This is a genomic window from Streptomyces sp. NPDC016845, from assembly GCF_044332585.1.
Taxonomy (GTDB): domain Bacteria; phylum Actinomycetota; class Actinomycetes; order Streptomycetales; family Streptomycetaceae; genus Streptomyces.
The window spans coordinates 1-57,671 of record NZ_JBIRPI010000009.1; the positions used below are offsets into that span (position 1 = coordinate 1).

Annotated in this window: 50 protein-coding genes (1 of these 50 running past the window's edge); 33 read left to right on the forward strand and 17 right to left on the reverse strand. The window is 70.7% G+C overall.

All coding sequences use genetic code 11. The features are described from left to right. Positions 1–142: 142 nt before the first annotated feature. Complete coding sequence (locus tag ACH4RC_RS22410; RefSeq protein WP_111666225.1) at positions 143–331, reverse strand: DUF5703 family protein; 189 nt, start codon at positions 329–331, stop codon at positions 143–145. A gap of 47 nt (positions 332–378) precedes the next feature. On the opposite strand from ACH4RC_RS22410, the gene ACH4RC_RS22415 reads away from it, so the two are divergent. Continuing rightward, a complete protein-coding gene (locus ACH4RC_RS22415; RefSeq protein ID WP_398203611.1) occupies positions 379–1,140 on the forward strand; it encodes a hypothetical protein in 762 nt (253 codons plus the stop codon). Between the two features lie 27 nt (positions 1,141–1,167). Here ACH4RC_RS22415 and ACH4RC_RS22420 read toward each other — a convergent pair whose 3' ends face one another. After that, entirely contained in the window at positions 1,168–3,390 is a 2,223-nt protein-coding gene (locus ACH4RC_RS22420; protein WP_398203613.1) for a helix-hairpin-helix domain-containing protein, read from the reverse strand. Further along, a complete protein-coding gene (locus ACH4RC_RS22425) occupies positions 3,387–4,370 on the reverse strand; it encodes an aldo/keto reductase (protein WP_398203615.1) in 984 nt (327 codons plus the stop codon). The genes ACH4RC_RS22420 and ACH4RC_RS22425 overlap by 4 nt, the downstream gene beginning before the upstream one ends. Before the next feature lie 144 nt (positions 4,371–4,514). Here ACH4RC_RS22425 and ACH4RC_RS22430 point away from each other — a divergent pair, with 144 nt between their 5' ends. Both ACH4RC_RS22430 and ACH4RC_RS22435 read left to right on the forward strand, forming a co-directional pair. Further along, positions 4,515–5,570: an LLM class F420-dependent oxidoreductase gene (locus ACH4RC_RS22430; RefSeq protein WP_398203617.1), complete on the forward strand. Its 1,056-nt coding sequence runs from the start codon at positions 4,515–4,517 to the stop codon at positions 5,568–5,570. A 229-nt stretch (positions 5,571–5,799) separates the two neighbouring features. Then, positions 5,800–6,588 (forward strand): ferritin-like domain-containing protein, encoded by a 789-nt coding sequence (locus tag ACH4RC_RS22435; protein ID WP_398203618.1) that lies wholly within the window; start codon positions 5,800–5,802, stop codon positions 6,586–6,588. A 19-nt stretch (positions 6,589–6,607) separates the two neighbouring features. Here the strand turns inward: ACH4RC_RS22435 and corA are convergent, their stop codons facing one another. Continuing rightward, a complete protein-coding gene (gene corA / locus ACH4RC_RS22440) occupies positions 6,608–7,609 on the reverse strand; it encodes a magnesium/cobalt transporter CorA (RefSeq protein ID WP_398203620.1) in 1,002 nt (333 codons plus the stop codon). Positions 7,610–7,671: 62 nt separating this feature from the next. On the opposite strand from corA, the gene ACH4RC_RS22445 reads away from it, so the two are divergent. The 5 genes from ACH4RC_RS22445 (at position 7,672) to mshC (ending at position 11,703) form a co-directional block, all read left to right on the forward strand. Further along, positions 7,672–8,358: a histidine phosphatase family protein gene (locus ACH4RC_RS22445; RefSeq protein ID WP_398203622.1), complete on the forward strand. Its 687-nt coding sequence runs from the start codon at positions 7,672–7,674 to the stop codon at positions 8,356–8,358. A gap of 101 nt (positions 8,359–8,459) precedes the next feature. Then, positions 8,460–9,050: a DUF3090 domain-containing protein gene (locus ACH4RC_RS22450; protein WP_398203625.1), complete on the forward strand. Its 591-nt coding sequence runs from the start codon at positions 8,460–8,462 to the stop codon at positions 9,048–9,050. Then, positions 9,014–9,883 carry an SCO1664 family protein gene (locus ACH4RC_RS22455; protein WP_398203628.1) on the forward strand — a complete coding sequence of 290 codons (870 nt, stop codon included), beginning with the start codon at positions 9,014–9,016 and terminating at the stop codon, positions 9,881–9,883. Before ACH4RC_RS22450 ends, ACH4RC_RS22455 begins: the two co-directional genes overlap by 37 nt. Before the next feature lie 58 nt (positions 9,884–9,941). Beyond that, positions 9,942–10,382, forward strand: a complete 441-nt coding sequence (locus ACH4RC_RS22460) for an SRPBCC domain-containing protein (RefSeq protein WP_398203631.1) — start codon at positions 9,942–9,944, stop codon at positions 10,380–10,382. A gap of 91 nt (positions 10,383–10,473) precedes the next feature. Beyond that, positions 10,474–11,703: a cysteine--1-D-myo-inosityl 2-amino-2-deoxy-alpha-D-glucopyranoside ligase gene (gene mshC / locus ACH4RC_RS22465; RefSeq protein WP_398203633.1), complete on the forward strand. Its 1,230-nt coding sequence runs from the start codon at positions 10,474–10,476 to the stop codon at positions 11,701–11,703. Positions 11,704–11,868: 165 nt separating this feature from the next. Here mshC and ACH4RC_RS22470 read toward each other — a convergent pair whose 3' ends face one another. The 9 genes from ACH4RC_RS22470 to ACH4RC_RS22510 all read right to left on the reverse strand — a co-directional run bounded on the left by ACH4RC_RS22470 (position 11,869) and on the right by ACH4RC_RS22510 (position 22,859). Further along, positions 11,869–12,489, reverse strand: a complete 621-nt coding sequence (locus ACH4RC_RS22470; protein ID WP_398203636.1) for a hypothetical protein — start codon at positions 12,487–12,489, stop codon at positions 11,869–11,871. 35 nt (positions 12,490–12,524) lie between these two features. Continuing rightward, positions 12,525–14,285: a S8 family peptidase gene (locus tag ACH4RC_RS22475; protein ID WP_398203639.1), complete on the reverse strand. Its 1,761-nt coding sequence runs from the start codon at positions 14,283–14,285 to the stop codon at positions 12,525–12,527. Between the two features lie 276 nt (positions 14,286–14,561). Then, the gene (locus tag ACH4RC_RS22480) at positions 14,562–15,461 is read right to left on the reverse strand and encodes a PAC2 family protein (RefSeq protein WP_398203641.1); all 900 of its coding nucleotides are present in this window, start codon (positions 15,459–15,461) and stop codon (positions 14,562–14,564) included. 290 nt (positions 15,462–15,751) lie between these two features. Beyond that, positions 15,752–16,423: a FadR/GntR family transcriptional regulator gene (locus ACH4RC_RS22485; RefSeq protein WP_398203643.1), complete on the reverse strand. Its 672-nt coding sequence runs from the start codon at positions 16,421–16,423 to the stop codon at positions 15,752–15,754. An 86-nt stretch (positions 16,424–16,509) separates the two neighbouring features. Next, entirely contained in the window at positions 16,510–17,568 is a 1,059-nt protein-coding gene (locus tag ACH4RC_RS22490; protein ID WP_398203646.1) for an LLM class flavin-dependent oxidoreductase, read from the reverse strand. A gap of 112 nt (positions 17,569–17,680) precedes the next feature. Continuing rightward, positions 17,681–19,297: an FAD-dependent oxidoreductase gene (locus ACH4RC_RS22495; protein WP_398203649.1), complete on the reverse strand. Its 1,617-nt coding sequence runs from the start codon at positions 19,295–19,297 to the stop codon at positions 17,681–17,683. 9 nt (positions 19,298–19,306) lie between these two features. Then, positions 19,307–20,854, reverse strand: a complete 1,548-nt coding sequence (glpK, locus tag ACH4RC_RS22500; protein WP_398203651.1) for a glycerol kinase GlpK — start codon at positions 20,852–20,854, stop codon at positions 19,307–19,309. 65 nt (positions 20,855–20,919) lie between these two features. Continuing rightward, entirely contained in the window at positions 20,920–21,711 is a 792-nt protein-coding gene (locus ACH4RC_RS22505) for an MIP/aquaporin family protein (RefSeq protein WP_398203654.1), read from the reverse strand. A 374-nt stretch (positions 21,712–22,085) separates the two neighbouring features. After that, entirely contained in the window at positions 22,086–22,859 is a 774-nt protein-coding gene (locus ACH4RC_RS22510; RefSeq protein ID WP_398203656.1) for an IclR family transcriptional regulator, read from the reverse strand. 308 nt (positions 22,860–23,167) lie between these two features. Here ACH4RC_RS22510 and metH point away from each other — a divergent pair, with 308 nt between their 5' ends. The 3 genes from metH (at position 23,168) to ACH4RC_RS22525 (ending at position 29,472) form a co-directional block, all read left to right on the forward strand. Then, entirely contained in the window at positions 23,168–26,677 is a 3,510-nt protein-coding gene (gene metH / locus ACH4RC_RS22515) for a methionine synthase (protein WP_398203658.1), read from the forward strand. Between the two features lie 134 nt (positions 26,678–26,811). Continuing rightward, positions 26,812–27,507 (forward strand): HAD family hydrolase, encoded by a 696-nt coding sequence (locus tag ACH4RC_RS22520; RefSeq protein ID WP_398203660.1) that lies wholly within the window; start codon positions 26,812–26,814, stop codon positions 27,505–27,507. A gap of 357 nt (positions 27,508–27,864) precedes the next feature. After that, positions 27,865–29,472 (forward strand): ABC transporter substrate-binding protein, encoded by a 1,608-nt coding sequence (locus tag ACH4RC_RS22525; RefSeq protein ID WP_398203662.1) that lies wholly within the window; start codon positions 27,865–27,867, stop codon positions 29,470–29,472. Between the two features lie 105 nt (positions 29,473–29,577). On the opposite strand, the gene ACH4RC_RS22530 is transcribed toward ACH4RC_RS22525, so the two are convergent. Together ACH4RC_RS22530 and ACH4RC_RS22535 are read right to left on the reverse strand one after the other, a co-directional pair. Beyond that, a complete protein-coding gene (locus ACH4RC_RS22530; RefSeq protein ID WP_398203664.1) occupies positions 29,578–30,249 on the reverse strand; it encodes a response regulator in 672 nt (223 codons plus the stop codon). A gap of 37 nt (positions 30,250–30,286) precedes the next feature. Then, a complete protein-coding gene (locus tag ACH4RC_RS22535) occupies positions 30,287–31,153 on the reverse strand; it encodes a RecB family exonuclease (protein WP_398203667.1) in 867 nt (288 codons plus the stop codon). A 443-nt stretch (positions 31,154–31,596) separates the two neighbouring features. Here ACH4RC_RS22535 and ACH4RC_RS22540 point away from each other — a divergent pair, with 443 nt between their 5' ends. The 3 genes from ACH4RC_RS22540 (at position 31,597) to ACH4RC_RS22550 (ending at position 34,968) form a co-directional block, all read left to right on the forward strand. Continuing rightward, the gene (locus tag ACH4RC_RS22540; RefSeq protein ID WP_398204177.1) at positions 31,597–33,171 is read left to right on the forward strand and encodes a site-2 protease family protein; all 1,575 of its coding nucleotides are present in this window, start codon (positions 31,597–31,599) and stop codon (positions 33,169–33,171) included. A gap of 55 nt (positions 33,172–33,226) precedes the next feature. Further along, positions 33,227–34,132 carry a tRNA (adenine-N1)-methyltransferase gene (locus ACH4RC_RS22545; protein WP_398203670.1) on the forward strand — a complete coding sequence of 302 codons (906 nt, stop codon included), beginning with the start codon at positions 33,227–33,229 and terminating at the stop codon, positions 34,130–34,132. Positions 34,133–34,383: 251 nt separating this feature from the next. Continuing rightward, positions 34,384–34,968: a hypothetical protein gene (locus tag ACH4RC_RS22550; protein ID WP_398203673.1), complete on the forward strand. Its 585-nt coding sequence runs from the start codon at positions 34,384–34,386 to the stop codon at positions 34,966–34,968. A gap of 113 nt (positions 34,969–35,081) precedes the next feature. On the opposite strand, the gene ACH4RC_RS22555 is transcribed toward ACH4RC_RS22550, so the two are convergent. Next, a complete protein-coding gene (locus ACH4RC_RS22555) occupies positions 35,082–35,396 on the reverse strand; it encodes a ferredoxin (RefSeq protein ID WP_398203676.1) in 315 nt (104 codons plus the stop codon). 264 nt (positions 35,397–35,660) lie between these two features. Here ACH4RC_RS22555 and arc point away from each other — a divergent pair, with 264 nt between their 5' ends. From arc to prcA, 6 genes are all read left to right on the forward strand, one after another. Further along, positions 35,661–37,427 (forward strand): proteasome ATPase, encoded by a 1,767-nt coding sequence (arc, locus tag ACH4RC_RS22560; protein ID WP_398203678.1) that lies wholly within the window; start codon positions 35,661–35,663, stop codon positions 37,425–37,427. 257 nt (positions 37,428–37,684) lie between these two features. Further along, positions 37,685–39,196 carry a depupylase/deamidase Dop gene (gene dop / locus ACH4RC_RS22565; RefSeq protein WP_398203681.1) on the forward strand — a complete coding sequence of 504 codons (1,512 nt, stop codon included), beginning with the start codon at positions 37,685–37,687 and terminating at the stop codon, positions 39,194–39,196. Positions 39,197–39,366: 170 nt separating this feature from the next. Next, positions 39,367–39,585 carry a ubiquitin-like protein Pup gene (locus tag ACH4RC_RS22570; RefSeq protein ID WP_361074113.1) on the forward strand — a complete coding sequence of 73 codons (219 nt, stop codon included), beginning with the start codon at positions 39,367–39,369 and terminating at the stop codon, positions 39,583–39,585. Positions 39,586–39,590: 5 nt separating this feature from the next. Continuing rightward, the gene (locus ACH4RC_RS22575) at positions 39,591–40,184 is read left to right on the forward strand and encodes an endonuclease VII domain-containing protein (protein WP_398203685.1); all 594 of its coding nucleotides are present in this window, start codon (positions 39,591–39,593) and stop codon (positions 40,182–40,184) included. Beyond that, the gene (prcB, locus tag ACH4RC_RS22580; RefSeq protein WP_398203688.1) at positions 40,136–40,981 is read left to right on the forward strand and encodes a proteasome subunit beta; all 846 of its coding nucleotides are present in this window, start codon (positions 40,136–40,138) and stop codon (positions 40,979–40,981) included. Before ACH4RC_RS22575 ends, prcB begins: the two co-directional genes overlap by 49 nt. 62 nt (positions 40,982–41,043) lie before the next feature. Continuing rightward, positions 41,044–41,826 carry a proteasome subunit alpha gene (gene prcA / locus ACH4RC_RS22585; protein WP_398203691.1) on the forward strand — a complete coding sequence of 261 codons (783 nt, stop codon included), beginning with the start codon at positions 41,044–41,046 and terminating at the stop codon, positions 41,824–41,826. 119 nt (positions 41,827–41,945) lie between these two features. Here prcA and ACH4RC_RS22590 read toward each other — a convergent pair whose 3' ends face one another. Then, positions 41,946–42,986, reverse strand: coding sequence for a LacI family DNA-binding transcriptional regulator (locus ACH4RC_RS22590; RefSeq protein ID WP_398203694.1), 1,041 nt, complete (start codon positions 42,984–42,986; stop codon positions 41,946–41,948). 175 nt (positions 42,987–43,161) lie between these two features. On the opposite strand from ACH4RC_RS22590, the gene ACH4RC_RS22595 reads away from it, so the two are divergent. The 13 genes from ACH4RC_RS22595 to ACH4RC_RS22655 form a co-directional block, all read left to right on the forward strand. Then, entirely contained in the window at positions 43,162–44,430 is a 1,269-nt protein-coding gene (locus tag ACH4RC_RS22595) for an MFS transporter (protein ID WP_398203696.1), read from the forward strand. 9 nt (positions 44,431–44,439) lie between these two features. Continuing rightward, positions 44,440–45,801, forward strand: coding sequence for a Pup--protein ligase (gene pafA, locus ACH4RC_RS22600; protein ID WP_164558827.1), 1,362 nt, complete (start codon positions 44,440–44,442; stop codon positions 45,799–45,801). Positions 45,802–45,960: 159 nt separating this feature from the next. Then, entirely contained in the window at positions 45,961–46,971 is a 1,011-nt protein-coding gene (locus ACH4RC_RS22605; RefSeq protein WP_398203700.1) for an FKBP-type peptidyl-prolyl cis-trans isomerase, read from the forward strand. Between the two features lie 64 nt (positions 46,972–47,035). Further along, positions 47,036–47,410 carry an FKBP-type peptidyl-prolyl cis-trans isomerase gene (locus ACH4RC_RS22610; protein ID WP_398203702.1) on the forward strand — a complete coding sequence of 125 codons (375 nt, stop codon included), beginning with the start codon at positions 47,036–47,038 and terminating at the stop codon, positions 47,408–47,410. Between the two features lie 244 nt (positions 47,411–47,654). After that, a complete protein-coding gene (locus ACH4RC_RS22615; protein ID WP_398203705.1) occupies positions 47,655–48,608 on the forward strand; it encodes a helix-turn-helix transcriptional regulator in 954 nt (317 codons plus the stop codon). A 30-nt stretch (positions 48,609–48,638) separates the two neighbouring features. Next, on the forward strand, positions 48,639–49,610 hold the full coding sequence (locus tag ACH4RC_RS22620; protein WP_398203706.1) for a helix-turn-helix transcriptional regulator: 972 nt from the start codon (positions 48,639–48,641) through the stop codon (positions 49,608–49,610). Between the two features lie 179 nt (positions 49,611–49,789). Further along, positions 49,790–50,035 (forward strand): hypothetical protein, encoded by a 246-nt coding sequence (locus ACH4RC_RS22625; protein ID WP_398203709.1) that lies wholly within the window; start codon positions 49,790–49,792, stop codon positions 50,033–50,035. A gap of 9 nt (positions 50,036–50,044) precedes the next feature. Further along, positions 50,045–50,242 (forward strand): hypothetical protein, encoded by a 198-nt coding sequence (locus ACH4RC_RS22630; protein ID WP_398203711.1) that lies wholly within the window; start codon positions 50,045–50,047, stop codon positions 50,240–50,242. 269 nt (positions 50,243–50,511) lie between these two features. Then, positions 50,512–50,811 carry a Sec-independent protein translocase subunit TatA gene (gene tatA / locus ACH4RC_RS22635; protein ID WP_398203714.1) on the forward strand — a complete coding sequence of 100 codons (300 nt, stop codon included), beginning with the start codon at positions 50,512–50,514 and terminating at the stop codon, positions 50,809–50,811. 61 nt (positions 50,812–50,872) lie between these two features. Next, on the forward strand, positions 50,873–51,841 hold the full coding sequence (tatC, locus tag ACH4RC_RS22640) for a twin-arginine translocase subunit TatC (protein ID WP_398203716.1): 969 nt from the start codon (positions 50,873–50,875) through the stop codon (positions 51,839–51,841). A gap of 42 nt (positions 51,842–51,883) precedes the next feature. Beyond that, on the forward strand, positions 51,884–52,798 hold the full coding sequence (locus ACH4RC_RS22645; RefSeq protein WP_398203718.1) for a diacylglycerol kinase: 915 nt from the start codon (positions 51,884–51,886) through the stop codon (positions 52,796–52,798). A 72-nt stretch (positions 52,799–52,870) separates the two neighbouring features. After that, positions 52,871–55,681: a DEAD/DEAH box helicase gene (locus ACH4RC_RS22650; protein ID WP_398203721.1), complete on the forward strand. Its 2,811-nt coding sequence runs from the start codon at positions 52,871–52,873 to the stop codon at positions 55,679–55,681. Between the two features lie 343 nt (positions 55,682–56,024). Further along, positions 56,025–57,671, forward strand: the 5' portion of a protein-coding gene (locus ACH4RC_RS22655; RefSeq protein ID WP_398203723.1) for an ATP-binding protein. The gene runs 87 nt beyond the window's last position; 1,647 of the gene's 1,734 nt are visible here — the first part of the coding sequence; it begins with the start codon at positions 56,025–56,027; its stop codon lies beyond the right edge, outside the window.

Genomic DNA, 57,671 nt, shown 5'->3' on the forward strand with positions numbered 1-57,671 from the left:
GTGGTGTGTCGGGGGGGGGGGGGCTCCCCGTGGTCCCCATGGCCCCGCCCCCACCCCACCCTACCCCACACCCCCCCCTCACCCCTGTGGGGGGGGGCCCCCCCGGGGGGCCCCGCTCCACTCCTGTTCGCACCGGATCAGGTCACCATGTGGCCCGTACCTGACGGATGATGCGCCGACGCAGGCGTACGCGGCGACTGCCGTCGCGGCGCAGGCTCAATCGGTCCAACTCCCAGTGTCCGTACTCTGCATGGTCTGTCAGCAGACGCGTCGCATCCTTACGGGATACCCCGCGCGGTACGTACACGTCGACAAATTCGTATTCCGGCATCGCATCTATTGTGCGGGCAGGGGCCCGGTACGGATAGCGTCTGCACCATGTCTGATGCTGCGCAGCCCACCGCTGCCGAGGTACGCGCCGCCGCCGAGGCGGTCAAGACCGCGCTCGATCGTCACCTGGCGGCCGTCGAGCGCAGGTCGGGGGAGGACGACCCGGCCGTCTACGAGGCGTTCAACGAGCTCGCCGCCGCGGCCGAGGAGTACGACGAACTCCTCTACGACCGTTACGACGAGGTCACCCCCTTCGAGATCCCCGGCGCGGAGGACTCGCTGCCGCCGTACACCGGGCCCGAGGAACCGAACGCGCTGAGCGTGCTCATCCGACGCGACTACGCCGTGGTGGAGTCGCAGCGTCTTCTCGCCCAGGCCGGCCGGGTCGCCGACCTGGACGGTGATCCGGACATCGACACCGAGTCCGCTACCGGCGCGGGCAGCAGCGTCCACGCCGCGCTCGGCGTCCTCTTCGGCGAATTCGAGCCGGACGAGATCGCCTCGCGCCACAAGGAGTTCGGTCTGGAGGAGGGCGACTCCACCCTCTGGGTCCTGGCCGCGGACGAACCGGCGGAGCCCGGGGAATGGCTGGAAGCCCCCTTCGACCAGGCCGACCCGCAGCGCGTCGTGTGCCGCTTCGATGTCAGCGCGGTCTTCGACGACGACGATGACAACGAGGCCGCGGCCGACGCGATCACGGTCACGGCTCCGCTGGAGGACCCGGACGCGCTCATCGCTGTCGAGGACGTGGTGGACGCCGAAGACGCTGAGGACGTCGAGGACGAGCCCCTGGAGGAAGCGGACCGGTGATCCGCCCCTCCGGGGCCGGGCGGCCTGTCACGCGCCGGGAAGCTGCGCCCTGACCAGGCGTTGCAGGCGGGTCGTGCGCGGCTTGGCCGGAATCTCCGCCACCGCGCGCGGCAGGGCCGCGTCGACGCCGTGCACGACCGAGAGGTGGCGCTCGCCGCGGCCGAACGCCGTGTAGACCCAGGGGCGGGTCAGCGCCTGCGTCGCGTCGCCGGGGAGGACCACGACGGCCGCGGAGCTGCGCAGGCCCACGGCCTGATGAGCGGTGAGCGCCCAGCCGTGCCGCACCGCCCCTCGCTCCACCTGCTCCTTCGGTACGAGGACGGGCTCGCCGTCGCACTCCAGGCGCAGCCCCTCCGCGTCGGCCCCGAGCACCCGGCCGGTCCTGACCCGCCCCGGCGCCGGTACGTAGGCCACGCGGTCCCCGGGGTCGAAGCCGCCGAAGCGGCCGGGGCCGGGGTTCAGCCGCTCCTTGAGGGCCGCGTTCAGCGCGCGCGTCCCCGCCGCGCCGCCGTGCCCGGGGGTGATCACCTGGGTCTCCTCGGCAGGCACGCCGATCGCGCGCGGCACCGAGTCGGCGACGAGCTGCACGGTGCGGTGGATGGCCTCCGCCGCGTCCCGCACGGGCACGATGACGACCTCCTTGCCCGGCGCCTCCACCTGGTTCAGCTCGCCGATGCCGATGCCGGAGACCAGCTCGCCGATCGGCCCGGGGTCCGGGGTGCGGGAGGAGACGCGCGGGCAGATCCCGGCCGCGAGGAGGTCCGCGAACACCCGCCCGGGACCGGCCGACCAGAGCACCCCGGGGTCTCCGCTGAGCAGGAGGCACGCCCCGTCGGGAAGCGACTCGGCGAGCACCGCGGCGGCGTCCACGTCCAACTGCGGGGCGTCCAGGACGACGAGCAGGTCCACGGCGATCGCCCCGTCCGTGTCCCGGCCGGGCCCCTCGGCCTGCGCGAGCAGGCCCGCGACCGTCGCGGTGGCGGACTCGGGCGCGTCCGCGCCGAGCAGGTGCGCGGCCCGGCGCCGTCCGTCCGTGGTGTGCGCGGCGACGCAGACCCGCAGTCCCAGGCGGGCGGCGGTGGCCGCCGTGGCGAGCGGTTCCGCGCGGGCCGCCTCGCCGCCGGTGTGCAGGACGAGGGAGTGCGTGCGCACGGCGCGGAGCAGCTCGGCCGTCGTGCCACCCGCGGCGACGGCGGCCTCCTCCCATTCAGGACCGGCCGCACGACCGTCCTTGGGCGCCGAGTTGATCAGCCGGGCCAGCCCGTCGGCGAGGCTCTCCTCGGCGAGCGCGGTCCGCTCCAGACCGACCAGGATCCGGACAGGCCGTTCGGCCGCCCCTTCGCCCCCTTCGCCCTCATCGTCGTCATCGTTCTCGCCGTCCCGGGCGGGGGCGGGCTCCGGCGTGTCGTCCAGGGCGTCCTGGAAGAGCAGGGCCTCGCCCTCCGCCACGGCGCTCTCCACGGCGGCGTCCGGCCGCGGCACGCCGCGCTTGCCGAGCGCCTCGACGAGCACGGGCAGGTCGAGCGCGGTGTGCCCGGCCACGGTGGCCTGTTCGAGCAGCCAGACGGTGACGGCACGGCCGCGCCGCTCGTCGTCCGGCGCGCACTCGGCGCCGAGCAGCGCCCGCGCGAACCCGTCGGCCTGCTCGGGGCGGACGCCGCTCAGCCGCAGCAGCTGCCAGGGGTCGGCGCGGAGCCGTTCGTCCGCGTCCTCGCCCAGGGTGCGGACGGCGGGCACGGCGAGCGTTTCGGGCGCCCCGCCCTCGGCGAGCACGGCCCGCACCGCGTCCACCGTCCCGGCGTCGGGACCGGCGTCCACGGCGGGCGCGACCGGGACGGGCCTGCGCGCCGGTTCAGCGGTGACGACCCGGCGCGGCCCGCGCTCCGGCTCCGCGAAGACGGTGGCGGGCTTCTCGCCGCTCTCCACGGCGCGCACGGCGGCCAGCAGATCGGCGGCCGTCCCGCTCAGCTTGCCCCCGGCGTCGACCGGCCCCTCCTTGGCGGCCTTGCGCTCCGCGATCCGCTCCCGCAGGGCCCGCTGCGCGGCGATCTCCGCCTCGGCCTCGGACAGCTGTGCCCCGTCCGCCGCGCCCTCGGCGCCTGCCGTCCCGACACCCTCGGCCGTCTCGGCGGCCTCGACGCCTTCGGCGCCCTCGGGGTTGTCAGGGTCGTCGACACCCACAGCGCCCTCAGCCCCGGCGCCGGGGCTCGCCCCTGACTCGTTCTCCGCGGCAGCGGACTCCGTACTCACAACGTGCTCCAGTCCTGATCGGGATAGCGGTGCACGGGCGCCGACACGTCGTCGAGCGCCTGGCAGATCTCGTCAGGAAGACTAAGCGCCTCCACTGACAACGCCTCGGAGAGCTGCTGCGCGTTGCGCGCGCCGATGACCGGCGCGGCCACCCCGGGCCGGTCCCGCACCCAGGCCAGGGCCACATGCAGGGGCGTCACGGCGAGCCCGTCCGCGGCTATGGCCACCGCGTCCACGATGTGCCCGGCCGCCTCGTCCAGGTACGGCGCGACGAACGGCGCCATGTGGTCGGAGCCGCCCCGGGAGTCCGCCGGGGTGCCCGAGCGGTACTTGCCGGTGAGCACGCCCCGGCCGAGCGGCGAGGACGGCAGCAGACCGATGCCGAGGTCGAGTGCGGCGGGCAGCACCTCGCGCTCCACCCCGCGCTGGAGCAGCGAGTACTCCATCTGCGTACTGGCAAGGCGGGTGCGTGTGCCTGCCGCCGCGAGCTGCCAGGTGCCCGCCTTGGCCAGCTGCCAGCCGGAGAAGTTCGAGACACCCGCGTACCGCGCCCGGCCGCTGCTGACAGCGATGTCGAGGGCCTGGAGCGTCTCGTCGAGCGGCGTCTCGGCGTCGTAGGCGTGGATCTGCCACAGGTCGACGTAGTCCGTGCCGAGACGGGCGAGCGAGGCGTCCAGGGCGCAGAGCAGATGGCCGCGCGAGCCGTCGAAGCGCCGGTCCGGGTCGGGCACACAGCCCGCCTTGGTGGAGATGACCAGATCCCGGCGCGGCACGAGGCCCTCGACGAGCCGCCCGAGCAGGTACTCGGACTCGCCGTCGCCGTACACGTCGGCCGTGTCGACGAGTGTGCCGCCCGCCTCCCAGAAGGTCTTCAACAGGTCGGCGGCGTCGTGCTCGTCGGTGTCCCGGCCCCAGGTGAGGGTGCCGAGCCCGATGCGGGACACGCGCAGACCGGTGCGGCCGAGATGCCTCTGCTCCATGGGCGCTGAGATTACTGGCCGAAGGTCGGAAAGCGGCGCCCCTGTGGACAACTCTCGTCGGGCCGGTCGCGCTAGGGTGCCGGACAAGAGACGTTACCGATGGGTAAGACAGCGGATCCGCACGGCGATAAGGGGATGTGGTCAATGAAGCTCGGCATCAATCTCGGGTACTGGGGCGCGGGCATGGACGCGGACAACCTGGCCGTCGCCAAGGAGGCCGACAAACTCGGCTACGCGGTGTGCTGGGCCGCCGAGGCGTACGGCTCGGACGCCGCGACCGTCCTCGCGTACGTCGCCGCGCAGACCGAGCGCATCGACGTCGGCTCGGCGATCTTCCAGATCCCGGCCCGCCAGCCCACGATGACGGCGATGACCGCCTCCACCCTCGACTCGCTCTCCGGCGGCCGCTTCCGGCTCGGCCTCGGCGTCTCCGGGCCGCAGGTCTCCGAGGGCTGGTACGGCGTCAAGTTCGACAAGCCGCTGGCGCGCACGCGCGAGTATGTCGAGATCGTCCGCAAGGCGATGAGCCGCGAGCGGGTCTCCTACGACGGCGCCCACTGGACGCTCCCGCTGCCCGAAGGACCGGGCAAGCCCCTCAAGCTGACCCTGCACCCGCAGCGCGAGCACATCCCGCTCTACATCGCCGCGATCGGCCCGAAGAACCTGGAGCAGACCGGCGAGATCGCCGACGGCGCCCTGCTGATCTTCCCCTCCGCCGAGCACCTGGAGGAGACCACGATCACGCACCTGCGCGCGGGCCGCGAGAAGGCCGGGAAGACGATGGAGGGCTTCGACGTCTGCCCGACGCTGCCGCTCGCGGTCGGCGCCGACAAGGACGTCGCCGCCCTCGCCGACTTCTTCCGCCCGTACACCGCGCTCTACGTCGGCGGCATGGGCAGCCCCAAGCAGAACTTCTACAACCGCCTCGCCCAGCGCATGGGCTACGAGAAGGAGGCGGCGGAGATCCAGCAGAAGTACCTGAGCGGCGACAAGGACGGCGCGGCCGCCGCCGTCCCGCACCAGCTCATCGACTCCACGACCCTGCTCGGCTCCGTGGACCGCATCGCCGACCGCATGCGGGCCTACGCCGCGGCCGGTGTCACCACGCTGACGATCAACCCGGCCGGCTTCACGCTCGACGAGCGGGTGGCGGCCCTGCGCGCGGGCACCGAGGCGCTGGAGCGCGCCGGGCTGGCGTAGCGGGAGGGGTTGCGTTCTGCGGCCGTGGTGGGGGCTCGGGGGGTCTTCCCCGCCACGGCCGTCACGGGGAACAACGCGCCATCGCGCGCGTGGTTACGCCTGCCTCCTCCGCTCCGCCTCCTCCGTTCGGCCGAGTTGGCCGTCACACCTGTTGCCCCACCGCGCGCACCGCATTTGACTCGTCTTTTGCGATACACCGGATGCGGTGCGGAGGCAGGGAGGACCCAGAGTGCTGTCGGCGAAGAGGTTGTTCCAGGAGATCATCGACAACGACGAGTCGTTCCGGCTGTTCTGCTCCATCGCGGCCAGTGGCGAGTCGCAGGGCGGCTGGGAGAACGGGCGCATCGCCGCCCTGGTCCCCGCCCGCGAGCGCGCCCTCGCCCCCAAGGTGGCGCGGCACGGCGCCGACGAGGACAAGCACGGGCGCATCTTCAACGCCTTGATGAAGAAGCGCGGACTGAGCCCGGTCCCCGTCCCGCCCGAGACCGACTACACGATGCTCCTCGAACAGCACGGCATCGGGCTCGCCCACGCGCGGCTCAAGCACGACGAGCCGCTCTCCGTACCCGACATCGTCACCTACCTCGCGCACAGCCGCGTCACCGAGCAGCGCGCCTCGGAGCAGATGCAGATGCTGCGCAAGCACTTCGCCGACGACCCCGGCCTCGGCCGCGCGGTCAAGATGATCTCCCACGACGAGGACAACCACCTCGCCTACTGCCACGAGGAACTGCTCCGCTTCGCCTACGCGGGCCACGGCCGCACCATCCAGCGCACCCTGCGCGCGTGCGCCCTGGCGGAGATCGCCGTCTACCGGGACGTCAGCCTGGCCGTCATGGACCACATGGGCCGCATCCTCGGCTGGCCCAAGCCGAAGGCGGCCCTGCTCGCCACCGGGATCCGCGCCATGTACGCGTACGAACGCGCCGGCGGCTGGCGGCGCATGGTCTCCCTGGAGATGCCGCGGCGCAGGGACGCGCTCGGCGGGCCCGCGACCACGGCGGTGGAGTTCGCCTGACCCACGCGCGCGTGGGTCACTAAAGCCAGCCGCGCTTCTTGAACATCCGGTACAGCACCCACTCCAGGACGACCATCACCGCGATCACCACCGGGTACGACCACACCCAATGCAGCTCGGGCATGTGGTCGAAGTTCATGCCGTAGATGCCCGCGATCATCGTGGGCACCGCCGCCATGGCCGCCCACGCCGAGATCTTCCGCATGTCGTCGTTCTGCCGCACGCTCATCTGCGCCAGATGTGCCGAGAGGATGTCGGAGACCAGGCGGTCCAGGCCGTCCACGGACTCGTTGACCCGGGTGAGGTGGTCGTTCACGTCACGGAAGAACGGCTGCGCGCTCTCGTTCACGAACGGCACCTTCGCGAGCCCCCAAGGGCCCACGCCGGAGAGCCGTTCGAGCGGCAGTGTCAACGGCACGGTGGCGCGCCGGAATTCGAGGACCTGCCGCTTGAAGGTGTAGATCCGCGACGCGGTGTCCCGCGATCCGCCGCCGTCGGGGGAGAAGACGTCCGTCTCCAGCTCCTCCAGGTCGGTCTGCAGCTCGTTCGCGACCTCCAGGTAATGGTCGACGGTGGCGTCCGCGATCGAGTAGAGCACCGCCGTCGGCCCCTGCTTGAGCAGCCCCGGATCGGCCTCCAGACGCTGCCGTACGGCCTTCAGGGGCGCGCCCTCGCCGTGGCGCACGGTCACCACGAACGAGTCGCCCAGGAACAGCATCAGCTCGCCCGTGGACACCTTGTCGCTCTTCGGCTCGTACACGACCGGCTTGAGGACGACGAACAGCGAGTCGTCGTAGACCTCCAGCTTCGGCCGCTGGTGCGCCTTCAGCGCGTCCTCCACGGCCAGCGGATGCAGCCCGAACTCCTGCGTGACCTGCTCGAACTCCTCCTCGGTCGCCTCGTGCAGACCGATCCACACGAACGCGTCCCCCGTCGACCGCGCCTGGTCGAGCGCGTCGGAGAAGTCGGACGGGCCCTCGGTCCGGCGTCCGTCCCGGTAGATGGCACAGTCGACGATCATGAAGCAGATTCTCCCCAGGGGGCGACGGAGCCGCACGCGCGCGTGCGCCTAGGCTGATCCGTATGCCCACGCTGATTCTCGTCCGGCACGGACGCTCCACCGCCAACACCGCGGGTCTGCTCGCCGGGTGGACCCCCGGCGTGGCCCTCGACGAGCGGGGCGCCGCCCAGGCCGCGGCGCTGCCCGGGCGGCTGAAGGACCTGCCGCTCGCACGGATCGTCACCAGCCCCCTGCAGCGCTGCCAGGAGACCCTCGCGCCGCTGCTCGCCGCGCGCCCCGACGTGCCCGTGGAGAGCGACGACCGCATCGGCGAGTGCGACTACGGCGACTGGTCCGGCCGCAAGCTCGCCGAACTCACCGGCGAACCGCTCATGGAGGTCGTGCAGCAGCACCCGACCGCCGCCGCGTTCCCCGGCGGGGAGTCGATGCGGCAGATGCAGCACCGGGCCGCCGAAGCGGTACGTGAGTGGAACGCGCGCGTGGCGCGGGAACACGGCTCCGACGCCGTGTATCTGATGTGCTCCCACGGAGACATCATCAAGTCGCTCGTGGCGGACGCCCTCGGGCTGCATCTGGACCTCTTTCAGCGGATCTCTGTCGAACCGTGTTCCATCACGGCCATCCGTTACACCCGGCTGCGCCCCTTTCTCGTACGCCTCGGTGACACCGGGGACTTCGCGTCCCTGGCCCCGAGCGAGGAACCGCAGGGCCCGGACGCACCCGTCGGGGGCGGCGCGGGCGCACCGTGATCGTCGGCCGCAGTAGGGTGAAGCAGCCGTCAACACGGTCGGGTCCTGTCCTCCGCGGCCGGGCCTGATCAGTCGTTCCCCGAATCCCATGGAGTCAGGACGTGTCCCGTCAGGTGTTCCTCTACGACCCCCCGGAGCGGTTCGTCGCCGGTACGGTCGGGCTCCCCGGACGCCGCACCTTCTTCCTGCAGGCCTCGGCAGGAACCCGGGTCACCAGCGTGTCGCTGGAGAAGACCCAGGTCGCCGCGCTCGCCGAGCGCATGGAGGAACTGCTCGACGAGGTCGTGCGGCGCAGCGGCGGCAACGCCCCGGTGCCCGCCGTCGTGCCCACCGAGACCTCCGACACCGCGCCCCTCGAGGCGCCCGTCGACGAGGAGTTCCGCGTCGGCACCATGGCGCTCGCCTGGGACGGCGACGAGGAGCGCATGATCGTCGAGGCGCAGGCGCTCGTCGAGGTGGACGCCGAGTCGGAAGAAGACCTGGCCGAAGCCGAGGAAAGGCTTCTCCAGGACGACGAGAACGGCCCGCCGATGCTCCGGGTCCGCCTCACGGGCACCCAGGCCCGCGCCTTCGCCAAGCGGGCCCTGGACGTCGTCAACGCGGGCCGGCCGCCGTGCCCGCTGTGCAGCCTGCCGCTCGACCCGGAGGGACACGTATGCCCGCGCCAGAACGGATACCGGCGCGGCGCGTGAGCGACCGGGATCTCACGCTCCTCGCCGAGGGGGAGCTGCACGTACTGGGCCAGATCCGCGAGGCCTCCAACGCCGTCCTGCTCTGCAGCGTCACCCACGAGGGCCGCGAGGCGCGCTGCGTCTACAAGCCGGTGCGCGGCGAGCGCCCCCTGTGGGACTTCCCCGACGGGACCCTCGCCCAGCGCGAGGTCGCCGCGTACGAGGTCTCCGAGGCGCTCGGCTGGGCCCTGGTCCCGCCGACCGTGCTGCGCGACGGGCCGTACGGCGAGGGCATGTGCCAGCTGTGGATCGACGGACCGGACGGGAACACGGACGAGGACACGGACGAGAACGACGACTCCGGGGAGGCCGGCAAGCTGCTCGCCCTCGTCGACGCCGAGGAGCCCGCCGAGGGCTGGAAGGCCATCGGGTTCGCGGAGGTCGAGGAGGGGCGCACCGCGCTGCTCGTGCACGCCGACGACCAGCGCCTTCGCCGCCTCGCCGTCCTCGACGCCGTGATCAACAACGGTGACCGCAAGGGCGGCCACCTGCTCGTCGACGCCGACGAGCACCTCTACGGCATCGATCACGGGGTCACCTTCAACGCCGAGGACAAGCTGCGCACCCTGCTGTGGGGCTGGGCGGGTGAGCCGCTGACCGACGAGGCCACGGCCGCCCTCGAAGCGCTGAGCGAGCGGCTGCGGGACGGCGAGCCGCTCGCGGTCCGCCTCGCCGGGCTGATCACCGGCGCCGAGCTGGAGGCCCTGCGGGAACGGGTCGCGGCCCTGCTGAAGTCCGGGCGGCACCGGGAGCCGGGCGGGGAGTGGCCCGCGATCCCGTGGCCGCCCATCTGACCTGCGGGTCAGCGGCGCCGGGGGGCGGCTGTCAGTGGGCGGCACTACCGTCGGACCCATGACCAAGCTGATGGTGGAGGACCGCATCGACCGCCCGGCCGCGGATGTGTTCCGCGCGATCGTCAGCCCGGACGGCCTGTCGAGCTTCTTCACGGCCGAGGCGTCCGCCGCCATGGTGCCGGGCACGGTCGTGACCTGGCGCTTCGGGCACGTGGACGCGACCTTCGACGTGGAGATCGGCGAGATCGAGACGGATCGGCTGATCTCCTGGCGGTGGCCCGGCGCCGACGTGACGATCGAGCTGGCCGACGCCGACGGGGGCGGCACCCACGTCACCGTCACCGAGCAGCCCATGGGGGACGGCATCGAGGGCGCGGCGCGGGCCGTGGGGCAGACGCAGGGCTGGACGTACTTCGTGTGCGGGCTGCGCGCCTACCTGCTGCACGGGATCCGCCATTTCGGCCTTTCGGCCGCGATCCGGGCCACGGTCGTCGGGTAGCGCGCCGATCATGGATGCGCAAGAGCGCCTCGTCGGCCATCGGAGCAGGTCCGGTTCGTATACGGACGCACCGTCCGGTTACGCTCAAGGCATGCATGCCTGGCCCGCTTCTGAGGTCCCCGCCCTGCCCGGCAAGGGCCGCGACCTTCGGATCCACGACACCGCGACCGATGGGCTCGTCACACTCGACCCCGGTCCCGTCGCCCGTATCTACGTCTGCGGCATCACGCCGTACGACGCGACCCATATGGGTCACGCGGCGACCTACAACGCGTTCGACCTGGTGCAGCGCGTGTGGCTCGACACCAAGCGGCAGGTGCACTATGTCCAGAACGTGACGGACGTCGACGACCCGCTCCTGGAGCGCGCCATCCGCGACGGCATCGACTGGACAGGGCTCGCCGAGCGCGAGACCGCCCTGTTCCGCGAGGACATGAGCGCCCTGCGGATGCTCCCGCCGCAGCACTACATAGGCGCCGTCGAGGCCATACCGGGCATCGTGCCGCTCGTCGAGCGGCTCCGTGACGCCGGTGCGGCGTACGAGCTCGACGGCGACATCTACTTCTCCGTCGAGGCCGATCCGCACTTCGGCTCCGTCTCCCACCTCGATGCCGAAACGATGCGGCTGCTCTCCGCAGAGCGCGGCGGCGACCCCGACCGCGCCGGCAAGAAGAACCCGCTCGACCCGATGCTGTGGATGGCCGCGCGCGAGGGCGAGCCCAGCTGGGACGGCGGCTCCCTCGGCCGGGGGCGCCCCGGCTGGCACATCGAGTGCGTCGCCATCGCCCTCGACCACCTCGGCATGGGCTTCGACGTCCAGGGCGGCGGCTCCGACCTCGCCTTCCCGCACCACGAGATGGGCGCCTCGCACGCGCAGGCGCTGACCGGCGAGTTCCCGATGGCCAAGGCGTACGTGCACGCCGGGATGGTCGGGCTCGACGGCGAGAAGATGTCCAAGTCCAAGGGCAACCTCGTCTTCGTCTCGCAGCTGCGGCGCGACGGTGTCGACCCGGCCGCGATCCGGCTCGCGCTCCTCGCCAACCACTACCGGGCCGACTGGGAGTGGACGGACCAGGTCCTCGCGGACGCCGTGGCCCGGCTCGGGCGGTGGCGGGCGGCTGTGTCGCGGCCTGACGGCCCGCCGGCCGAGCAGCTCGTCGAGGAGATCCGCGCCGCGCTCGCCGACGACCTGGACTCGCCTGCGGCCCTGGTCGCCGTCGATCGCTGGGCGGAGCTCCAGTCCTCGCGGGGCGGTGCGGACGAGGGGGCGCCCGGCGTCGTCTCCCGGGCCGTCGACGCGTTGCTCGGGGTCGCGCTCTAAGGCCCCCCACGCCGAGGTCCCCCACCCCGAGGTCCCTCACCCCGCCCGATTCCGTGACAGCCCCTCCGGGGCGAGTAGCCGAGGTCACGGGGCTCTGCCCCGGACCCCCGCTCCTCAACCGCCGGAGGGGCTGTCGGTGCCGGTCCGTACGCGTGCGTGCCGGTGTCAGGGCAGGGTGACGGCGATGCCGACCAGGAGGCCCGGGTTGCTCGTGTCGTAGTAGCCGTAGACCCGCTGGCCGAAGATGAACGCGTTCTGCACCTCGGCGTGGGTCTCCTGCTTCGGGTCGATCAGGACCCGCCACTGGCCGTCCACGTACAGGTAGAGGATGTCGGCCTGGCCCGGGAACGGCTGGATGAGGTCGAAGAAGCTGACCGCGACACCGGTGACGACGGACTGCGTCGACACCTGCGGGATCTCGGCCTGCGGCACCCGCTGCTGCTGGCCTTGTTGCCCCTGCTGCCCCTGCTGACCCTGTTGACCTGGGGCTTGCTGCTGGCCCATCTGGTGCAGCAGGTGCTGGAACGGCTGCTGCTGCCCCATCTGCTGGAGCTGCTGCTGCAACTGCGGCGGGAGCTGCTGCTGGCCCTGCGTGCCTTGCATGCCCTGCATCCCCTGGCCCATCTGCTGCAGCTGCGGCGGGACCGTGCTCGGGCCCTGCTGCCGGCCTTGCTGCCCGAACTGCTGCTGCCCGAACTGCGGCGGACCGGAAGGCTGCTGTTGCTGGCCGAAGGGCTGTTGTTGCTGCTGCTGGCCGAACTGGCCCATCTGCGGGGTGGTGCTCATACTCGTACCCCTTCTCGTCGTTGCGTGGGGGACCGTCAGCCCGTGACCACCAGGCCGACGACCTCGTCGTCCGAGAACCAGACACGTACGTCGGGCCGTCCCCCCGCGAAGGCGGCGTGCACCGCCTGGCGGATCTCGGGGGACGGACGGTTCAGATTGCGCCAGTCACCCGCCACGAACAGGCGGATGCGGGGCGGGAGTTCCGGCGGATACGGGATCAGCTCGTCCCAGAACCGTTCGGCCTGGCCCGAGCCGACCGTCGACGGCAGCACATTGGTGACCGCGCCCTTGAGGTCGGGCCGGTTGCCGATGCGCTGCGAGGCGGGGCGGCCCGGCGCGTCCTGCTGCGGCGAACCCGTCGCCCGGAGCACTTCCCGCGCCCGCTGCGACGTCATCGGGCGCTGGCCCCCCGCCTTGAGCATGCCCTGGAGGCAGGCCAGCGCGCCGACGACCACCGGGGAGGCGGACGATGTGCCGGAGAAGGTGTCCGTGTACCAGGCGATCTCCTCGCTGCCGCCCTGGAGGTCGCCGGGCCGGTCCCAGAAGCCGCCCGTGGTGGTGACCTCGCGGCCCCAGCCCTGGGCGTCCACCCGGGCGCCGAAGTTGGAGAACGCGAGGCGTGAGCGGTCCGGGCCGTGGTCGCGGCCGTGCGTGCCGGGCGGCGGCGCGCCCGCGCCCACCAGGACCGCGCCGGACGACCTGTTGGACGGGTTGAACGGGTTGTGCCACCAGGGCGGGAACTCGTCCGGGCGCCGCTCGTACACCGCGTCGTCCAGCGACTCCGCGCCGTTGCCCGCCGCGCCGACGACCACGATGCCCTTCGCCGTCGCGAACTTGATCGCCGCGAAGTCGTCCGGCCACCACTCCAGGGGGATGTAGCCGCGCTGGTCGTCACGGGGCGCGAAGTCGAAGCGCGGCCCCGGACGGTGCAGCTCGATCAGGACGATGTCGCCGGGGGAGAGGCGCTGCGCGGCCGCGTGGATCGCCGCCGCCGTGCCCACACCCTGGAACGACGCCGCCGCCGTCACCGCCTCGGGCGCGATCCCGGTGACCCCGCGCTCGCCCCGGTCGCCGCCGAGCACACCGAGGACCGCCGTGCCGTGGTTGCGCCAGGCCACGTCCGCGATCGGCGTGCCGATCACCAGCCCCGCGAGCTTGGCAGACAGGTCCTCGTGGCCGAGCTGCCAGGCGCCCTCCACGTCGATGACGGTGACGCCCTCGCCGCTGCCGCCGAGCCGCTGCCACGCCCAGTGCGCGTCCACGCCCTCCGGCGCGGGGCCCAGATAGCGCTGGCGGGCGGTGAAGTCGGGGGTCGCGGCCGTCTTCTCCTTCATGCGCCGTGCCTCGTACGCCTCGTCGAACTCCTCCGGCATCGACGCGGGCACCGCGCCCGGTTTCACGTACGCCGTCACGATGCCGGGCAGCGCCGAGATCCGGGAGCGCAGCTCCTGCGCGCGGTCGGCGCCGCCCCGCACCCGGTAGAACAGCGCAAGGTCGGGGACGTCCGCCCCGGCCGCCGACGCCTCGAACGCGCCCTGCAGGCGTTCCTCGCTGCCGAACAGGGGCTCCATGGTGAGCTGTTCGTCACCGAGGAACATGTTCAGGGCGGAGACGTCCGCGCCCGCCGCCGAGCGCACCCCGTCGGCCTGGACCCGCAAGCGGGCCTCCGACCGCGCCAGGACGATCAGTTCCTCCTCCGCGCCGCGATAGGTGAACCCGGATCCGTCCGGCCCTGGACCCGCCGCTCCGGGCCCCGCCCCCGGGCCGTGCGCCGGTTCCGCGTGCTGATCGGTCATCGCTCCACAGCTCCCCTCACCATGTCCGGTCGTACGGGTGTGCCTGTGTGCTGGTGCCGTGCTCGCGCTGCGCCTGTGCCGTGCTCGTGCCGTGCTCGTGCTCCTCGGGGCACACCCTGCTACGGCCGTGGGCGCCCGTCCAGACCCATTTCCTCAAGGGTGTTTGAAAACAAGTTGAAGCGGGAACACTCGCGCATCCGTTCCCATGCCCGCGACAAACGCACGCGGCCCATGACAAAGGCGGGCGCCATCGGCGCCCGCCTTCGTCAAGGAGTCCTACTCGTCCCCGCCCTCGCCCTCCGGGCGCGGCGGCTTGGGCGGCCGCGTCCGGTCGTCCGGGTCGCGGTGGCGCAGATAGCGCTCGAAGTCGCGGGCGATGGCCTCGCCGGACGCCTCCGGCAGCTCCGCGGTGTCCCGCGCCTCCTCCAGGCTCTGCACGTACTCGGCGACCTCGCTGTCCTCCGCCGCCAGCTGGTCCACGCCCACCTGCCAGGCCCGCGCGTCCTCGGGCAGGTCGCCCAGCGGGATCGGCAGGTCGATCAGGTCCTCGAGACGGTTGATCAGCGCCAGGGTGGCCTTCGGGTTCGGCGGCTGCGACACGTAGTGCGGAACCGCCGCCCACAGCGAGACCGCCGGGACGCCCGCGTGCGTGCACGCCTCCTGGAGGATGCCGACGATGCCCGTCGGACCCTCGTACTTGGTCTCCTCCAGGTCCATGCGCGTAGCGAGATCCGGGTCGGAGGTGACCCCGGACACCGGCACCGGACGCGTGTGCGGGGTGTCGCCGAGCAGCGCGCCCAGGATGACGACCAGCTCGACGCCCAGCTCGTGCGCGAAACCGAGGATCTCGTTGCAGAACGACCGCCAGCGCATGGACGGTTCGATGCCCCGGACCAGGACCAGGTCGCGCGGTTTCGCACCGCCGACCCGGACCACCGAGAGCCGCGTCGTCGGCCAGGTGATCTTGCGCGCGCCGTCCTCCAGCCACACCGTGGGCCGGTTGACCTGGAAGTCGTAGTAGTCCTCGGCGTCGAGCGCCGCGAACACCTCGCCCTTCCACTCCTTGTCGAGATGCGCGACCGCGGTGGAAGCGGCGTCGCCGGCATCGTTCCAGCCCTCGAACGCGGCCACCATGACCGGGTCGACCAGCTCGGGAACCCCCTCGAGCTCGATCACCCAGCGCCTCCTTCCGACGTTCCCTCGCGTACCTGCCCACCTTACGGCGTCCGCGGGTACGCCCCGCAGCCCCCCGGAGTGCGAGGGCTGCCCGGAACACTGCCCCGACTCGGACGGTCGCACTCCACCCGAGAGGATCACTTGGTCAGAAGACCGGTCACGAGAGGTCGGTCACGAGGTCGGTCGTAGGGCAGTCACAAGGCCGGTCACAAGGCCGGTCACAAGGTCAGTCACAAGGCCGGTCACAAGGCCGGTCACAAGGCCGGTCACAAGGCCGGTCACAAGGCCGGTCACAAGGTCGAACGGAGCCACTGCTCCACGCTCGCGATGTGCACCGTCGCCCATGACCGGGCCGCCTCCGCGTCGCGGTCGCGCAGCGCCGCCAGGATCGCCCGGTGCTCGCGCAGGGTGCGGCCGACCGCGTCCTCCTGCGTGAGACCGCGCCAGATACGGGCCCGGGTGGTCGGCCCGGACAGGCCGTCGAGCAGGGAGCACAGGACCGAGTTGCCGGACGCGGCGACGATCCCGCGGTGGAAGTCGAGGTCGGCGGCGACCAGCTCCTCCACGGACGGCTCGGCGCCCAGCGCGTCCAGCTGCGCCGCGAGCCGGCCGAGCTCCTCCTCGGAGATGGAGCCCGCGGCCATCGCCGTCGCCGCGGGCTCCAGGATGCGGCGCACCGCGAGGAACTCCAGGACCGTGTCGTCGCGGTGGAAGTCGACGACGAAGCTCAGCGCCTCGAGCAGCAGTTGCGGGTCGAGGCTGGTGACGTACGTGCCGTCGCCCTGGCGGACGTCGAGGATGCGGATCAGCGACAGGGCGCGTACGGCCTCGCGGAGCGAATTGCGGGACAGGCCCAGGTCACCGGCGAGTTCACTCTCCTTGGGGAGCCGGTCGCCGGGGCGCAGGACACCCGAGACGATCATGCCCTTGATCTTCTCGATGGCCTCGTCGGTGACGGCCACGGCGGCCCCCTCTGCTCGTCCCCGGAGGGCACACACCCCCGATGTCCGGGACCATTATGGGCGCACACCGTCGCCGCCCCCCGGCGTCACTCCCACAGGGAAGTCGGCGCCGCCGCCCGTACGACCGGCGCGATCTCCTCCGCGAACCGGTGCAGCGTCTCGATCTGCTCGCTCGCGCCCTGCCCGAACGTGTCCACCGTGACCGACTGCAGATCGTGCCGGTACACCTCGTGGTACCCGAGGATCTTGTCGATGATCTGCTGCGGCGAGCCGATGAGCTGCGGGCCGTCCGCGATGGCGTCCTCGATCGTGCGGAACGGTGTGTTGTAGCCCGCCTTGTCGGCCAGGTGCGGCCTGAAGGACTGGGCGATCTTCGCCTCGTACAGCTCCTTGTGGCGCGCGACGGCCTGCTCGTGCGTGTCCGCGATGAGGAGGCCGCCCGAGCCCGCCGCCACGTGCGCCCGCGCCGGATCGTGCCCGTACGCCGCGAAGCGTTCGCGGTAGTGGTCGATGAGGTTCGCGTACGCGGCCCGGGGCTGGATCGCGTTGGCCGTGAAGAGCGGATCGCCGTGCTTGGCCGCCAGTTCGGGGGAGTTGAGGGAGGTCGCCGAGCCGTGCCAGATGCGGGGGAGGCCCGCGTACGGGCGCGGCACCGTCGTCGCCCCCTTCAAGGCGGGCCGGAACTCGCCGTCCCAGTCGACGCCCTCCTCCGTCCACAGGCGGCGCAGCAGCTCGTACTTCTCCTTCTGCAGGTCCCACTGGCGGGCCTCGTCGAGGCCGAACAGGTCGAAGTGGCCTGCCTCCGCGCCCTTGCCGACGACCAGTTCGACGCGGCCGCGCGAGAGCTGGTCGAGCGTCGCGTAGTCCTCGGCGACGCGTACCGGGTCGAGGATCGCCACGACCGTGACGCCCGTGAGCAGCTTGATCCGGGTCGTGCGCGCCGCCAGCGCGCCGAGTATCACGGTCGGGCTCGACGACAGGAACGCGCCCGCGTGCCGCTCGCCGACCGCGTACGCGTCGTAGCCCAGTTGTTCCGCGGCGACACCGACCTCGACGACCTCGGCCAACCGGTCCGCCGCCGACGGGAGGTCACCGGTCAGCGGGTGCGGGGCGTGGCCGACGATGGTCAGGACCTGGAATCTCATGACTCAACTGTCGCCCGCGCAGATTGCCGACGTATGTCGGCCGCATGGCGGCGCCAGGGGACAGATAAGGGGCGGCCCTCCATGGGAGCCGCCCCTTACCCGTCCGTCCGGGCTACTTCTTGTCGAGCATGTCCTGCACCTTGCCCCGCACCTCGTCCGTGGCAAGGCCCCGGATGGTCAGCGTGGTGCGGCGGCGCAGCACGTCGTCGGGGGTCTCGGCCCACTCGTGGTCGCGGGCGTAGGCGACCTGCGCCCAGATCTCCGGGGCGTCGGGGTGGACGCGCTCGCCCAAGTCCGGGTTCTCGTTGGCCAGGCGCGCGATGTCGAAGGCCAGCGAGCCGTAGTGGGTCGCCAGGTGCTTGGCGGTGTCGGCGGCCATCTGCGGACCGGGCGCCGGGTTGTCGATGAGGAGGCGGTGCGCGACCGCGCGCGGGTTGGCGACACCGGGGAGCGGCATCCGCTTCGGCAGCTCGTCGATCGGCTCGAAATCCGCGCCGAGCGGGTGGCCGGGCAGCGACTCCAGCTTCTTCATCACCGTACGGCCGATGTGGCGGAACGTCGTCCACTTGCCGCCCGCGACGGACAGCATGCCCGCGCGGCCCTCGGTGACGACCGTCTCGCGCTTGGCCTTCGACGTGTCGCCGGGGCCGCCCGGCAGCACGCGCAGACCGGCGAACGAGTACGTGATGAGGTCGCGCTTCAGCTGCTGGTCGCGGACGGAGAAGGCGGCCTCGTCCAGGATCTGGTCGATGTCCTTCTCGTTGACCGCGACGTCCCCCGGGTCGCCCTCGTACTCCTCGTCGGTCGTGCCGAGCAGCAGCATGTCCTCCCAGGGGAGGGCGAAGGTGATGCGGTACTTGTCGATCGGGGTGGCGAGCGCGGCCTTCCACGGCGAGGTGCGCTTCAGGACCAGGTGCGCGCCCTTGGAGAGGCGGATCGAGGGGGCCGCGTCCGGGTCCTCCATCTTGCGCAGGTGGTCGACCCACGGGCCGGTCGCGTTGAGCACGAGCCGGGCGTTCACACCGAACTCGTCACCGCTCTGGCGGTCCTTGAGCTCCGCGCCAGTGACCCGGCCCTTGGTGAAGCGCAGGCCCGTGACCTCGGCGTGGTTGAGGACGACGGCGCCCGCGTCGACGGCCGCGCGGACCGTCATCAGCGCCATCCGCGCGTCGTTCATCTGGTCGTCGCCGTACACGGCCACGGCCTTCAGGTTGTCGGTGCGCAGCTCGGGCACGTCCTGCTGCGCCTTGGCGGGGGAGAGCAGGTGGCCGACGCCGTCGCCGAACGCGGAGAGCGCGCTGTACGCGAAGACGCCCGCGCCCAGCTTGGCCGCGCCGTGCGGGCCGCCCTTGTAGACGGGCAGGTAGAAGGTGAGCGGGTTGGCGAGGTGCGGCGCCACGTTCTTGGACACCGCGCGGCGCTCGAAGTGGTTCTCCGCGACGAGCTTGACCGCGCCGGTCTGCAGGTAGCGCAGACCGCCGTGGAGCAGCTTGGAGGAGGCGGAGGAGGTGGCGCCGGCGAAGTCACCGGCGTCGACCAGGGCCACCCTGAGACCGGACTGCGCGGCGTGCCAGGCAGTGGAGATGCCCAGGATGCCGCCGCCGATCACCAGGAGGTCGTACGTCGCCTTGGAAAGCTGCTCGCGGGTCTCGGCGCGGCTCGGGTTGGAGCCGGCGGCCGGGTGCGTTCCGAGGGCAGGCACGGTCTGCAGGGTGGTCTTGGTAGTCATGGTGGGGTGTTACTCCTCGACAGAGCTGTCTTCGAGCCAGCCCATGGACCGCTGCACGGCCTTGAGCCAGCTCTTGTACTCACGGTCGCGGGTGGCCGCGTCCATGCGGGGCGTCCATTCGGCGGCCCGGCGCCAGTTGGCGCGCAGGTCGTCGGTGGAGGACCAGAAGCCGACGGCGAGACCGGCGGCGTAGGCGGCGCCGAGGCAGGTCGTCTCGGCGACCATCGGGCGCACCACGGGGGCGTCCAGGAAGTCCGAGAGGGTCTGCATCAGCAGGTTGTTGGAGGTCATGCCGCCGTCGACCTTGAGGGCCGTGAGCTCGACGCCGGAGTCCTTCGTCATGGCGTCGCTGATCTCACGGGTCTGCCAGGCCGTGGCCTCCAGGACGGCGCGCGCGATGTGCGCCTTGGTGACGTACCGGGTCAGGCCGGTGATCACACCGCGGGCGTCTGGGCGCCAGTACGGGGCGAACAGACCGGAGAAGGCCGGGACGAAGTAGGCGCCGCCGTTGTCCTCGACCGACGACGCGAGCGTCTCGATCTCGGCGGCGGACTTGATGAGGCCCATCTGGTCGCGCATCCACTGCACCAGCGAACCGGTGACCGCGATGGAGCCCTCCAGGGCGTAGACCGGCTTCTGGTCGCCGATCTGGTAGCCGACGGTGGTCAGCAGCCCGGAGTAGGAGTTGATGGCCTTGTCACCGGTGTTGATCAGCATGAACGTGCCGGTGCCGTAGGTGGACTTGGCCTCGCCCTCGGCGAAACACGTCTGGCCGAACAGGGCGGCCTGCTGGTCGCCGAGCGCGGACGCGACGGGGATGCCGCCGAGGAGGTCGCCGAGCTTGCCGCCGGTGACCTCGCCGTAGACCTCGGCGGACGAGCGGATCTCGGGCAGCATGTTCGGGAGCACGCCGATGGAGGAGCAGATGCGCTCGTCCCACTCCATCTTGTGCAGGTTCATCAGCATGGTGCGGGAGGCGTTGGTGACGTCGGTGACGTGCTTGCCGCCGTCGACACCGCCGGTCAGGTTCCAGATGACCCAGCTGTCCATCGTGCCGAAGAGGATGTCGCCGGCCTCGGCGCGCTCGCGCAGGCCCTCGACGTTGTCGAGCAGCCAGCGGGCCTTGGGCCCGGCGAAGTACGAGGCGAGCGGCAGGCCCGTCTCGCGGCGGAAGCGGTCCTGGCCGACATTGCGGCCGAGCTCGCGGCAGAGGGCGTCGGTGCGGGTGTCCTGCCAGACGATGGCGTTGTGGACGGGCTCACCGGTGTTCTTGTCCCAGAGCAGCGTCGTCTCGCGCTGGTTGGTGATGCCGATGGCCTTGATGTCGTCGCGGGTGATGCCGGCCTTCTCGACGGCGCCGGCGACGACCTCCTGGACGTTGGCCCAGATCTCGTTCGCGTCGTGCTCGACCCAGCCCGGCTTCGGGAAGATCTGCTCGTGCTCCTTCTGGTCGACCGAGACGATCCGGCCGTCCTTGTCGAAGACGATGCAGCGGCTGGACGTGGTGCCCTGGTCGATCGCCGCGATGAAGGGTCCTGCGGTGTGTGCGTCGCTCACGGGGTGCTCCTGCTCCTGAAGAAAAGTCTCGATGCTCGGGCGGGTTCTCGCGGGGCTCGGGCGGCCTACTTGAACGCCAGGTTGTAGAGGCCACCGGCTATGGCGCCGCCGATCAGCGGACCCGCGACCGGGATCCAGGCGTACGCCCAGTCGGAACCGCCCTTGTTGGGCAGCGGAAGCAGCGCGTGCACGATGCGCGGGCCGAGGTCACGGACCGGGTTGATCGCGTACCCCGTGGGGCCGCCGAGCGAGAGGCCGATGCCGACCACGACGAGCGCGGTGATCAGTGCGCCGAGCGTGCCCAGGCCGTTGCCGCCGTCGTTCAGGCCCTGCGTCAGGATCGCGAGGACGAGCACGGCCGTCGCGATGATCTCCGTGATGATGTTCTGCACGTAGTGCCGGATCTCCGGACCCGTCGCGAAGACACCGAGCACGGGACCCGCCTCGGGCGCGGCCTTCTGGTCGACCAGGCCGTCCTCACCGGGCTGCGTGCCGATGATCTCCGGGTCGGTCAGGTGCGCGCGGAACTGTCCGTAGTACGTCGCCCAGACCAGCAGGGCGCCGATGATCGCGCCGAGCAGCTGCGAGCCCAGGTAGAGCGGTACGTCGCTCCACTTGGTGCCGCCCTCGATGGCGAGGCCGATGGTCACCGCCGGGTTCAGGTGGGCACCGGAGACGCCGCTCGAGAGGTAGGCGCCGGTCAGGACCGCGAAGCCCCAGCCGAACGCGATGGCGACCCAGCCGGCCTCGTACGCCTTCGAGCGCTTGAAAGTGACGGCGGCGCAGACGCCACCGCCGAGCAGGATGAGCACGGCGGTACCGATGGTCTCGCCGATGAAGATGTCGGAGCTGGACACCCGCGACTCCTTTGTCCTTCGTCCAGGGAAACCGAACCCCGGGTCCCTCTCCGGTGGTCCGCGCCCTCCAGTGAGGGCGGTTTCGGCCTGGCCTTGCCACACTCTAACGCGTATTGCCGGTAGGTGTTCGACAATGCCGACCGATGGACGCGAGTTTGCTCTCGGGCCAGTTCGATCGTCAAGGGTTCTGTTATCCAAAGCACGATCTTTATTGATCGGACGTGCCTATCGGTGACGCTGTGGTCATGGACGTGCGCGTGAGCGTGTGTCGTGCGCGTGAGCGTGCATCGATCGTCGCGCGGGAGCGTGCAGCCTGCACCTTGAAACGGAAGTGCCCCGTCCGTGGACGGGGCGTGTACGTGCGTCGGGGGCGCTCAGAACCGGCTGGCGCCCAGGTCGCGGGAGACCGCCCGCGCCGTGTCCCGTACGGCCGCGATCAGCTCGGGGCGCAGCGCGCCCCGGTCGTCGTCCTTGCAGACCCGCTCGACCGCGCCCGTGATGCCGACCGCGCCCACCGGCATCCGGTGGCGGTCGTGGATCGGGGCCGCGACCGAGGCGACGCCCTCCCAGGTCTCCTCGACGTCCTCGGCGTACCCGCGCGCGCGGGTCAGGTCAAGGACGCCCTCGAACCCCTCCAGGGCGCTCACCGTGCGCGCCGTGAAGTCCTTGCGCTCGGCCTCCATGACCTCGCTGTGCGCCACCGGGTCGTACGCCGAGAGCACCTTGCCCAGAGCCGTGGAGTGCAGCGGCTGCATCGCCCCGACCTCCAGGACCTGCCGGCTGTCGTCCGGCCGGAACACGTGGTGCACGATCAGCACGCCCTGCTGGTGCAGCACGCCGAGATAGACGGCCTCGCCGCTGGAGCGGGCCAGGTCGTCCGTCCACACCAGGGCGCGGGCCCGCAGCTCGTGCACGTCCAGATAGCTGTTGCCCAGGCGCAGCAGCTCGGCGCCCAGCTGATAGCGCCCCGACGCCGCGTCCTGCTCGACGAACCCCTCGGCCTGCAAGGTGCGCAGGATGCCGTGGGCCGTGCCCTTGGCGAGACCGACGGCGGAGGCGATGTCCGAGAGACCGAGCCGCCGCTCGCCGCCCGCGAGGAGCCGCAGCATCGCCGCGGCTCGTTCCAGCGACTGGATGTTGCGTGCCATCGCAGCCCCTTCCTCCCTACGGTCCTCTCGCGACCCGTGCTGCCGGGCAACGGTCACAACGTTCGACGTTCGACAATGCTGAACAGTATCGGTCGTTGCCGACCTCCTGCTAATGCGGCGTGAGCCTATTCCCCGCCCCGCCGCCTGTCAGGAGTCGCCGCCGGACAGTCTGGACCGCTCGCGCCGCCCGACATTCCACGCCGTGGACGTCTACCCCCACAAACCCCGGTCCCGGCTACCCTGGCCGGGTGCGCCTCCAGCAGTGGAGCCGCAAAGCCGACAGCCGTCGCACATCAGGGAGCACTTTCATGGCCTCGTTGCCAACGCCCGCCGCCGAATCCCGCGCCCGCGTGGACGCCCTCCGCGAAGCCCTCGCCACCCGTGTGGTGGTGGCCGACGGCGCCATGGGCACCATGTTGCAGGCCCAGGACCCGACGCTCGAGGACTTCCAGCAGCTGGAGGGCTGCAACGAGATCCTGAACATCACCCGCCCCGACATCGTGCGCTCCGTGCATGCGGCGTATTACGAGGTGGGGGTGGACTGCGTCGAGACGAACACCTTCGGCTCGAACTACACGGCGTCCAGTGAGTACGACATCGCCGACCGGATCGTCGAGCTGTCCGAGGCGGGCGCCCGGATCGCGCGCGAGGTCGCCGACGAGTTCACCGCCTCGACCGGGCAGCAGCGCTGGGTGCTCGGCTCGATCGGCCCCGGCACGAAGCTGCCCTCCCTCGGCCACATCGACTACGCGACCATCCGCGACGGCTACCAGCAGAACGCGGAGGGCCTGCTGGCGGGCGGCGCCGACGCGCTGATCGTCGAGACGACGCAGGACCTGCTGCAGACCAAGTCGAGCCTGATCGGTGCCCGCCGCGCGATGGACGCCCTCGGCGTCTCCGTCCCCCTGATCTGCTCCCTTGCCTTCGAGACCACCGGAGTGATGCTCCTCGGCTCCGAGATCGGCGCGGCGCTCACCGCCCTGGAACCGCTCGGCATCGACCTGATCGGCCTGAACTGCTCGACCGGCCCGGCCGAGATGAGCGAGCACCTGCGCTACCTGGCCCGGCACTCCGGTACGCCCCTGATGTGCATGCCCAACGCCGGTCTGCCGATCCTGACCAAGGACGGCGCGCACTTCCCGCTGTCCCCGCCGGAGATGGCCGACGCGCACGAGACGTTCGTCCGCGATTTCGGGCTCCAGTTGGTCGGTGGCTGCTGTGGCACCACCCCCGAGCACCTGCGCCAGGTCGTGGACCGGGTCCGCGGTGCCGTCCCGCCTGCCCGCAGCCCGCAGCCCGAGCCCGGCGCCGCCTCGCTCTACCAGACCGTCCCGTTCCGCCAGGACACCGCGTACATGGCGATCGGCGAGCGCACGAACGCCAACGGCTCGAAGAAGTTCCGCGAGGCGATGCTGGAGGCCCGCTGGGACGACTGCGTGGAGATGGCCCGCGAGCAGATCCGCGAGGGCGCGCACATGCTCGACCTGTGCGTGGACTACGTGGGCCGTGACGGCGTCGCCGACATGGAGGAGCTGGCCGGCCGCTTCGCCACCGCCTCCACCCTCCCCATCGTCCTGGACTCCACCGAGGTCGACGTCCTGCGCGCGGGCCTGGAGAAGCTCGGCGGCCGCGCGGTCCTCAACTCGGTCAACTACGAGGACGGTGACGGCCCGGACTCCCGCTTCGCGAAGGTCACCCGCCTCGCCCAGGAGCACGGCGCGGCGCTGATCGCCCTGACCATCGACGAGGAGGGCCAGGCCCGCACCGTCGAGCACAAGGTCGCCATCGCCGAGCGGCTCATCGAGGACCTCACGAACAACTGGGGCATCCAGGAGTCGGACATCCTCATCGACTGCCTGACCTTCACGATCTGCACGGGTCAGGAGGAGTCCCGGGGCGACGGCGTGGCGACGATCGGGGCGATCCGGGAGCTGAAGCGCCGTCACCCGGACGTGCAGACCACGCTCGGCCTGTCGAACATCTCCTTCGGGCTCAACCCGGCCGCCCGCATCGTGCTGAACTCCGTCTTCCTCGACGAGTGCGTCAAGGCGGGCCTGGACTCGGCGATCGTGCACGCCTCGAAGATCCTGCCGATCGCGCGGTTCGACGAGGAGCAGGTGCAGACCGCCCTCGACCTGGTCTACGACCGCCGCGCCGAGGGCTACGACCCCCTCCAGAAGCTGATGGCGCTGTTCGAGGGCGCCACCGCCAAGTCCCTGAAGGCGGGCAAGGCCGAGGAGCTGGCCGCACTCCCGCTGGACGAGCGGCTCCAGCACCGCATCATCGACGGCGAGAAGAACGGCCTGGAGGCCGACCTCGACGAGGCGCTCCAGGACCGGCCCGCCCTCGACATCGTCAACGACACCCTGCTCGCGGGCATGAAGGTCGTCGGCGAACTGTTCGGCTCCGGGCAGATGCAGCTGCCCTTCGTGCTCCAGTCCGCCGAGGTCATGAAGAACGCGGTGGCCTACCTGGAGCCGCACATGGAGAAGTCCGACTCCGAGGGCAAGGGCACCATCGTCCTCGCCACCGTGCGCGGCGACGTCCACGACATCGGCAAGAACCTCGTCGACATCATCCTGTCCAACAACGGCTACAACGTCGTCAACCTGGGCATCAAGCAGCCGGTCTCCGCGATCCTGGAAGCGGCCGAGGAACACAGGGCCGACGTCATCGGCATGTCCGGACTCCTGGTCAAGTCCACCGTGATCATGAAGGAGAACCTGCAGGAGCTCAACCAGCGCAAGATGGCCGCCGACTACCCGGTCATCCTCGGCGGCGCCGCCCTCACCCGCGCCTACGTCGAGCAGGACCTCCACGAGATCTACGAGGGCGAGGTCCGCTACGCCCGCGACGCCTTCGAGGGCCTGCGCCTCATGGACGCCCTCATCGCGGTCAAGCGCGGCGTCCCCGGCGCCACCCTGCCCGAGCTGCGCCAACGCCGCGTCAAGGCCACCGACACAGTGGTCGAGGAGCAGCCCGACGAGGGGCCCGCCCGCTCCGACGTCGCCACCGACAACCCGGTCCCCACCCCGCCCTTCAAGGGCACCCGCGTCGTCAAGGGCATCCAGCTCAAGGAGTACGCCTCCTGGCTCGACGAGGGCGCCCTCTTCAAGGGCCAGTGGGGCCTCAAGCAGGCCCGCAGCGGCAACGGGCCGACGTACGAGGAGCTGGTGGAGAGCGAGGGCCGCCCGCGCCTGCGCGGCTGGCTCGACGAACTGCACACCAAGAACATGCTGGAGGCGGCCGTCGTCTACGGCTACTTCCCCTGCGTGTCCAAGGGCGACGACCTGATCATCCTCGACGACGAGGGCAACGAGCGGACCCGCTTCACCTTCCCGCGCCAGCGCCGCGGCCGCCGCCTGTGCCTCGCCGACTTCTTCCGCCCCGAGGAATCGGGCGAGACCGACGTCGTCGGGCTCCAGGTCGTCACCGTCGGTTCGAAGATCGGCGAAGCCACCGCCGAACTGTTCGCCGCCGACTCCTACCGCGACTACCTCGAACTCCACGGCCTCTCCGTCCAGCTGGCGGAGGCGCTCGCCGAGTACTGGCACGCCCGCGTCCGCTCCGAACTGGGCTTCGCCGGTGAGGACCCGGACGGCATGGAGGACATGTTCGCCCTGAAGTACCGCGGCGCCCGCTTCTCCCTCGGCTACGGTGCCTGCCCCAACCTGGAGGACCGCGCCAAGATCGCCGAGCTGCTCCAGCCCGAGCGGATCGGCGTCCACCTCTCCGAGGAGTTCCAGCTCCACCCCGAGCAGTCCACCGACGCGATCGTCATCCACCACCCCGAGGCGAAGTACTTCAACGCACGATAAGAAATACTTCGACGCACGAGATAAAACGCGCGGAAATCGCCACCGTCGTACACTGGTCGGTCCAGCACAGGCCGGTCGTCCTCCCGCTCAGGGAGGGTGACCGGCCTTCTCGTCCCTCATGGAGGTGTACTCGGATGACCAGTACGGTCCCCGCACTCGGTACCCGAACGGCCGAAGGCTCCACACTCCAGGCCGTGCTCCTCGACATGGACGGAACACTCGTCGACTCCGAGGGCATCTGGTGGGACGCCGAGACCGCCGTCTTCGCCGCGCTCGGCCACACCCTCGACCCCGCCTGGAAGCAGGTCGTGGTCGGCGGCCCCATGACCCGCAGCGCGGGGTTCCTCATCGAGGCGACCGGTGCCGACGTCACCGTCCCCGAGGTGACCGTCCTGCTCAACGACGCCTTCGAACGCCGCATCAGCCGGTCCCTGCCGCTGATGCCCGGCGCGGCGAGACTCCTCGGGGAACTGGCCGCCCACCAGATCCCCACCGCGCTCGTCTCCGCCTCCCACCGGCGCATCATCGACCGCGTCCTGCACTCCCTCGGCGCCGGCCACTTCCGCCTCACCGTCGCGGGCGACGAGGTCAGCCGCACCAAGCCGCACCCCGACCCGTACCTGCTCGCGGCGAGCGGCCTCGACGCCGAACCCGCCCGCTGCGCCGTCATCGAGGACACCGCCACCGGCGTCGCCGCCGCCGAGGCCGCGGGCTGCCACGTCGTCGTCGTCCCGTCCGTCGCGCCGATCGAGCCCGCCCACCGGCGCACCGTCGTGACCTCCCTCGAACACGTCAACCTGCCTTTCCTGCATGGCCTGATGACGCCCTGAACTCTGGCGAGTGGCCGAATCGCCGCCCCCGCCCACCCGGTTGAACGTGTGACCTTTCCCACTCGGCGGGGGCTCGACAGGTGTGGCGCACCGTGCTGTCCGGCGCCCCCGCCCCCCGCCGGACGGGACCTTGTGTCCTGATTGGTGGCCCCCTGCGCGAAACCTTCCCCCTAACGTGTTTTCGGTGCGTCCACGCCTGATTCCGCAGCGTGATGGGGGCCCCTCCCGAGCGCCCGCGGGCCCCGGCGCCGGGCCCGGTTAATGTCGTCGCGAGAACCTCGTCACAACCCTCCCGTGTCCCGCGCACACCACCTCTGTAACGCCCCACGGGATCGACAGCTCTGGAGAACTTCGAGCATGAACCGCAAGACCTTGGTGCTGCCGGCAGTCGTCGGTCTGCTGGCTCCCGTGCTCGCCGCCTGCGGTGGGTCCGACAGCGGAGGCAAGGGCGGCGACGCCATCTCCGTGGGCACCACCGACCGGTTCACGGCGTCGAAGAAGGTCCCCGCCCCGTTCGACCCCGCCTACGCCTACGACGTCGGCTCCTGGAACGTGCTGCGCCAGACCGTGCAGACGCTCATGACCATGCCCCGCAGCGGCAGCGGCGACCCGGTCCCCGAGGCCGCCGAGAGCTGCATCTTCAGCGACAACGGCAGCGAGCGGTACGTCTGCACGCTGCGCAAGGACCTGAAGTTCGCGAGCGGCGACCCGATCACCGCCGCCGACGTGAAGTACTCCATCGACCGGGTCCGCTCCATCAAGGCCGACTCCATGGTGTACAGCCTGCTCTCCACGATCGACACGGTCGAGACGCAGGGCGCCCGCAAGGTGATCTTCCACCTCAACACCCCGGACGCCACCTTCCCGTACAAGCTGGCCACGCCCACCGCCGGCATCGTCAACCCCGACGACTACTCGAAGGACGCGCTGCGCAACGGCTTCGAGGTGGACGGCTCCGGCCCGTACACGCTGCAGGCCGAGGTCAAGGACAACGTCGTCGTCAAGACGGTCTTCACGAAGAACCCCAACTACCAGGGCCAGTTGAAGCCGAAGAACGACAAGATCGAGCTGGTCTCCTTCGACGGCGCCGACGCCATGGGCAAGGCGCTGGAGAAGGGCGACCTCGACGTGATGACGCGCGCCATGTCCCCGGAGCAGATCAACACGTACTCGACCAACCCGCCCAAGAACGTCAACCTGGTCGAGTCGTCCGGCATGGAGATCCGCTTCCTCGGCTTCAACACCGCGACGGGCAGCGTCAAGAGCAAGGCCGTCCGCCAGGCCATGGCCCAGGTCATCGACCGCGGCGACCTCGTGGCGAAGGTCTACGGCACCACCGCCGACCCGCTGTACTCGCTGGTGCCCGCGGGCATCACCGGTCACCAGAACTCGTTCTTCAACAGGTACGGGGACCCGGACAAGGCGAAGGCCGCCGCGACGCTGCGCGGGGCCGACATCACCTCGCCGGTCAAGATGACCCTGCACTACACGACCGACCACTACGGCTCGGCCACCAAGAAGGAGTTCGAGGTCCTCAAGGACCAGCTGAACGCCAGCGGCCTCTTCGACGTCGACATCAAGGGCGACATCTGGGACACCTTCCGCGACGCCGAACTCGACGGCAAGTACGACGTCTACGGCATGGGCTGGTTCCCCGACTTCCCCGACGCGGACAGCTTCCTCGCGCCGTTCCTCGACAAGGACAACACGCTCGGGTCGCCCTACGCGAACGGCACCATCCGCAACCAGCTGATCCCGGCCGAGCGCCGTGAGGCCGACCGCCTCACCGCGTCCAAGAGCCTCCAGCAGATCCAGAACATCGTCGCCGAGGACGTGCCGACCCTGCCGCTGTGGCAGGGCAAGCAGTACGTCGCCGCGCGCGACGACGTCACGGGCGTGGAGCGGACCCTGTCCTCCTCCGCCGTCCTCCAGCTGTGGGAGCTGGGCCGCGGCATCAGCGAGTAGGCAGACCCCGCGCACACGAAGGCGGCGGCCACCTCCGGGTGACCGCCGCCTTCCGCCGTACACACGCGACCCGCGCGCGCCGTACGCGCTCCGCTCGGAGCGGGGCTACTGCGCGCCCGGCCGCACCAGGCCGCTCTCGTACGCGTACACCGCCGCCTGCACCCGGTCGCGCAGCCCCAACTTCGTGAGGACGTGGCCGACATGGGTCTTCACGGTCGTCTCACTCACGAACAGGTCGGCGGCGATCTCCGCGTTCGACAGGCCGCGCGCTACCAGCTTGAGCACCTCGACCTCACGCTCCGTCAGCGTGTTCAACGTGTCCGGCACCGGCTCGTCGCCCGACGGGAGATGGTCCGCGTACTTGTCGAGCAGGCGGCGCGTGATGCTCGGCGCGAGCATCGCCTCACCGGCGGCGACCACCCGGATCGCCTGCACCAGCTCGTTGGCCGGGGCGTCCTTGAGCAGGAAGCCGCTGGCGCCCGCCTTCAACGCCTCCACCACATACTCGTCAAGGTCGAACGTCGTCAGGACCAGCACCTTCGCCGGGCCGTCCTTGCCGGGGCCGGTGATCTGCCGGGTCGCCTCGACCCCGTCCATCCGCGGCATGCGGATGTCCATGAGCACCACATCGGGCTGCAACGCCCGCACCTGATCGAGAGCCTGCAGGCCGTCTCCGGCCTCACCGACGACCGCGATCTCCTGCTCGGCCTCCAGAATCATGCGGAAGCCGGTGCGCAGCAGCGGCTGGTCATCGACCAGTAGGACGCGGATGGCCACGAAACTCTCCTTCGCTCGTGCGGCCCATTCTGCCCTGCTACTTCTCCCGCGGTTCGGCCACCCTGATCGGAAGGGGATACGGCGGCGGGGTCCCCCCGAACTCCGGGCAGAACGCCTGGTGGTCGCACCAGCCGCACAGCTTCGTCTGCCGCGTCCGCCACTCGCCGGTCTCCGTGGCCTCCTTGATCGCCTCCCACAACGCGTGCAGCTTGCGCTCCACCCGCTCCAGATCGGCGATCACCGGGTCGTAGGTCAGCACATCCCCGCTCCCCAGATACACGAGCTGCAGGCGCCGCGGCACAACGCCCTTCAGCCGCCACACCACCAGCGCGTAGAACTTCATCTGGAACAGCGCGCCCTCGGCGTACTCGGGCCGCGGCGCCTTGCCCGTCTTGTAGTCGACGATGCGCACCTCGCCGGTCGGCGCCACATCGACCCGGTCGATGATGCCGCGCAGCTTCAGCCCCGACTCCAGCTCGGCCTCGACGAACAGCTCCCGCTCAGCGGGCTCGAGCCGCGTCGGATCCTCCAGCGTGAACCACCGCTCGACGAGCCGCTCCGCATCCCCGAGCCAGCGGGCCATCCGCTCGCCCTCGGCATCCCCGGCGAACAGCTCACCCAGCTCAGGACGGGCCTCGCGCAGCCGGTCCCACTGCCCCGGGATCAGCTCCTTGGCCCGCGGCGCGGTCCGCTCCCCGGCGGGCGCGTCGAACAGTCTCTCCAGCACGGCATGGACCAGCGTCCCGCGCGTCGCCGCCTCGCTCGGCTTCTCCGGCAACTTGTCGATCACCCGGAACCGGTACAACAACGGGCACTGCATGAAATCGCTCGCGCGCGACGGCGAGAGCGACGCCGGCGCGGCGGCGACACCCTCTCCACGGCCCGAATCCGTACTGGTCTCCATATCCCACGACGATACGGGCCGCCACTGACAGTCAGGCACCTGCGCGTCCCCGGCGTCTTGCGTAGCGTGGCCCCGGGGGAGTCGACGGCGGCCGTCGGACACTGTCCGCATACCATCGACGCCAGAACGTCCCGCTCCGGCGGGAAACGCTCGAACGAGGGGACCGAGGGATCACCGTGGACGAAAGCGGGCAGCCGCAGTCCGGCACCGGCGGGGCGACGCCGCCCGCGGGCGACACCCGGGGGCGACCCGCGCAGACCCGGCCCCTCCCGGCGGACGAGAGCGGGCAGCCGCAGTCCGGCACCGGCGGGGCGACGCCGCCCGCGCGGGACGATCCCCGTCCCCCGCAGGCCCGGCCCCACCCGCCGGCCGGTCATGGCGACCCCGCCCGCCCCGACGCGGGGGAAGAGCCGCATCCCGGCCCCGCCGAGGCCGAACCCGAGATGCCGGGTGACGTGCCGGTCCCCGCGACGCGTCCCGGCAGTCGTTCCACGAGCGAGCAGGCCGAGCCCGGGGCCCCCGGTGACGCGGCGCCCCTCGCGGCGAGCCCTGGGCACCGCCCCACGAGCGGTCGGACCGAACCCGGCGGCACCGGCGACGCGCCGCCCCTGGCACCGCACCCCGAGGACGGTCCCGCCGACAGCCGGCTCCGCACCGGCTCCGGCGACGCACCGCACGCCATGGGGCCTCCCGAGATCGGCACACCCGGATCCGGCCCCCGGCCCGACGGTGCGACCCCCCATGAGAAGCACCCGCACGACACCCGTCCCCACGACGCCCGCCCCCACGACACCACTTCCCACGACACCCACCCCGACCGTGCCGCCGCCACCTCCGGCAAGCGCAAGGGGCCGGCCAAGCCCCCGAACCCGCGCGGCGGGATCCTCATGGGGCGGCCCTTCGGCGTGCCCGTCTACGTCGCCCCCAGCTGGTTCCTCGTCGCCGCGCTGATCACCTGGGTGTTCGGCGGGCAGCTCGACCGGGTGCTGCCCGAGCTCGGGGCCGCCCGCTACCTGGTCTCGCTGTTCTTCGCGGTCGCGTTCTACGCCTCCGTACTGGTGCATGAGCTGGCGCACACCGTCGCCGCCCTGCGCTTCAAGCTCCCGGTCCGCCGCATCCAGCTGCAGTTCTTCGGCGGGGTCAGCGAGATCGAGAAGGAGTCGGAGACCCCGGGCCGCGAATTCGTGCTCGCGTTCGTCGGACCCCTGCTCTCCCTCGTCCTCTCCGGCGTCTTCTACCTCGGCCTGATGGCCGTGGAGCCCGGCACCGTCCCCGGCGTGCTGCTCGCGGGCCTGATGGTGTCCAACCTCATCGTCGCCGCGTTCAACCTCCTGCCCGGCCTCCCCCTGGACGGCGGCCGCATGCTCCGCGCCGTCGTCTGGAAGATCACCGGCAAGCCCATGAGCGGCACGATCGCCGCCGCGTGGGTGGGCCGCGCCCTCGCCGTCGCCGTCCTCATCGGCCTGCCCCTGCTCACCCAGACCGGCGCCCTCGGCGGAGACCCGGAGGACGTCGGCGGCATGGACACCGTCACCGACGCCCTGCTCGCCGCGATCCTCGCCGCGATCATCTGGACCGGCGCCGGCAACAGCCTCCGCATGGCCCGCCTGCGCGAACACCTCCCGGAGCTGCGCGCCCGCACCCTCACCCGCCGGGCCGTCCCCGTCGAGCCCGCGACCTCGCTGGCCGAGGCCCTGCGCCGAGCCAACGAGTCGGGGGCCCGCGCCCTCGTCGTCGTCGACCCCGACGGGGAACCCCGCTCCCTCGTCCGCGAGGCCGCCATCGTCGGCGTCCCCGAACACCGCCGCCCCTGGGTCGCCGTCAGCGGCCTCGCCCAGGACCTCACGGACGGCATGCGCGTCTCGGCCGAGCTCGCGGGCGAGGACCTCCTCGACACCCTGCGCGCGACACCGGCCACCGAGTACCTCGTCGTCGAGAACAACGGCGCGATCTACGGCGTCCTCTCCGCCGCCGACGTCGAACGCGCATTCGTCAAAGCGATGGCCCGCCCCTCGTAACGCCCGCCACACGCGCGTGGTCGGCGCCCGCCCCCACGCCCGGTACGCTGGTCACATGTCCGAACCGACCGGTGCCGCCCGCCGACGCGGGCCCTTCAAGGTCGGGGACCAGGTACAGCTGACCGACCCCAAGGGCCGCCACTACACGTTCACGCTCGAGGACGGGAAGAACTTCCACACCCACAAGGGTTCCTTCCCGCACGACGAGCTGATCGGCGCTCCCGAGGGCAGCGTTGTCCGCACCACCGGAAACGTCGCCTACCTCGCGCTGCGCCCCCTGCTCCCCGACTACGTCCTGTCCATGCCCCGCGGCGCCGCCGTGGTCTACCCCAAGGACGCGGGGCAGATCCTGGCCTTCGCCGACATCTTCCCCGGCGCCCGCGTCGTCGAGGCGGGCGTGGGCTCAGGCTCGCTCAGCAGTTTCCTGCTGCGCGCCATCGGCGACGAGGGCATGCTGCACTCCTACGAGCGCCGCGAGGACTTCGCCGAGATCGCCAAGGGCAACGTGGAGCGCTACTTCGGCGGCCCCCACCCGGCCTGGCAGCTCACCGTCGGAGACCTCCAGGACAACCTGACCGACGGCGACGTCGACCGCGTCATCCTCGACATGCTCGCCCCCTGGGAGTGCCTGGACGTCGTCAAGAAGGCGCTCGTCCCCGGCGGCATCCTGTGCTGCTACGTGGCCACCACCACCCAGCTGGCCCGCACCGTCGAGTCCATCCGCGAGATCGGCTGCTTCAACGAGCCCACCTCGTGGGAGTCGATGATCCGCAACTGGCACGTGGAGGGCCTCGCCGTCCGCCCCGACCACCGGATGATCGGCCACACCGGCTTCCTGCTGACCGCCCGCCGCCTCGCGGACGGCGTCGAGCCGCCCATGCGCCGCCGCCGCCCCGCCAAGGGCGCCTACGGCGAGGACTACGACGGCCCGAACGCCGACGGCGGCAGCCGAGGCCGCTGACCCGCGCCGCCCCTCACGTACAACCGCACAGCGAACCGCACTCGAATGCAGCGGCGCCGCCGTCCAGTTCCCCGTCCCGTACGGGAACTCGACGGCGGCGCCGACGCGTTGTAACGGCGAACAACCGCCCCACCGCGCGCGCAGTGGGCCGCGCGTGACAAACGCCCCACCCCGCCGTTCCGCCGGACTGTGACGTATGGCACGATGCTGGCCACTCCCACCGGCACAGCCCTCACAGGAGACACTTCCTCGTGCAGCAACCCGCCGTCCCGGAACTGGCGCACACCACCACCCGGCCCATCCACTGGCTGGCCACCGCCGCGGCCCTCGCCGCCGTGGTCGCCGCCTCCGGCTTCCTGCAGCCGGGCTCCGCCACCGCGGCCCAGCACGAGGACCCCGGGGACCGGGCCGCCGGCGCCACCACCCATGCCGTCGCCGCGCCCGACCCGGCCGCGGTCCACTTCCCGCTCAACTGCGGCCCGGTCAAGGCCGTCGTACAGCGCAAGGCCTCCGGCGACCTCGACGGCGACGGCCGGCCCGAGACCGTCGCCGTCGTCCGCTGCGACGCGGGCTCCGGTACCCCGCCCAACGGGGTCTATGTCCTCACCCGGCCGGCGGGCGGCAAGCCCCGCGTCGTCGCCACCCTCGTCGATCCGAAGGACCAGTTCTCGGTCAGCGCCTTCGGCGTACGCGACGGCGTCGTCACCGCCACCCTCGACGGCTACTCGTCCGACGACGTCCCGCGCTATCGGCCCGACGTCCACGACCGTGCCCAATGGCAGTGGCGCGACGGGGCGTTCGTCCGCTCCACGCCCGCCAGGGCGAGCAGCGTCTGAGCCGACGCGCACTGCCGGCACGCGCTGCCGACGCGGACTGCCGGCACACACGAAGGGCCCCGCATCGGCGGGGCCCTTTCTCCATCGGTGTGACGGCGATCACATGTGACGCTTCACTCTGCCTCGGGCCCGTACACCTCGACCCTGTCCGAAACGCGGCGCACATGGATGCAGTCGCCCGGACACTCCTTCGCCGATGCCACCACGTCCGTGAGAAGCGGAAGCGGCACGGGCGTTGAGGCGCCGGCGTCCTGCAGCAGCTCGTCGTCCGCGCTCTTCACATATGCGAGACCGTCGATGTCCAGCTCGAAGACCTCCGGCGCGTACTGGGCGCAGATCCCGTCCCCGGTGCACAGGTCCTGGTCGATCCACACCTCCAGCGGAACACTGCTGTCAGCGGTGGATCCGGCCTCTTGCCGTACGGTCATGTCTCCTGCCGTTTCCTGCGTCGCAGGCCCGGCGAACCGACTTCACAGGAGCAAGTCCGGCCAGGCCTGACGGGTGTTGAACACTTCGACCCTACAACCGGCCGCTTTCCGATGTTGTTGGGTGGGTATTCCACTGGCGTGAGGGAGAGCGCAAGGGTGAAGATCAGACACACCTCGACCGTCTTTGTGATCTAGGGGTTTCAATCAACACCCACCCAGGTAGGGTCTGGAAGCGTCCAGCTCCCCTTGGAGGAGGTGAGGACCGTGGCAGCCCACGACGACGACATCAACCGCGGCATCCGCCCGGGACGAGGGTCCGACGACCCCGCCGGGCAGATTGCCTATCTCGAGCAGGAAATCGCCGTCCTGCGGCGCAAGCTCGCCGACTCTCCGCGTCATACGAGGATTCTCGAAGAGCGGATCGTCGAGCTGCAGACCAACCTGGCCGGCGTATCCGCACAGAACGAACGGCTCGCGAACACGCTCCGTGAGGCCCGCGACCAGATCGTGGCCCTCAAGGAGGAGGTCGACCGGCTCGCACAACCGCCGGCCGGCTTCGGAGTCTTCCTCACGGCCAATGAGGACGGCACCGCCGACATCTTCACCGGCGGCCGTAAACTCCGGGTGAACGTGAGCCCGAGCGTCGAGCTCGAAGAGCTCAGGCGCGGCCAGGAAGTCATGCTCAACGAAGCGCTCAACGTGGTCGAGGCCATGGAGTTCGAGAGCGTCGGCGACATCGTCACCCTCAAGGAGATCCTCGAGGACGGCGAGCGCGCCCTGGTCACCGGCCACACCGACGAGGAAAGGGTGGTCCGGCTCGCCGAACCGCTCCTCGACGTCGTCATCCGGCCGGGCGACGCCCTGCTCCTCGAACCCCGCTCCGGCTACGTCTACGAGGTCGTGCCCAAGAGCGAAGTGGAGGAACTGGTCCTCGAAGAGGTCCCGGACATCGGCTACGACCAGATCGGCGGCCTGGGCAACCAGATCGAACTGATCCGCGACGCGGTCGAGCTGCCCTACCTCTACCCGGACCTCTACCGGGAGCACGAACTGCGGCCGCCCAAGGGCGTCCTGCTCTACGGCCCTCCCGGCTGCGGAAAGACCCTGATCGCCAAGGCGGTCGCCAACTCCCTTGCCAAGAAGGTCGCCGAGGTGACCGGACAGGGCCAGGGCAAGAGCTTCTTCCTCAACATCAAGGGTCCCGAACTTCTCAACAAGTACGTCGGTGAGACCGAGCGGCAGATCCGCCTCGTCTTCCAGCGCGCCCGCGAGAAGGCCAGCGAGGGCACCCCCGTCATCGTCTTCTTCGACGAGATGGAATCCCTCTTCCGCACCCGCGGCTCCGGCGTCAGCTCGGACGTCGAGAACACCATCGTCCCGCAGCTCCTCGCCGAGATCGACGGCGTCGAGGGCCTGCAGAACGTGGTCGTGATCGGCGCCTCCAACCGCGAGGACATGATCGACCCGGCCATCCTGCGCCCCGGCCGGCTGGACGTGAAGATCAAGATCGAGCGTCCGGACGCCGAGGCGGCCAAGGACATCTTCGGCAAGTACCTCACCCAGCGCCTGCCCCTGCACGCCGACGACCTCGGCGAGCACAGCAGCGACCGGGCGGCCACGGTGGCCAACATGATCCAGACCGCCGTGGAGCACATGTACGCGGAATCCGAGGAGAACCGCTTCCTGGAAGTCACGTACGCCAATGGCGACAAGGAAGTCCTGTACTTCAAGGACTTCAACTCCGGCGCAATGATCGAGAACATCGTCGGCCGCGCCAAGAAGATGGCCATCAAGGCCTTCCTCGAACAGAAACAGAAGGGCCTCAGGGTCGCCCATCTCCTCCAGGCTTGCATCGACGAGTTCAAGGAGAACGAGGACCTTCCCAACACCACGAACCCCGACGACTGGGCCCGAATCTCCGGCAAGAAGGGCGAGCGGATCGTCTACATCCGCACCCTCGTGACCGGAAAGCAGGGCGCGGACACCGGACGTTCCATCGACACGGTGGCGAACACCGGTCAGTACCTGTAAAAGACAGGGTGGCTGCGGGTGCCCGGACCGGGCACCCGCAGCCCACTGTTTTTCCGGGCAACTACCACGCGGCCAGCCGCTTCACGTCGGAGCGAAGCAATGACGCAAATGATCTCCCCACCAGCGCAGAGGCGTTCTAGGCTCTTCCATACCGCCGAGTCGCGCCGTGCGGGGACGGGCACCGCACGCGCATCGGAGAACCAGCGGTACTTGAGCGCCGCCCCCGACCGAGGGCGCCGCCGGGCAAGGAGGGCCGCATGACCGTACGGCGAGTAATGGGCATCGAGACGGAGTACGGGATCTCCGTCCCCGGTCACCCCAATGCCAATGCCATGCTCACCTCGTCCCAGATCGTCAACGCCTACGCGGCGGCGATGCACCGGGCCCGCCGCGCCCGCTGGGACTTCGAGGAAGAGAACCCGCTGCGCGACGCCCGGGGCTTCGACCTCGCGCGGGAGGCCGCCGACTCCAGCCAGCTCACCGACGAGGACATCGGCCTGGCCAATGTCATCCTCACCAATGGCGCGCGCCTCTACGTCGACCACGCACACCCCGAGTACAGCTCCCCGGAGATCACCAATCCGCGCGACGCCGTCCTGTGGGACAAGGCCGGCGAACGCATCATGGCGGAGGCGGCCGACCGCGCGGCCCAGCTGCCCGGCGCCCAGCCGATCCACCTCTACAAGAACAACACCGACAACAAGGGCGCCTCCTACGGCACGCACGAGAACTACCTGATGAAGCGGGAGACCCCCTTCTCGGACATCGTGCGCCACCTCACGCCGTTCTTCGTCTCCCGTCAGGTCGTCACCGGTGCGGGCCGTGTCGGCCTCGGTCAGGACGGGCACGAGCACGGCTTCCAGCTCAGCCAGCGCGCCGACTACTTCGAGGTCGAGGTCGGCCTCGAGACCACGCTCAAGCGCCCGATCATCAACACCCGGGACGAGCCGCACTCGGACGCGGAGAAGTACCGCCGCCTCCACGTGATCATCGGCGACGCGAACCTCTCCGAGATCTCGACCTACCTCAAGCTCGGCACGACAGCCCTGGTCCTCTCCATGATCGAGGACGGTTTCATCGCCGTCGACCTGGCCGTGGACCAGCCGGTCCGTACCCTCCACCAGGTCTCCCACGACCCCTCCCTCCAGCATCTGATCACGCTCCGCAGCGGGCGCACGCTCACCGCGGTGCAGCTCCAGATGGAGTACTACGAGCTGTCCAGGAAGTACGTCGAGGAGCGCTTCGGCGCCGACGCCGACGAACAGACCAAGGACGTCCTCAGCCGCTGGGAGGACGTGCTCGGCCGCCTGGAGAGCGACCCGATGAGCCTCTCCGGCGAGCTGGACTGGGTCGCCAAGCGCGAGCTCATGGAGGGCTACCGGCGCCGCGACGACCTCGACTGGGACGCCGCGCGCCTCCAGCTCGTCGACCTCCAGTACGCCGACGTACGGGCCGAGAAGGGCCTGTACAACCGCCTGGCGGCCCGGGGCAAGATGAAGCGCCTCCTGACCGAGGACGAGGTCGAGAAGGCGCGTACGTCGCCGCCCGAGGACACGCGCGCCTACTTCCGCGGGCGCTGCCTCGAGCAGTACGCGGACGACGTCGCCGCCGCCTCCTGGGACTCGGTCATCTTCGACCTCCCCGGCCGTGACTCACTGCAACGGGTCCCCACCCTGGAGCCCCTTCGCGGAACGCGTAATCACGTCAAGGAGCTGCTCGACCGGTGCCGGACGGCCGAAGATCTGGTCCGCGTGCTCTCGGGCGGCTGATCCGCGGCTGAAAGGCCCGCGACGGGGGAATCACAGAGGTGGGCTCCACACGTTGCCGCAACTGTGGAGCCGATGTCGGAGCCGACTTGTAGGGTTCTGATCACGAACAGCCTGTACGACACGTACGACACATACGACGTGTATGTCGAACCGAGCGGGGTGAGCTGGATATGGCGACCAAGGACACCGGCGGCGGACAGCAGAAGGCGAACCGTACCTCCGAGGAGGTCGATGAGCAGGTCGAGGACGCCCAGGCGACCGACGACCTCAAGGAGCGCCAGGAGAAGCTGAGCGACGATGTCGACTCGGTTCTGGACGAAATCGATGACGTCCTGGAGGAGAATGCCGAGGACTTCGTGAGGTCATTCGTCCAAAAAGGTGGGGAATGACCTGAATGTCCGATTCGGGGGACGGGGAGAAGTGCTCCGGGTGTCAGGAGTTGCTTCCTCTGGGTGCATTCGCGGCTAATCGGTCGCGGCCCGACGGGCCGCAGGCCAATTGCCGCGAATGCGCTGCCGAGTACCACGGGCGCCGCCAGGAGGCACGCGGCAAGACGGTCCGCGTCACAGTAGACGTGCCTGAGGGGTACAAGCACTGTCGGACCTGTGGGGAGACCGAGCCGCACACTGAGTGGCATCGGAACTCATCGGCTTCCGACGGCCTGTCCACGCGCTGCGAGGCCTGCCGCGTGATCCAGGGGCGGGCTGGGCACCGCAAGCGTCAGTACGGCATGACTGAGGCCGACCGCGACGCGATGGTCGCCTCCCAGATGGGGATCTGCGTGATCTGCCGCAAGGCTCCCGCAGTTCATGTGGATCACTGCCACGAGACGGGTAGGGTCCGTGGCGTAGTGTGCTTCAACTGCAATTCGGCCTTCGGCAAGTTGGGGGACGACCCCGACACGACTCGTCGAGCCGCCGCATACCTGGAAGGAAACGCGTGGAAGCCAACCCTCGTAGCACCGGGCGTCTACCGGCTGCCTTCCTGACGCCCGGGTCGTCGTCCTTCATGGACTTCCTGGCCGAGCACCAGCCGGAAATCCTGCCGGGCAACCGGCAGTTGCCGCCGACGCAGGGCGTCATCGAGGCCCCGCACGGCACGACCATCGTCGCCGTGACGTTCCCGGGAGGCGTCGTCCTCGCCGGCGACCGCCGCGCCACGATGGGCAATGTGATCGCGCAGCGCGACATCGAGAAGGTCTTCCCGGCGGACGAGTACTCGGCCGTCGGTATCGCCGGCACCGCCGGTCTGGCCGTCGAGATGGTGAAGCTCTTCCAGCTGGAGCTGGAGCACTTCGAGAAGGTCGAGGGCGCCCAGCTGTCGCTCGAGGGCAAGGCGAACCGGCTGTCCACGATGATCCGGTCGAACCTCGGCATGGCGATGCAGGGGCTGGCCGTCGTACCGCTGTTCGCCGGGTACGACGTCGACCGCGAGAAGGGCCGCATCTTCTCCTACGACGTCACGGGCGGGCGCAGCGAGGAGCACGGGTACGCCTCGACCGGTTCGGGTTCGGTCTTCGCGCGCGGGGCGATGAAGAAGCTCTACCGCGACGATCTGACGGAGGAGCAGGCGACGACGCTGGTCGTGCAGGCGCTGTACGACGCGGCGGACGACGACTCGGCGACGGGTGGTCCCGACATGGCGCGGCGGATCTTCCCGATCGTGACGGTGGTCTCGGAGGACGGTTTCCGTCGTCTCGCGGACGACGAGTCGTCGGAGATCGCCCGGTCGATCCTTGAGCGGCGTCTCGAGCAGCCGGACGGTCCGCGCGCGGCTCTGCTCTGAGGCGCGGGTCGCTCCTCTCTCTCCTCACTGACGCGTTACTGACAGAAAGGGACGGATAGCCGGTGTCGACGCCGTTCTATGTCTCACCCCAGCAGGCGATGGCCGACCGCGCGGAGTACGCGCGCAAGGGCATCGCCCGCGGTCGCAGCCTGGTTGTGCTGCAGTACGCCGACGGCATCGTGTTCGTCGGCGAGAACCCGTCCCGTGCCCTGCACAAGTTCAGCGAGATCTACGACCGGATCGGTTTCGCGGCCGCCGGTAAGTACAACGAGTACGAGAACCTGCGGATCGGTGGCGTGCGCTACGCGGACCTGCGGGGTTACACGTACGACCGTGACGATGTGACGGCCCGTGGCCTGGCGAACGTGTACGCGCAGACGCTGGGCACGATCTTCTCCAGTGCCGCCGAGAAGCCGTACGAGGTGGAGCTGGTCGTCGCGGAGGTCGGTGAGACGTCCGAGGGCGACCAGATCTACCGGTTGCCGCACGACGGGTCGATCGTGGACGAGCACGGTTCGGTCGCGGTCGGTGGTAACGCCGAGCAGATCAGCGGCTATCTGGACCAGCGCCATCAGGACGGCATGACGTTGTCCGAGGCGTTGAAGCTGGCCGTGCAAGCGCTGTCGCGCGACACGAACGGGAGCGAGCGGGAGATTCCCGCGGAGCGACTCGAGGTGGCGGTGCTCGACCGTACGCGGCCGCAGCAGCGCAAGTTCAAGCGGATCGCGGGGCGTCAGTTGTCGCGGCTGCTGACGGCGGAGGGTGCGGCGGAGACGTCGAAGGCGGCGTCCGACGCGGTGTCCGACGATGTCTCGGACGACAACGGCGACTCCGACGAGGAGTAGCCCGGAACAGACCGGAGTCCGCGGTTCGAGGTTCGCCGGTTCATAGTTCGTCGTACGTGTGCCCCGGCCGGTTCCGGTAACCGGCCGGGGCACACGTATGTGTGTGTCATCGGCCGGCGTCATGCCTCCGTGCGCGGTGGCGGTGCCGTCGAGCCGCGTACGACCAGCTCGACCGGGAGCGGGGTCGTGTCGGGTGCGTGGCCCTCCAGGACGGCGAGGAGGGCGGCCATGCCGCGCTCGCCGAACTGTTCGGCGGGGAGGCGGACGGTGGTGAGTTCGGGCTCGACGGCGCTGGCGAGGGAGAGGTCGTCGAAGCCGGTGACGGAGAAGTGTTCGGGGATGCGCAGGTTCATGCGGCGGGCGGCCTTGTAGACGCCGGTGGCGAGTTTGTCGTCGTCGCAGACGAGGGCGGTGGGCAAGGTGGGGCCGCTGGTGTGGAGGGCGCGTTCGGTGGCGGCCATGGCGTCCTCGACGGTGAGGGCGGAGCGGACGGTGCGGACGGTGGCGCCGGGCACCCGGGCGGTTCTCGCGGCGAGTTCGCGGGCGCGTACGTCGAAGGTCCAGGACGGGACGGCGGAGGCGAGGTGCAGGAAGCGGCGGTGGCCGAGGGCGAGCAGGTGGTCGGTGATCTGCCGGACGCCGTCGGTGAGGTCGAGGTTGACGGTGGCGGCGCCGGGGCTGCCGGCCGGGTCGCTGTCGAGCATGACGAGGGGCAGGTCGTCACCGCGCAGCGCGGTGACGGCGTCGGCGGCCATGGAGGAGGCGAGGATGCCGTCGAGGGCGGCGCGGGCGGACGGGAAGGGGTCGCGGGCCGGGCCGATGCCGTCGGGGGAGGGGTAGAGAACGACGCCGAAGCCGTGTTCGGCGGCGAGGCGGGCGGCGCCGGTGTAGACACCCGCGAAGAACTCGTTGGTGAGGGCGGGAACGACGAGGAGGGCGGTGCGGGTGCGGCCCATGCGGAGGTTGCGGGCGGCGAGGTTGGGGCGGTAGCCGAGTTCGCGTGCTGCCTCGCGGACGCGTTCGGCGGTGGCCGGGGCGACGCGCCCGCGCCATTTGTCGCCCATGACGAGGGAGACGGCGGCTTGTGAGACGCCTGCGGCGCGGGCCACGTCCCGGCTGGTGGGCCGGGTGGTGGCCGCCCCGTCCGTACCGCTCGTCACTGCTGCCTCCGTGGGTCCGCTGTCCGGGCTGGTGGCTGCTGCCCGAGGGGTCGAACGCTATCGGGTGGTTCCCGTGCCGACGCGGGTGGGCCGACGCAGGTGGTACGTATAACCCGGATCCGTGATACGTATAACGCCGCGACGTTATACGTACAACCTGACGGAAGGGCGGGCCATGGCCGCCGGTTATGCGGAGATCCTCCGGGCGCGGCACGCGATGCGGCTGCTCACCGGCACGCTCGTCGGCAGGCTGCCGAACGCCACGGCGCCCATCGCGATCGTGCTGTTCATCCGCGCCGAGGGCGGCTCGTACTCGCTGGCCGGTGCGCTCGCCGCCGTGTACGGGGTGGCCAACGCGGTCGGACAGCCGCTGCTCGGGCGCCTCGTCGACCTGCGCGGGCAGCCTGCGGTGCAGCTGCCGGCCGCTGTCCTGTCGGCGGTGGCGATGACACTCTTCGCCTTCGTCGGCACCGGCACCCCCGGGCTCGCGTACACCTCCGTGGCCGCCGCCGGACTGTTCACGCCACCGCTGGAGGGCGGTCTGCGGGCGCTGTGGCCGAGCGTGCTGCCGCGCGAGGAACAGGTGCACACCGCGTACGCGATGGACGCGATCGCGCAGGAAGTCATGTTCACCGTCGGGCCGTTGCTGGTGACCGTGTGCGTGTCGCTGTGGTCGGCGCAGGCCGCGCTGGTCGTCCTGAACGTCATCGGCGTGCTCGGCGCCCTCTCCGTCGTGGTGTCGAAGCCCTCGCGCGCGTGGCGGTCCGCGCCGCGCGAGGCGCACTGGCTGGGCGCGCTGCGCTCGCCCGGCCTGCTCGTCCTGCTCGCCGCCTTCCTGTTCATCGGGCTCGCGCTCGGCTCGATCACCGTGGCCGGGGTCTCGTACGGCGACGAGCACGGCGGGGCCGGAAGCAGCACGGTCTACGGCTGGATGATGGCAGCGCTCGGGCTCGGCGCCCTGGTGGGCGGCGCGGTCTACGGCGCGCGCCAGTGGAGCGGCGCCCCCGAGGCGCGGCTGCGGTGGCTGGTGGCCCTTCTGGCGCTGTTCTACGTGCCGTTGGCGCTGATGCCGGGCCCTGTGGCGATGGTGGCGCTGACGGCGGTCGCCGGGGTGTTCCTCGCGCCGTGCATCGCGTGCGCGTTCATCGTCGTGGACCGGCACGCGCCGCGGGGGACGGTGACGGAGGCGTTCTCGTGGCTCGTGACGACGTTCACGGTGGGGGCGAGCGTCGGTACGGCGGTCGCGGGGCCGGTCGTCGAGTGGGGCGGAACGCGGTGGGGTTTCGCCGTGCCGGCGGCCACGGGAGCGCTCGCGCTCCTGGTGCTGCTCGCCACCGGACGGGTTCTCGGGGACCCGCGCACGTCCGGGCGTGTCGCGGCCGGTTCGGAAAATGATCCAAACCGTGCTGTCGAACCCCGTTTCAGCTCGGGGGATCGGGCGTAATGTTCAGACATGGACCGCCGCATTTTCGGGCTGGAGAACGAGTACGGCGTCACATGCACGTTCAGGGGACAGCGCCGTCTGTCACCTGACGAGGTGGCGCGCTACCTCTTCCGCCGTGTCGTGTCATGGGGCCGCAGCAGCAATGTCTTTCTGCGGAACGGCGCCCGCCTCTATCTGGACGTGGGATCGCATCCGGAATACGCAACGCCGGAATGCGACAACGTGACCGAGTTGGTCACCCACGACAAAGCCGGCGAGCGCATTCTGGAAGGCCTGCTCGTCGACGCCGAACGCCGCCTGCACGAGGAGGGCATCGCAGGCGACGTATACCTGTTCAAGAACAACACCGACTCGGCGGGAAACTCCTACGGCTGCCACGAGAATTATCTGGTGGCGCGGCACGGGGAGTTCTCGCGGCTCGCGGACATTCTCATTCCCTTCCTGGTGACGCGTCAGCTGCTGTGCGGCGCGGGCAAGGTGCTGCAGACCCCGCGCGGTGCGGTGTACTGCGTGAGCCAGCGGGCCGAGCACATCTGGGAGGGCGTCAGCTCCGCGACGACGCGCTCCCGGCCGATCATCAACACCCGGGACGAACCGCACGCGGACGCCGAGCGCTACCGGCGCCTGCACGTCATCGTGGGCGACTCGAACATGTCCGAGACGACCATGCTGCTCAAGGTTGGCGCCACCGACCTGGTGCTGCGCATGATCGAGGCAGGCACGGTGATGCGGGACCTGACCCTGGAGAACCCGATCCGGGCGATCCGCGAGGTCAGCCACGACATCACGGGCCGGCGCAAGGTGCGTCTGGCCAGCGGCCGCGAGGCCTCCGCCCTGGAGGTGCAGCGCGAGTACTACGAGAAGGCCGTCGACTTCGTGGAGCGCCGGGGCATCCGCACCGGCACCGTCGACCAGGTCCTCGAACTGTGGGGCCGCACGCTCGACGCGATCGAGGCGGAGGACCTCGACCGCATCGGCACCGAGATCGACTGGGTCATGAAGTACAAGCTCATCGAGCGCTACCGCGCCAAGCACAACATGACCATGTCGCACCCGCGGGTGGCGCAGATAGACCTCGCCTACCACGACATCCACCGTCGCCGTGGTCTCTACTACCTCCTGGAGAAGAAGGGCCAGGCCGCCCGGATCTGCAACGACCTGAAGATCTTCGAGGGCAAGTCCGTGCCGCCGCAGACCACGCGCGCGCGGCTGCGCGGCGACTTCATCCGCCGGGCCCAGGAGCAGCGCCGTGACTTCACGGTCGACTGGGTCCATCTGAAGCTGAACGACCAGGCGCAGCGCACGGTGCTGTGCAAGGACCCGTTCCGCAGCGTGGACGACCGGGTGGAGAAGCTGATCGCCGGGATGTAGCACCGGCTCGGACCCGTCCGGTACCGGTTCGGACCCATCCTTCCGGGGGCCTCGTACGAATCATTCGTACGAGGCTCTCGGCGTGCTTGTCGTCACCTGGCAAACGTGGCGGGAGGGCCTAGAGTGGCCGAACCGTATTCGAGCGACCTGAGGATCCCTGTGCGACGCCGACTTGCAGCTCTACTGATCGTGCCGGCACTGGCGCTGACCGCGACGGCCTGTGGCAGTGACGACAGCAAGGACAAGGCGGACAAGGCCGACTCCTCCTCGTCCCCGTCGGCGAAGGCGGCGTCGGTGCCCAAGGCGGTCGACACGGCGGCCCCGATGCCGTCGGTGAAGGGCGCGTACGGCAGCAAGGCGACGATCTCGCTGCCGAAGGGTGAGCCGAGTGGCAAGTTCGTCGTGCACACGCTCTCCGAGGGCAAGGGCGCGGAGGTGAAGAAGGACGACATGGTGTCGATGAACTTCACCGGCAAGATCTGGAAGGGCGCCAAGGACCTCGGTTCGACGTACGGGCAGCAGAGCAACGGGCAGATCGTGACGGCGGCGTCCGAGAGCCAGCTGCCGGCGTTCTCGCAGGCGGTCGTCGGGGCGAAGGAGGGCAGCCGGATCCTGGTCGTGGCGCCGCCCGCGGCCGGTTACGGCAGCCAGGGCGCCCAGCAGTACGGCATCACGGGCAGTGACACGCTGGTCTTCGCGCTGGACGTCGGCAAGATCGTCCGTGACTCGGCGCAGAAGCAGGCGGCGGTCCCCTCCGACCTGCCGCAGATCGAGGCGGACGCCCAGGCGCCCGCGAAGATCTCCGTGCCGAAGAACGACCCGCCGGCCAAGCTCGTCGACAAGGTCCTCATCCAGGGCAAGGGCGCCGAGGTCAAGAGCGGCCAGACGGTCTCCATGCACTACAGCGGTGCGGCGTGGAAGCTGAACCAGGGCAAGGAGAAGGCCGAGCTGTTCGACTCGTCCTTCAACACGGGCCAGCCGTTCCAGACGCAGATCGGCAAGGGTCAGGTCATCAAGGGCTGGGACACCGGAATCGTCGGCAAGCACGTCGGTGACCGGGTCCTCCTCGTGATCCCGGCCGACCAGGCCTACGGCGACCAGGAGAAGGGCAAGACGCTGCCGGCCAACTCGACGCTGGTCTTCGTGGTCGACATTCTCGCCACGCACTGATCACCGCCTGGGAAGTGGCAGACTGTCCCGGTTGCCCATCAGCCGACAAGCAGGAGCACTACACGTGAGCATCGACAAGCCCGAGATCGACTTCCCCGACGGTCCGGCGCCGACGGACCTGGAGATCGTGGACCTCTGGGAGGGCGAAGGACCCGCGGCGAAGGAGGGCGACACCGTCTCCGTGCACTACGTGGGCGTGGCCTTCTCCACCGGTGAGGAGTTCGACGCGTCCTGGAACCGCGGCACCCCGCTGCAGTTCCAGCTCGGTGTCGGCCAGGTCATCCAGGGCTGGGACAAGGGCGTGCAGGGCATGAAGGTCGGCGGCCGCCGCCGGCTGACCATCCCCGCGCACCTGGCGTACGGCGAGCGCGGCGCCGGTGGCGGCCGCATCGCCCCCGGCGAGTCGCTGATCTTCGTCTGCGACCTGATCTCCGTCTGAACCGACCTGATCTCCTCTGAACCGATCCGATCGCCATCTGGACCGATCCGATCCCGGTCCGAGTCGACCTGATCGCTGTCCGAGCGGATCGGACAGCTGTCCGAGTCGATCGGGCAGCGACCCGCGCGGTCGCGCACAGGGCCCATGCCGTCCGGCATGGGCCCTGCCGTATCCCCTGGCTTTTGCCGGTACACCCACTGGCGGTACGGTCGTCCGTCGGGAGTTACATGAGGAAAGGGCGTCGATGGCCATTGCCAAGGCCGAGCGGCTGATGAATCTGGCGCTGTGTCTGCTCGGGACGCGGCGGCCACTCAGCAAGCGCGAGCTGCGGGGCTCTGTCGAGGCCTACCTGGAGGCGGGCAGCGACGACTCCTTCAACCGCATGTTCGAGCGCGACAAGGACGACCTGCGTGAGCTCGGCCTGATCATCGACACCGTGGAGAACCTGGACGGCGAGGTCGGCTACCTGGCCCGCCGCGACAGCAACCGGCTGCCGCCCGTCACCCTCGACGGCGAGGAGGCCGCCGCGCTCGGCCTCGCCGCGAAGGTGTGGCAGCAGGCCCGCCTCGCCGGCGCGGCCAGCGGCGCCCTGCAGAAGCTGCGCGCCGCGGGCATGCCCGAGGACGTGGACCCGTACGAGAGCCATGGCGCGCTCGAGCCGCGGATCCCGGTGCACGAGGCGTCCTTCGAACCGCTGATGCTGGCCTGCCGCGACCGGCGCCCCGTCGTCTTCGACTACCGCAAGGCGACCGCCGCCCGGCCCGAGCAGCGCCACGTCGAGCCGTGGGCCCTGGAGTGCTGGCGCGGCCACTGGTACCTGGCGGGCTGGGACCGCGAGCGCCAGGCCGAGCGGGTCTTCCGGCTCTCCCGGATCACCGGCAAGGTCCGCTCGCGCGCGGGCCGGTTCAAGGCAGAGGTGCCGGACGTGGTGACCGTACGGGAGACCGTGGCGAGCTGGGCGGGGGAGAGCGCCACGCGCTCGGCGCTGATCAGGCTGCGCGCGGGCGCGGGCTACCCGCTGCGCGCCAAGGCCACGTCGGTACGGGAACTCGGCGACGGCTGGGACGAGTTGGAGATCCCGTACGGGCACGGGCTCGACGCCTGGCTCGTGGAGTTCGGGCCCGACGTGGTGGTCCTGCAACCGGCCGAGCTGCGGGCCGATGTGGTGGACCGGCTGCGCGCCGTGGCCAAGGACTGAGCGCGGGACTGAAGGGGAGTACGGACAAGTATGGCTTCCAACGCCATCGACCAGACCCGGCGGATGCTGTCCCTGGTGACGTATCTGCGGGAGCGCCCCGGCGCGCGCGTGGAGGACGTCGCGCGGGCCTTCGGCATCACCGAGGACGAACTGATCTCCGACCTGGACGTGCTGCCGCTGTGCGGGACGAGCTTCCGCGGCGGTGACCTGCTCGACATCGACACCGACGGCGACCGCATCTGGTGGCACAACCCGGACGACGTGGCCGAGCCGCTGCGGATCGCCGCCGACGAGGCGACCGCGCTTCTCGTGGCCGCCCGCGCGGTGGCCACGCTGCCGGGGCTGCGCGAGAGCGACCGGCTCGCCCTGCTGCGCGCGACCGCGAAGCTCGAGGCGGCGGCCGGTGAGGTGGCGAGCGCGAGCGCCCGTCTGAACGTCACGTTCGAGTCCGAGGGCGGTGTCTTCGCCGACGTCGACCGCGCGATCTCCGAGCGGCGGCGGCTGTGGATCCGCTACTACTCGCCCGCGCGCGACGAGGTCACCGAGCGGGAGATCGACCCGATCCGCCTGGTCAGCGTGGGTCATACGTACGTCGAGGCGTGGTGCCGACGCTCGGAGGCGCGGCGCACGTTCCGGCTCGACCGGGTCGCCGAGATCCGGATCCTCGACGAGGCCGCGGCGCCGCCCGAGGTCGAACTGCGGGACCTGTCCGAGGGGCTCGTGCAGCCCGCGGCCGAGGACCCGGAGGTCATCGCCGAGGTCGGGCCCGGCGGGCGCTGGGTCGCGGAGTACTACCCGCACGACAGTGCCGAGGAGTTGCCGGACGGCGGCCTGCGGATCACGCTGCGCACCCCTGATCCGTCGTCGCTGCGGCGGCTCGCGCTGCGGCTCGGCCGGGACGGGCACATCGTGGCCCCCGCCGAACTCGCGGTGAGCGCGCGGGACGCGGCGCGGCAGGCGCTCGCGGCGTACGACGAAACCGCGTTCGACGGAGTCGCGTAGGAGAACAGGACCGCAGGAGGACGGGTCCCGCAGGACGGGTCGCGTAAGACGGGTCGCGTAGGACGGGCCGCGTGAGGTCGTCAGGCACAGCCCCGCGTAATTTGCGGGGCAGAACGGATGAAAGGTGCGAAGTGGACAACGGAATGACCGGTGTGGCCGGTTTCACTGATATCGCCACTATGTCCGCTACGGTCGCCGCCCCGGTGCCCGTCGTCTTCAAGGCCGCCTGCCCGGACTGCCGGGCCCGCTTCGAACTGGCCGCGACCGCGATCCGTCTGGCGATCGGCGCGAGCCGCCGCACCACCTTCTACTCCTTCACCTGCCCCGAGTGCGACACGTCGGTGCGCAAGCCCGCGGGCGAGCGCATCATCGAACTCCTCACCGGTGGCGGGGTGCGCACGCTCCGCCTCCACCAGACCGTCTAGGCTCGGCGCATGTTCTGGGCGATGCTGGCCGTGGCGTTGGGGTTCGTGGGACTTGCCGTGCTGGCCGTCTTCGCGATCAGGGTGTTCGTCGAGGCGCAGCGCCTCGGGCGGCAGGTCGCCGACACCACGGAGCAGATCAACCGCGCGGCCGAGGAGCTGGAGCGGGCCGCGGTGAGTGTGGCGAAGGCCGGGGGCGACGCCGTCTGATGACGGTCCAGGCCTGGCGATCCGGCGCGGTGCGGGATGGAAAGCGCTTTACCGCCGCGGCCTGTCCCGTGCGCGGGCCGGGCGGGTACGCTCCATTGGGTGGCCTGGGAGTGAGGCGCCGGCCGCACTGGGAGTACGCACGGGGATTGCCCCCTGTTCACCCCCACGGGATACGATCGCTGCCAGCACACGGTGGTCGGACAACAGTCCGAAGTCCGATCGGTACCGGCAGTCCCGCCCCTGCCGCCTCAGTGAGAAGGTAAACGCATATGTTCGGTGGAAAGATCGGCGCCCCCGAGTTGATCATCCTGCTCGTGGTCATCCTCCTCCTGTTCGGCGCGAAGAAGCTCCCGGACATGGCGCGCTCGCTCGGCAAGTCGGCCCGCATCCTCAAGAGCGAGGCCAAGGCCATGAAGAGCGAGGGTGGCAACAAGGATGCCGCTCCCTCGGACCCGCCGAAGAACGACGACACCCAGCCGCCGGCCCAGCGCACCATCAAGGCCGCCCCGGGCGACGTGACCAGCTCGCGCCCCGTGTCCGAGCCGACCAACCACACGACGCAGAGCTGACAAGAGCTGATCGAAGGCCGCCCCTGTGACGGCGGCCTGTCGCACGAGATGAGGACGTGGGTTGCTCAAGTCTGCCCGCAAGCAGGAGAAGGACCCCGAGGGGCGGATGCCGCTCGCGGAGCACCTGCGTGAGCTTCGCAACCGGCTCGGGAAGGCCGTCCTGGCCATCCTCGTCGTGACGATCGTCGCCGCCTTCTACTACAAGGACATCATCGAGTTCTTCACGAACCCGGTCCTTGACTCCGTCGGCTGCGACAAGACCTTCTCGGAACTGACGGCCAAGGCCGCCGAGAACAAGGACGCCAACGAGCAGTGCGCCCGCATCGTGCTCAACGGCCTGATCACGCCCTTCACGCTCGCCCTGAAGGTGTCGCTGATGGCCGGTGTCATCGGGGCCTCGCCGATCTGGCTCTACCAGCTCTGGGGCTTCGTCGCGCCCGGCCTGCACAAGCACGAGAAGAAGTACGCCACCGGCTTCGTGGCGACCGGCGTCCCGCTCTTCCTCGGCGGCGCCTTCTTCGCGTACAAGACGCTGCCGACCATGGCGCGCGTGCTGCTCGACTTCTCGCCCGCGAACATCGACAACCAGCTGCCGCTCGACGACCTGCTCGACCTGATCACCCGCATGGTGATCGTCTTCGGCCTCTCCTTCGAACTGCCGCTGCTCCTGGTCATGCTCAACCTCACGGGCGTGATCACCGGCAAGCGGATGCTCGGCTGGTGGCGCGGCATGATCATGGGCATCACCGTCTTCGCCGCGGTGGCCACGCCCAGCACCGACCCGCTGACCATGATCGCCCTCGCCGGTCCGATCTGGGTCCTGTACTTCGCGGCGACCGCCTTCTCCCTCCTCAACGACCGCCGCAGGCGCCGCATCGAGGCGGCGGGGCCCGGCGACGACGAGGCCTCCGAGCTCGATCTGACGCCCGAGGACATCGACGAGGTGGAGACCGTCTCGGCCAGCAGGTCGCTGCCCGAGCAGGCGAAGGGCGACACCGAGCGGATCAACGGTTACGACGATGTGACCTGAGGTAACCCCTGTTCGCGGCCGGGCGGTTGTTAAGGTCCGGCCGTGACCAGCGAGATCACCCTCTTCGTCAATCCCACCGCGGGACGCGGCCGGGGCGCGGGCGCCGCGCAGCCGGCCGCTTCCGCGTTGCGGGCGGCCGGCTTCTCCGTGCGCACCGTCATCGGCGAGGACGCCGCTGATGCTCTGGTACGCGCGCGTGCCGCCGTCTCCGGGGGCACCGGCGCCCTGGTCGCCGTCGGCGGCGACGGGCTCGTGAACCTCGCCCTGCAAGCCGTCGCGGGGACCCGCACCCCGCTCGGCGTGGTCGCCGTCGGCACGGGCAACGACTTCGCGCGCTCGCTCGGGCTGCCCGTCCGCGCCCCCGCCGCCGCGGGCGCGCTCGTCGCCGAGTCCCTCAAGGGCGAGCTGGTCCGCGACGTCGACCTGGGGCGGATCGGCGGCCACTGGTTCGCCACCGTGCTCGCCTCCGGCTTCGACTCCCGGGTCAACGACCGCGGCAACCGGATGCGGCTGCCCCTCGGCCGGTTCAAGTACGACCTGGCGATCGTGGCGGAGCTGGCCGCGTTCAAGCCGGTGCCCTTCCGCCTGACGCTCGACGACGGCTCCGTGCGGGAGATCGCCGCGACCCTCGTCGCCGTCGGCAACGGCACGTCGTACGGCGGCGGCATGCGGATATGCGCCGACGCCGACATGGGCGACGGCCTCTTCGACGTCACCGTGGTCGGCGCGTGCTCCCGTACGACGCTGCTGCGGGTCTTCCCGCGCGTCTACAAGGGGACGCATCTGACCCACCCCGTGGTCAGCACCTACCGGGCGGCGCGGGTGGAGCTGGTCGCCGACGAGGCGGCGGGTGTCACCGGGTACGCGGACGGGGAGGCGGTCGGGCCGCTGCCGCTGGTGGCCGAGTGCGTGCCGGGGGCGGTGCGCGTCCTGACCGGACAGCGCCCCGCTGGATGAGGCCCTGCGCACAGCGCCCTGCCGGATAATGATCGTCCGTTGTCAGCGGGGGCCGGTAGGCTCGAAAGCACGATGACAGAGGACCTCTCACCGGCCGAGCGGTATGCGGCAGCCCGTCAGCGGGCCGCCGAGCAGGCCACCGCGCTCGCGTCCTTCCGCGAGATGTACGACTTCGGCCTCGACCCCTTCCAGATCGAGGCCTGCCAGGCGCTCGAGGCGGGCAAGGGCGTCCTGGTCGCCGCACCCACCGGATCGGGCAAGACGATCGTCGGCGAGTTCGCCGTGCACCTCGCCCTCATGGAGGGCAAGAAGTGCTTCTACACGACGCCGATCAAGGCGTTGTCGAACCAGAAGTACCAGGACCTCGCCAAGCGCTACGGCGCGGACAAGGTCGGCCTGCTGACCGGCGACAACAGTGTGAACAGTGACGCGCCCGTGGTCGTGATGACCACCGAGGTGCTGCGGAACATGCTGTACGCGGGTTCGCAGGCGCTGGTCAACCTCGGTTATGTGGTCATGGACGAGGTGCACTATCTCTCCGACCGCTTCCGGGGCGCCGTCTGGGAAGAGGTGATCATCCACCTCCAGGAGTCCGTGACGCTGGTCTCGCTGTCGGCCACCGTGTCGAACGCGGAGGAGTTCGGCGACTGGCTCGACACCGTCCGCGGCGACACCGAGGTGATCGTCTCCGAGCACCGGCCCGTGCCGCTCTTCCAGCACGTGCTCGCCGGACGCCGGATGTACGACCTCTTCGAGGAGGGCGAGGGCAGCAAGAAGGCGGTCAACCCGGACCTCACGCGCATGGCGCGCATGGAGGCCAGCCGCCCCTCGTACCAGGACCGGCGGCGCGGGCGCGCCATGCGCGAGGCCGACCGCGAGCGCGAGCGGCGCCAGCGCTCCCGGATCTGGACGCCGGGCCGCCCGGAGGTCATCGACAGGCTCGACGCGGCGGGGCTGCTGCCCGCCATCACCTTCATCTTCAGCCGCGCCGCCTGCGAGGCCGCGGTCCAGCAGTGCCTGTTCGCGGGGCTCCGGCTGAACGGCGAGGAGGCGCGGGCCGAGGTCCGCGAGATCGTCGAGGCGCGCACGGCCGCCATCCCCGACGAGGACCTGCACGTCCTCGGCTACTACGAGTGGCTCGAAGGGCTCGAGCGGGGCATCGCCGCCCACCACGCGGGCATGCTGCCCACCTTCAAGGAGGTCGTGGAGGAGCTGTTCGTCCGCGGCCTGGTGAAGGCCGTCTTCGCCACCGAGACGCTCGCCCTCGGCATCAACATGCCCGCACGCTCGGTGGTGTTGGAGAAGCTCGTCAAGTGGAACGGCGAGCAGCACGCCGACATCACGCCGGGTGAGTACACGCAGCTGACCGGGCGCGCGGGCCGCCGGGGCATCGACGTCGAGGGCCACGCCGTCGTGCTGTGGCAGCGCGGCTTCAGCCCCGAGCACCTCGCGGGGCTCGCGGGCACCCGTACGTATCCGCTCAAGTCCAGCTTCAAGCCGTCGTACAACATGGCGGTGAACCTGGTCGAGCAGTTCGGGCGGCACCGGTCCAGGGAGCTGCTGGAGACCTCGTTCGCGCAGTTCCAGGCGGACAAGTCGGTGGTCGGGATCTCTCGGCAGGTGCAGAAGAACGAGGAGGGACTCGAGGGCTACAAGGAGTCCATGACCTGCCACCTCGGCGACTTCGACGAGTACGCGCGGCTGCGCCGCGAGCTCAAGGACCGCGAGACCGAGCTGGCCAAGCAGGGCGCGGTCCAGCGCCGCGCGCAGGCGGCGGCCGCCCTGGAGAAGCTGAAGCCGGGGGACGTCATCCACGTGCCCACGGGCAAGTTCGCGGGCCTCGCGCTCGTCCTGGACCCCGGGCTGCCCGCCGGGCGGTCCAACGGGCACCGCGGCTTCGAGCACCACGACGGGCCGCGCCCGCTGGTGCTGACCGCCGAGCGGCAGGTCAAGCGGCTCGCCTCGATCGACTTCCCGGTGCCCGTGGAAGCCCTGGAGCGGATGCGGATCCCGAAGTCGTTCAACCCGCGCTCGCCGCAGTCCCGGCGCGACCTGGCGTCCGCGCTGCGCACCAAGGCCGGGCACATCGTGCCCGACCGGCACAAGAAGGGCCGCGCCCCGGCCGCCGACGACCGGCACATCGCGCGGCTCCGTGCCGAGCTGCGGGCCCATCCCTGCCACGGCTGCTCCGAGCGGGAGGACCACGCGCGCTGGGCCGAGCGCTACCACCGGCTGCACCGCGACACCGCGTCGCTGGAGCGCCGCATCGAGGGCCGTACCAACACCATCGCCCGCACCTTCGACCGCATCGTGAAGCTGCTCACGGAGATGGACTACCTGCGCGGCGACGAGGTCACCGAGCACGGCAAGCGGCTCGCGCGGCTCTACGGCGAGCTGGACCTGCTCGCCAGCGAATGCCTGCGCGACGGTGTCTGGGAGGGCCTGAGCCCCGCCGAACTCGCCGCCTGCGTGTCGGCGCTGGTGTTCGAGGCGCGGGTCTCCGACGACGCGCTCGCGCCCAAGGTGCCCTCGGGCAAGGCGAAGGCCGCGCTCGGCGAGATGGTGCGCATCTGGGGGCGGCTCGACGCCCTGGAGGAGGAGTTCCGGATCAACCAGGCGGAGGGTGTCGGGCAGCGCGAACCCGATATCGGGTTCGCCTGGGCCGCGTACCAGTGGGCCTCCGGCAAGGGGCTCGACGAGGTGCTGCGCGAGGCGGAGATGCCGGCCGGTGACTTCGTCCGCTGGTGCAAGCAGGTCATCGACGTGCTCGGGCAGATCGCCGCGGCGGCTCCGAACGACGGGTCGTCGACCGTCGCGCGCAATGCGCGCAAGGCCGTGGACGGGCTGTTGCGGGGGGTCGTGGCGTACTCGTCCGTGGGGTGAGGTGTCTTGTCGGAAGGGCCCGGGACCGTAGGTCCCGGGCCCTTCCGCGTGCCCGGGGGTACAGGAGTTCGGGGACTGGACGCCCTTACTCCATGTGTGCGAATCGGTGCCCAGCGTGCAAATGGGAGCGAGTGTATGCCTGCCGCGGGCGTCGCTGCAGAGGCTTGCTGAATATGACTCAGCGTTGATCCGGTCGGACTAAGCTCGCCCGCAGCGCACCGAGTTGAGATGTATTCGGGCGTTTGTTCCCCCGTGTGCGGATCGTCCCCAGATCCCCCGGAACGCGTACCGCGCATCCCCGCGCACCCCCCACTTCCCCGATCCGACTGTTCAGAGGGCATACATGGTGAGTGTTCAATCGCCTCCCGGTGGCCAAGACGTCCCCTACACACGCGTCCTCCTGCTCCCCGCCATGATCATGGCCGCCGCCACCGGAGCGGCCGTCGGCCTGGTCCCACAGCCCGCCCGCCTCGCCGTCGCCCTGTGCGGCACGCTCGGCACGCTCCTGGTCATCGCCGTCGCGGCCGAGGCCGTCCGGCGCGGCCGCCTCCTCAAGGGGGTGCGCGCCCAGTACGCGCACCACGTCGCCGACCTGGAGGGGCAGCTCGACGCCAAGGAGCGCAGGACGCTGCGCATCGCCAAGGAAGCCCTGCCGGCCGCCCTGTACCGCATGCACACCGGCGACAACGCCAAGGACGCCGTCCGCCACACCTGCGACGCCGACCCCGCCTTCCGCGACGCCACCCCGGGCGAGCGCGAACTGCTGCGCATGGCCCTCAAGGAGATCGACCTCGAGGAGTCGATGCGCGACGCCGCGCAGCGCGCCTTCGTCTCCATCGCCCGTCGCGTCCAGGCCATCGTCCACAAACAGGCCCAGGAACTGCGCGAGATGGAGGAGGACCACGGCCGCAACCCCGAGGTCTTCGACGACCTCCTGCGCATCGACCACGGCACCGCCCTGATCGGCCGCCTCGCCGACTCCGTCACCGTCCTCGGCAACGCCAGGCCCGGCCGTCAGTGGCCGCAGCCCGTCCGTCTCTACAGCGTGCTGCGCGGCGCCATGTCCCGCATCCTCGAGTACCCGCGCATCGACCTGAAGTCCATCTGTGACGTGGCCATCAGGGGCGTCTCCGTGGAACCCCTCATCCACGCCTGCGCCGAACTCCTCGACAACGCCACCCGTTACTCGCCGCCGCAGACCAAGGTGCACGTCACCGCCGTCGAGGTGCAGACCGGCATCGCCATCGAGATCGAGGACGGCGGCGTCAGCCTCAGCGAGGAGCAGCGCCTGCGGGCCGAGCGCATGCTCGACAAGGCCAAGGCCGGCATCGACCTCAACGACCTCGGCGAGAACCCGCGCCTCGGCCTCGCCATCGTCGGCCGGCTCTGCTCCATGTACAACATGGACATCTCCCTGCGGCAGTCCGCGTACGGCGGCGTCCGCGCCGTCCTCGTCGTCCCGCGCGACATGATGAGCACCGGGCCCGCGCCCGGCCTCGCCCACGGCATCGGCGCCTCCGCCGTACCGCGCGTCGACCACAACGGCGTACCGATCAAGGAAGAGCCGCGGCTCAAGAAGACGCGGCGGCCCACGACGGGCCCGCGCCACTCCGCCCCCGTCGTGCCCGCGATGGAGGACGACGTACCCGTGGTCACCGAATGGCGGCCCAACGGGCTGCCGCAGCGCCGCAGGAAGGTCGACACGAAGATCGTCGACGCGCAGATCATCGTGACGCCGCGCCATCCGGATCTGCCGGGATCCGGCCCGGCCTCCGACTTCACCGGCACCGGCGGGCCGGCCGGTGGCTCCGGTCCCCAGTCGTGGGGGGAGCCGTCCGGAGCGTACGGGGACCCGACGGGGTCGTACGGAAGTCCGTCCTCGGCGTACGGCGAGCCGGAGGCCGAGGAGCGGCCGCAGCCCGAACCCGGTCTCTGGGTCGAGGCGTTCATGAACGGGCTCAAGCCCGATGATTCCGGCGGTTCCGGCGGT

Bases quoted from the DNA above. Each gene is read 5' to 3' on its own strand.
- ACH4RC_RS22410 (WP_111666225.1), bottom strand. From the start codon at position 331: ATGCCGGAATACGAATTTGTCGACGTGTACGTACCGCGCGGGGTATCC.
- ACH4RC_RS22415 (WP_398203611.1), top strand. From the start codon at position 379: ATGTCTGATGCTGCGCAGCCCACCGCTGCCGAGGTACGCGCCGCCGCC.
- ACH4RC_RS22425 (WP_398203615.1), bottom strand. From the start codon at position 4,370: ATGGAGCAGAGGCATCTCGGCCGCACCGGTCTGCGCGTGTCCCGCATC.
- ACH4RC_RS22430 (WP_398203617.1), top strand. From the start codon at position 4,515: ATGAAGCTCGGCATCAATCTCGGGTACTGGGGCGCGGGCATGGACGCG.
- corA (WP_398203620.1), bottom strand. From the start codon at position 7,609: ATGATCGTCGACTGTGCCATCTACCGGGACGGACGCCGGACCGAGGGC.
- ACH4RC_RS22445 (WP_398203622.1), top strand. From the start codon at position 7,672: ATGCCCACGCTGATTCTCGTCCGGCACGGACGCTCCACCGCCAACACC.
- ACH4RC_RS22455 (WP_398203628.1), top strand. From the start codon at position 9,014: ATGCCCGCGCCAGAACGGATACCGGCGCGGCGCGTGAGCGACCGGGAT.
- ACH4RC_RS22460 (WP_398203631.1), top strand. From the start codon at position 9,942: ATGACCAAGCTGATGGTGGAGGACCGCATCGACCGCCCGGCCGCGGAT.
- mshC (WP_398203633.1), top strand. From the start codon at position 10,474: ATGCATGCCTGGCCCGCTTCTGAGGTCCCCGCCCTGCCCGGCAAGGGC.
- ACH4RC_RS22470 (WP_398203636.1), bottom strand. From the start codon at position 12,489: ATGAGCACCACCCCGCAGATGGGCCAGTTCGGCCAGCAGCAGCAACAA.
- ACH4RC_RS22475 (WP_398203639.1), bottom strand. From the start codon at position 14,285: ATGACCGATCAGCACGCGGAACCGGCGCACGGCCCGGGGGCGGGGCCC.
- ACH4RC_RS22490 (WP_398203646.1), bottom strand. From the start codon at position 17,568: ATGAGATTCCAGGTCCTGACCATCGTCGGCCACGCCCCGCACCCGCTG.
- ACH4RC_RS22495 (WP_398203649.1), bottom strand. From the start codon at position 19,297: ATGACTACCAAGACCACCCTGCAGACCGTGCCTGCCCTCGGAACGCAC.
- ACH4RC_RS22510 (WP_398203656.1), bottom strand. From the start codon at position 22,859: ATGGCACGCAACATCCAGTCGCTGGAACGAGCCGCGGCGATGCTGCGG.
- metH (WP_398203658.1), top strand. From the start codon at position 23,168: ATGGCCTCGTTGCCAACGCCCGCCGCCGAATCCCGCGCCCGCGTGGAC.
- ACH4RC_RS22520 (WP_398203660.1), top strand. From the start codon at position 26,812: ATGACCAGTACGGTCCCCGCACTCGGTACCCGAACGGCCGAAGGCTCC.
- ACH4RC_RS22525 (WP_398203662.1), top strand. From the start codon at position 27,865: ATGAACCGCAAGACCTTGGTGCTGCCGGCAGTCGTCGGTCTGCTGGCT.
- ACH4RC_RS22535 (WP_398203667.1), bottom strand. From the start codon at position 31,153: ATGGAGACCAGTACGGATTCGGGCCGTGGAGAGGGTGTCGCCGCCGCG.
- ACH4RC_RS22540 (WP_398204177.1), top strand. From the start codon at position 31,597: ATGCCGGGTGACGTGCCGGTCCCCGCGACGCGTCCCGGCAGTCGTTCC.
- ACH4RC_RS22545 (WP_398203670.1), top strand. From the start codon at position 33,227: ATGTCCGAACCGACCGGTGCCGCCCGCCGACGCGGGCCCTTCAAGGTC.
- ACH4RC_RS22555 (WP_398203676.1), bottom strand. From the start codon at position 35,396: ATGACCGTACGGCAAGAGGCCGGATCCACCGCTGACAGCAGTGTTCCG.
- dop (WP_398203681.1), top strand. From the start codon at position 37,685: ATGACCGTACGGCGAGTAATGGGCATCGAGACGGAGTACGGGATCTCC.
- ACH4RC_RS22570 (WP_361074113.1), top strand. From the start codon at position 39,367: ATGGCGACCAAGGACACCGGCGGCGGACAGCAGAAGGCGAACCGTACC.
- ACH4RC_RS22575 (WP_398203685.1), top strand. From the start codon at position 39,591: ATGTCCGATTCGGGGGACGGGGAGAAGTGCTCCGGGTGTCAGGAGTTG.
- ACH4RC_RS22595 (WP_398203696.1), top strand. From the start codon at position 43,162: ATGGCCGCCGGTTATGCGGAGATCCTCCGGGCGCGGCACGCGATGCGG.
- pafA (WP_164558827.1), top strand. From the start codon at position 44,440: ATGGACCGCCGCATTTTCGGGCTGGAGAACGAGTACGGCGTCACATGC.
- ACH4RC_RS22615 (WP_398203705.1), top strand. From the start codon at position 47,655: ATGGCCATTGCCAAGGCCGAGCGGCTGATGAATCTGGCGCTGTGTCTG.
- ACH4RC_RS22620 (WP_398203706.1), top strand. From the start codon at position 48,639: ATGGCTTCCAACGCCATCGACCAGACCCGGCGGATGCTGTCCCTGGTG.
- ACH4RC_RS22625 (WP_398203709.1), top strand. From the start codon at position 49,790: ATGTCCGCTACGGTCGCCGCCCCGGTGCCCGTCGTCTTCAAGGCCGCC.
- ACH4RC_RS22630 (WP_398203711.1), top strand. From the start codon at position 50,045: ATGTTCTGGGCGATGCTGGCCGTGGCGTTGGGGTTCGTGGGACTTGCC.
- tatA (WP_398203714.1), top strand. From the start codon at position 50,512: ATGTTCGGTGGAAAGATCGGCGCCCCCGAGTTGATCATCCTGCTCGTG.
- ACH4RC_RS22650 (WP_398203721.1), top strand. From the start codon at position 52,871: ATGACAGAGGACCTCTCACCGGCCGAGCGGTATGCGGCAGCCCGTCAG.